At 72.6% G+C, this 57,671-nt stretch carries 45 protein-coding genes and 2 pseudogenes (2 of these 47 cut by a window edge); 14 read left to right on the top strand and 33 right to left on the bottom strand.

What is annotated here, in order from left to right:
• The 3 genes from Q5694_RS28885 to Q5694_RS28895 all read left to right on the top strand — a co-directional run.
• On the top strand, positions 1–352 hold the 3' portion of the coding sequence (locus Q5694_RS28885; protein ID WP_333936366.1) for a hypothetical protein. 161 nt of this gene lie to the left of the window's left edge; only the last 352 of its 513 coding nucleotides appear in the window; its start codon lies beyond the left edge, outside the window; the stop codon is at positions 350–352.
• 151 nt (positions 353–503) lie between these two features.
• Positions 504–1,157 (top strand): zf-HC2 domain-containing protein, encoded by a 654-nt coding sequence (locus Q5694_RS28890; RefSeq protein WP_333936367.1) that lies wholly within the window; start codon positions 504–506, stop codon positions 1,155–1,157.
• A 70-nt stretch (positions 1,158–1,227) separates the two neighbouring features.
• Positions 1,228–2,448 (top strand): PP2C family protein-serine/threonine phosphatase, encoded by a 1,221-nt coding sequence (locus tag Q5694_RS28895; protein ID WP_443040959.1) that lies wholly within the window; start codon positions 1,228–1,230, stop codon positions 2,446–2,448.
• A gap of 10 nt (positions 2,449–2,458) precedes the next feature.
• On the opposite strand, the gene Q5694_RS28900 is transcribed toward Q5694_RS28895, so the two are convergent.
• Both Q5694_RS28900 and Q5694_RS28905 read right to left on the bottom strand, forming a co-directional pair.
• Positions 2,459–3,322 carry an Fpg/Nei family DNA glycosylase gene (locus Q5694_RS28900; protein WP_333936368.1) on the bottom strand — a complete coding sequence of 288 codons (864 nt, stop codon included), beginning with the start codon at positions 3,320–3,322 and terminating at the stop codon, positions 2,459–2,461.
• A 22-nt stretch (positions 3,323–3,344) separates the two neighbouring features.
• The gene (locus Q5694_RS28905; protein ID WP_333936369.1) at positions 3,345–5,435 is read right to left on the bottom strand and encodes a SpoIIE family protein phosphatase; all 2,091 of its coding nucleotides are present in this window, start codon (positions 5,433–5,435) and stop codon (positions 3,345–3,347) included.
• 247 nt (positions 5,436–5,682) lie between these two features.
• Here Q5694_RS28905 and Q5694_RS28910 point away from each other — a divergent pair, with 247 nt between their 5' ends.
• Positions 5,683–7,104, top strand: coding sequence for a lipase maturation factor family protein (locus Q5694_RS28910; RefSeq protein ID WP_333936370.1), 1,422 nt, complete (start codon positions 5,683–5,685; stop codon positions 7,102–7,104).
• A gap of 19 nt (positions 7,105–7,123) precedes the next feature.
• On the opposite strand, the gene Q5694_RS28915 is transcribed toward Q5694_RS28910, so the two are convergent.
• The 8 genes from Q5694_RS28915 to Q5694_RS28950 all read right to left on the bottom strand — a co-directional run bounded on the left by Q5694_RS28915 (position 7,124) and on the right by Q5694_RS28950 (position 18,334).
• Entirely contained in the window at positions 7,124–8,122 is a 999-nt protein-coding gene (locus Q5694_RS28915) for an aldo/keto reductase (RefSeq protein ID WP_333936371.1), read from the bottom strand.
• Positions 8,123–8,350: 228 nt separating this feature from the next.
• On the bottom strand, positions 8,351–8,824 hold the full coding sequence (locus Q5694_RS28920; RefSeq protein ID WP_333936372.1) for a carboxymuconolactone decarboxylase family protein: 474 nt from the start codon (positions 8,822–8,824) through the stop codon (positions 8,351–8,353).
• 98 nt (positions 8,825–8,922) lie between these two features.
• Positions 8,923–11,937, bottom strand: a complete 3,015-nt coding sequence (locus Q5694_RS28925) for an alpha-mannosidase (RefSeq protein WP_333936373.1) — start codon at positions 11,935–11,937, stop codon at positions 8,923–8,925.
• A gap of 24 nt (positions 11,938–11,961) precedes the next feature.
• Positions 11,962–13,968: an endo-beta-N-acetylglucosaminidase gene (locus Q5694_RS28930; RefSeq protein WP_333936375.1), complete on the bottom strand. Its 2,007-nt coding sequence runs from the start codon at positions 13,966–13,968 to the stop codon at positions 11,962–11,964.
• Positions 13,965–15,212 carry a glycoside hydrolase 5 family protein gene (locus Q5694_RS28935; protein WP_333936376.1) on the bottom strand — a complete coding sequence of 416 codons (1,248 nt, stop codon included), beginning with the start codon at positions 15,210–15,212 and terminating at the stop codon, positions 13,965–13,967. The genes Q5694_RS28930 and Q5694_RS28935 overlap by 4 nt, the downstream gene beginning before the upstream one ends.
• Before the next feature lie 27 nt (positions 15,213–15,239).
• Positions 15,240–16,148, bottom strand: coding sequence for a carbohydrate ABC transporter permease (locus tag Q5694_RS28940; RefSeq protein WP_333936377.1), 909 nt, complete (start codon positions 16,146–16,148; stop codon positions 15,240–15,242).
• Entirely contained in the window at positions 16,145–17,038 is an 894-nt protein-coding gene (locus tag Q5694_RS28945) for a carbohydrate ABC transporter permease (protein ID WP_333936379.1), read from the bottom strand. The genes Q5694_RS28940 and Q5694_RS28945 overlap by 4 nt, the downstream gene beginning before the upstream one ends.
• Before the next feature lie 6 nt (positions 17,039–17,044).
• Complete coding sequence (locus tag Q5694_RS28950; RefSeq protein WP_333936380.1) at positions 17,045–18,334, bottom strand: ABC transporter substrate-binding protein; 1,290 nt, start codon at positions 18,332–18,334, stop codon at positions 17,045–17,047.
• 277 nt (positions 18,335–18,611) lie between these two features.
• Between Q5694_RS28950 and Q5694_RS28955 the strand changes: the two genes are divergently transcribed.
• The 4 genes from Q5694_RS28955 (at position 18,612) to Q5694_RS28970 (ending at position 22,910) form a co-directional block, all read left to right on the top strand.
• Entirely contained in the window at positions 18,612–19,625 is a 1,014-nt protein-coding gene (locus Q5694_RS28955; RefSeq protein ID WP_333936418.1) for a LacI family DNA-binding transcriptional regulator, read from the top strand.
• A 167-nt stretch (positions 19,626–19,792) separates the two neighbouring features.
• A complete protein-coding gene (locus Q5694_RS28960) occupies positions 19,793–20,824 on the top strand; it encodes an alpha/beta hydrolase family protein (RefSeq protein ID WP_333936381.1) in 1,032 nt (343 codons plus the stop codon).
• A gap of 129 nt (positions 20,825–20,953) precedes the next feature.
• Positions 20,954–22,288 carry an amidase gene (locus tag Q5694_RS28965; RefSeq protein WP_333936382.1) on the top strand — a complete coding sequence of 445 codons (1,335 nt, stop codon included), beginning with the start codon at positions 20,954–20,956 and terminating at the stop codon, positions 22,286–22,288.
• A gap of 205 nt (positions 22,289–22,493) precedes the next feature.
• A complete protein-coding gene (locus Q5694_RS28970) occupies positions 22,494–22,910 on the top strand; it encodes a VOC family protein (protein ID WP_333936383.1) in 417 nt (138 codons plus the stop codon).
• A gap of 66 nt (positions 22,911–22,976) precedes the next feature.
• On the opposite strand, the gene Q5694_RS28975 is transcribed toward Q5694_RS28970, so the two are convergent.
• The 8 genes from Q5694_RS28975 to Q5694_RS29010 all read right to left on the bottom strand — a co-directional run bounded on the left by Q5694_RS28975 (position 22,977) and on the right by Q5694_RS29010 (position 33,161).
• Positions 22,977–23,459 carry a GNAT family N-acetyltransferase gene (locus tag Q5694_RS28975; protein WP_333936384.1) on the bottom strand — a complete coding sequence of 161 codons (483 nt, stop codon included), beginning with the start codon at positions 23,457–23,459 and terminating at the stop codon, positions 22,977–22,979.
• 56 nt (positions 23,460–23,515) lie between these two features.
• The gene (locus Q5694_RS28980) at positions 23,516–23,689 is read right to left on the bottom strand and encodes a hypothetical protein (protein ID WP_333936385.1); all 174 of its coding nucleotides are present in this window, start codon (positions 23,687–23,689) and stop codon (positions 23,516–23,518) included.
• 450 nt (positions 23,690–24,139) lie between these two features.
• Positions 24,140–25,642 (bottom strand): SDR family NAD(P)-dependent oxidoreductase, encoded by a 1,503-nt coding sequence (locus Q5694_RS28985; RefSeq protein WP_333936386.1) that lies wholly within the window; start codon positions 25,640–25,642, stop codon positions 24,140–24,142.
• 103 nt (positions 25,643–25,745) lie between these two features.
• Entirely contained in the window at positions 25,746–27,089 is a 1,344-nt protein-coding gene (locus tag Q5694_RS28990; RefSeq protein ID WP_333936387.1) for a wax ester/triacylglycerol synthase family O-acyltransferase, read from the bottom strand.
• 148 nt (positions 27,090–27,237) lie between these two features.
• Entirely contained in the window at positions 27,238–29,856 is a 2,619-nt protein-coding gene (locus Q5694_RS28995; RefSeq protein WP_333936388.1) for a PA14 domain-containing protein, read from the bottom strand.
• Between the two features lie 100 nt (positions 29,857–29,956).
• A complete protein-coding gene (gene glgC / locus Q5694_RS29000) occupies positions 29,957–31,180 on the bottom strand; it encodes a glucose-1-phosphate adenylyltransferase (protein ID WP_333936389.1) in 1,224 nt (407 codons plus the stop codon).
• A gap of 52 nt (positions 31,181–31,232) precedes the next feature.
• Positions 31,233–32,384, bottom strand: a complete 1,152-nt coding sequence (glgA, locus tag Q5694_RS29005) for a glycogen synthase (RefSeq protein ID WP_333936390.1) — start codon at positions 32,382–32,384, stop codon at positions 31,233–31,235.
• A gap of 39 nt (positions 32,385–32,423) precedes the next feature.
• Positions 32,424–33,161, bottom strand: coding sequence for a (2Fe-2S)-binding protein (locus Q5694_RS29010; RefSeq protein ID WP_333936419.1), 738 nt, complete (start codon positions 33,159–33,161; stop codon positions 32,424–32,426).
• Positions 33,162–33,389: 228 nt separating this feature from the next.
• On the opposite strand from Q5694_RS29010, the gene Q5694_RS29015 reads away from it, so the two are divergent.
• Positions 33,390–34,670: a DMT family transporter gene (locus tag Q5694_RS29015; RefSeq protein ID WP_333936391.1), complete on the top strand. Its 1,281-nt coding sequence runs from the start codon at positions 33,390–33,392 to the stop codon at positions 34,668–34,670.
• Here the strand turns inward: Q5694_RS29015 and Q5694_RS34925 are convergent.
• A pseudogene (locus Q5694_RS34925) lies at positions 34,660–35,058 on the bottom strand (M23 family metallopeptidase); the annotation flags it as partial. The gene Q5694_RS29015 and the pseudogene Q5694_RS34925 sit on opposite strands and share 11 nt — an antisense overlap.
• 537 nt (positions 35,059–35,595) lie before the next feature.
• Positions 35,596–35,886 (bottom strand): annotated as a pseudogene (locus tag Q5694_RS34930) (transglycosylase family protein); the annotation flags it as partial.
• Positions 35,887–36,291: 405 nt separating this feature from the next.
• Between Q5694_RS34930 and Q5694_RS29025 the strand changes: the two are divergent.
• Both Q5694_RS29025 and gndA read left to right on the top strand, forming a co-directional pair.
• The gene (locus Q5694_RS29025; protein WP_333936393.1) at positions 36,292–37,017 is read left to right on the top strand and encodes a transporter substrate-binding domain-containing protein; all 726 of its coding nucleotides are present in this window, start codon (positions 36,292–36,294) and stop codon (positions 37,015–37,017) included.
• A 174-nt stretch (positions 37,018–37,191) separates the two neighbouring features.
• A complete protein-coding gene (gene gndA / locus Q5694_RS29030) occupies positions 37,192–38,631 on the top strand; it encodes an NADP-dependent phosphogluconate dehydrogenase (RefSeq protein ID WP_333936394.1) in 1,440 nt (479 codons plus the stop codon).
• 567 nt (positions 38,632–39,198) lie between these two features.
• Here gndA and Q5694_RS29035 read toward each other — a convergent pair.
• The 6 genes from Q5694_RS29035 to Q5694_RS29060 form a co-directional block, all read right to left on the bottom strand.
• Positions 39,199–39,543: a GNAT family N-acetyltransferase gene (locus tag Q5694_RS29035; RefSeq protein WP_333936395.1), complete on the bottom strand. Its 345-nt coding sequence runs from the start codon at positions 39,541–39,543 to the stop codon at positions 39,199–39,201.
• A 27-nt stretch (positions 39,544–39,570) separates the two neighbouring features.
• A complete protein-coding gene (panD, locus tag Q5694_RS29040) occupies positions 39,571–39,990 on the bottom strand; it encodes an aspartate 1-decarboxylase (RefSeq protein WP_333936396.1) in 420 nt (139 codons plus the stop codon).
• 427 nt (positions 39,991–40,417) lie between these two features.
• On the bottom strand, positions 40,418–42,688 hold the full coding sequence (locus Q5694_RS29045) for an excinuclease ABC subunit UvrA (RefSeq protein WP_333936397.1): 2,271 nt from the start codon (positions 42,686–42,688) through the stop codon (positions 40,418–40,420).
• 86 nt (positions 42,689–42,774) lie between these two features.
• On the bottom strand, positions 42,775–43,542 hold the full coding sequence (locus tag Q5694_RS29050; protein WP_333936398.1) for an ABC transporter permease: 768 nt from the start codon (positions 43,540–43,542) through the stop codon (positions 42,775–42,777).
• Positions 43,532–44,515 carry an ATP-binding cassette domain-containing protein gene (locus Q5694_RS29055; protein ID WP_333936401.1) on the bottom strand — a complete coding sequence of 328 codons (984 nt, stop codon included), beginning with the start codon at positions 44,513–44,515 and terminating at the stop codon, positions 43,532–43,534. The genes Q5694_RS29050 and Q5694_RS29055 overlap by 11 nt, the downstream gene beginning before the upstream one ends.
• Before the next feature lie 79 nt (positions 44,516–44,594).
• Complete coding sequence (locus Q5694_RS29060; RefSeq protein WP_333936402.1) at positions 44,595–45,479, bottom strand: siderophore-interacting protein; 885 nt, start codon at positions 45,477–45,479, stop codon at positions 44,595–44,597.
• A gap of 115 nt (positions 45,480–45,594) precedes the next feature.
• Between Q5694_RS29060 and Q5694_RS29065 the strand changes: the two genes are divergently transcribed.
• From Q5694_RS29065 to Q5694_RS29075, 3 genes are all read left to right on the top strand, one after another.
• Entirely contained in the window at positions 45,595–46,437 is an 843-nt protein-coding gene (locus Q5694_RS29065; RefSeq protein WP_443040958.1) for a TetR/AcrR family transcriptional regulator C-terminal domain-containing protein, read from the top strand.
• A 225-nt stretch (positions 46,438–46,662) separates the two neighbouring features.
• Positions 46,663–47,310 carry an LmbU family transcriptional regulator gene (locus Q5694_RS29070; RefSeq protein ID WP_333936404.1) on the top strand — a complete coding sequence of 216 codons (648 nt, stop codon included), beginning with the start codon at positions 46,663–46,665 and terminating at the stop codon, positions 47,308–47,310.
• Positions 47,311–47,342: 32 nt separating this feature from the next.
• Entirely contained in the window at positions 47,343–47,549 is a 207-nt protein-coding gene (locus Q5694_RS29075) for a ferredoxin (protein ID WP_333936405.1), read from the top strand.
• 76 nt (positions 47,550–47,625) lie between these two features.
• Here Q5694_RS29075 and Q5694_RS29080 read toward each other — a convergent pair whose 3' ends face one another.
• The 7 genes from Q5694_RS29080 to Q5694_RS29110 form a co-directional block, all read right to left on the bottom strand.
• Complete coding sequence (locus tag Q5694_RS29080; protein ID WP_333936406.1) at positions 47,626–48,909, bottom strand: cytochrome P450 family protein; 1,284 nt, start codon at positions 48,907–48,909, stop codon at positions 47,626–47,628.
• 35 nt (positions 48,910–48,944) lie between these two features.
• On the bottom strand, positions 48,945–49,985 hold the full coding sequence (gene acmL, locus Q5694_RS29085; protein WP_333936407.1) for a 3-hydroxy-D-kynurenine methyltransferase AcmL: 1,041 nt from the start codon (positions 49,983–49,985) through the stop codon (positions 48,945–48,947).
• Positions 49,986–50,036: 51 nt separating this feature from the next.
• Complete coding sequence (locus tag Q5694_RS29090) at positions 50,037–51,299, bottom strand: kynureninase (RefSeq protein ID WP_333936408.1); 1,263 nt, start codon at positions 51,297–51,299, stop codon at positions 50,037–50,039.
• Positions 51,300–51,370: 71 nt separating this feature from the next.
• Entirely contained in the window at positions 51,371–52,213 is an 843-nt protein-coding gene (locus tag Q5694_RS29095) for a tryptophan 2,3-dioxygenase (protein ID WP_333936410.1), read from the bottom strand.
• Positions 52,210–53,103 carry an alpha/beta hydrolase gene (locus tag Q5694_RS29100; protein ID WP_333936411.1) on the bottom strand — a complete coding sequence of 298 codons (894 nt, stop codon included), beginning with the start codon at positions 53,101–53,103 and terminating at the stop codon, positions 52,210–52,212. Before Q5694_RS29100 ends, Q5694_RS29095 begins: the two co-directional genes overlap by 4 nt.
• Before the next feature lie 4 nt (positions 53,104–53,107).
• Positions 53,108–53,740, bottom strand: a complete 633-nt coding sequence (locus tag Q5694_RS29105) for a DUF6875 domain-containing protein (protein WP_333936412.1) — start codon at positions 53,738–53,740, stop codon at positions 53,108–53,110.
• A gap of 71 nt (positions 53,741–53,811) precedes the next feature.
• On the bottom strand, positions 53,812–57,671 hold part of the coding region annotated (locus Q5694_RS29110; protein WP_333936413.1) for an amino acid adenylation domain-containing protein (this coding region is incomplete at its 5' end). 304 nt of the annotated region lie beyond the right edge of the window; 3,860 of 4,164 annotated nt are visible.

Consider the following 57,671-nt stretch of genomic DNA (forward strand, 5'->3'; position numbering starts at 1 on the left):
GCTGACCGTCTTCCTCTCCGACACCGACGGCGAGCTGTCCGGCATCCGGGTCGTCACCCAGCTGGAGACGTGGCTGTCCCTGACCGCCTACGACCAGCCGTGGCAGGAGTGGGTGCGCGAGCGGCTGGCCGAGCTGGCCGCCGGCGCCGCACGCACCGGCCGGCCCGCGCCGGACCTGGAACTGGCACAGGAGGCGTGGCGCTGGCTGCAGGAGACGGAGCTGCTCGCTCCCGATCTGAACGCCGTGCCGGGCGGTGCTCCGGTGGCCGGGGAGGACGAGGGACCGAAGGTCTGGACGCCCGCCTGGCAGCTCGGGCTGCCCCTGGGACACCTGGCCATCCACCTGTTCTGAGATTTCCTGGACCTCGGCCAATCCGCGGGCCGGAGGGCTCCGAATGCTTTGGTTGCGATTGTGTCACCGGCTTGAGTGATTCCGCTGCCTGGTCCGTACCGGTGGGAGCAAGGAGTAACCCCACCCGCACCCAACGGCACGAGGATTCGGCATGAGGTCCCTGGAAAGGCATCGCGACGTCGGCGCCTACGCGCTCGGCGTGCTGGACGAGGCGGAGGCCTTCCGCTTCGAGGACCACCTCATGGAGTGCCCTCGGTGCGCTGCAGAGGTGACGGAGTTCGGCCCGGTCACACGGCAGATGATGCTATACCGGCGGGCGACGCCGCGGTTCGTGCACCCGACGGTGCAGCCCGGGCCGCATCTGCTGGACCGGCTGCTGGCCGAGGTGGCGACCCGCCGCCGGGCCGGCCGCCGGCGCGTGCTGTTCGCGCTGGCCGCGTCGGTGGCGTTCGCGGTGTCCGTGCCGGGTGTGGCGATGATGGCCCAGGGCAGCGACGCGGGGCCCCGGACGGTCGCGGCGACCGACGCGCGCACGGGGGTGTGGGCGCAGGTCACGACGGAGGACGGGGCCTCGGGGAGCCAGGTCGAGCTGAAGGTGAGGGACGGCGCGGGCTCGCGCGCCTGCCACCTGGTCATCGTCGGTCACGACGGCGCCGAGGAGACCGCGGCCAGCTGGCACACCCCCGGGCGCGACGACCGGCCCAGCACGATGATGGCCAGCTCGTCGATGCACGCCTCCCAGATCGCCCGCTACGAGATCCGCTCGGCGGCCGGCGAGGTGCTGGTCCGGCTCCAGCCGGGCTGACGGGTCCCGCCGGGCCCGTCGTCCGTCCGCCGCCGTCACCGGGCGGGGCACGCCGGCCGGTGTGAGACTGCTGGACGACACACCCGGCAGGACGGCGAGGGGAGACGACGTGGCGACGGCGGAGACCGGCGGCGGCCGTTTGGAGGAGTTCCTCGCCGACCCCGAGACGGCCACGCTGGACCTGGTCACCGCCGCGAGCCGCTGCACCTCGGCCCTCGGGATCCCGCACTCGGTGGTCTACCTCACCGACATCCAGCAGCGCCGGCTCGTGCCGCTCACCGACGTCACCCCGGCGCTGCCCGTCGACGACTCCCTGGCCGGCTGGACCTACCGCACCCAGTCGCTGCGCGTCGCGGAGACCGACACCGGCGGCATGACGGCCTGGCTGCCCCTGGTGGACGGAGCCGAGCGCCTCGGTGTGCTGGCCGTGCACGCGCCCGCGCTCACGCCGGCCGTGCTGCGCAGCGCCCGGGCCCTGGCCAGCCTCGTCGCGATGATGATCACGACGAGCCGGGCGTACGAGGACTCCTACGTCCGGCGCACCCGCACCGACCGCATGCGCCTGCCCGCCGAGATGCTGCGCGCCTTCCTGCCGCCCCGCACGATCGGCACCGCGCGCGTGGTCTCCACGGCCGTGCTGGAACCGGCCTACGAGATCGGCGGGGACGCCTTCGACCACTCGCTGACCGAGACCACCCTCCACGTCACGGTGCTCGACGCCATGGGCCACGACCTGGCCTCCGGACTCACCACGGCCGTGTCGCTGGCCGCGTGCCGCAACTCCCGGCGCACCGGGGCCGATCTGCCCGACCTCGTCGGTTGCGTGGACGACGCGCTGGGGCAGTGGCTGCCCGACCAGTTCTGCACGGGCGTCCTGGCCCAGCTGGACCTGGCCTCGGGGGTGCTGCGGTGGATCAACTGCGGCCATCCCACCCCGTTGCTGATCCGCGACCAGCGGCTGCTCGTGGACGCCATGCGCCGCGAGGCCGATCCGCCGATGGGGCTGCCGTCCCTGCTCGCCGGAAGGGAGCGGTCGGTGCACGAGATCGCCCTGAAGCCCGGGGACCGGGTGCTGTTGTACACCGACGGCGTCACCGAGGCGCGGTCAGCGGACGGCGGCGAGTTCGGCCTGGAGCAGTTCGCCGACTACATCATCCGGGCGACGGCCGCGGGCGAACTGGCGTCCGAGACGCTGCGCCGCCTCATCCACTCCATCCTCGACTCCTCCGCGAGCCGGCTGCGGGACGACGCGACCATCCTCATGTTCGAGTGGTGGCCGCCGTCCGGGTGAGGCCGCCGGGTCACTTCAGCAGCCGCGACATCCTGCGGTCCGCCAGCGGCTTCCCGCCGGTCTGGCAGGTCGGGCAGTACTGCAGCGAGGAGTCGCTGAAGGACACCTCACGGACGGTGTCGCCGCACACCGGGCACGCCTGGCCGGTACGGCCGTGGACGCGCAGGCCGCTCTTCTTCTCGGCCTTCAGCCGGCCCGCCGCCACGCCCCGGGAGCGCTCGACCGCCTCGGTGAGCGTCTCGCGCAGGGCCGCGTACAGCCGGTCGGTCTCCTCCCCGGTCAGGGACGCCGCGAGCTTGAACGGGGACATCCTCGCCGCGTGCAGGATCTCGTCGCTGTAGGCGTTGCCCACCCCGGCGATCAGGCCCTGGTCGCGCAGCGCGCCCTTGAGCTGCCGTCGCTCACCGGCCAGGAGCCGCGCCAGCCGGTCCCGGTCGAAGTCGTCCGCCAGGGGGTCGGGACCCAGCCGGGCCACGCCGGGCACCTCCTGCGGGTCGGCCACGACGTACACGGCCAGCCGCTTCTGCGTGCCGGCCTCGGTCAGGTCGAACCCGGCGCCCGTCTCCAGTGCCACGCGCAGCGCGAGGGGGCCCTTGCCGGGGCGGGGCGGGCCGTCGGGGAGGCGGTCCTTCCAGTGCAGCCAGCCCGCGCGGGCCAGGTGCGTCACCAGGTGCGGTCCGTCCGCGGTCGCCAGGTCGAGGAACTTGCCGTACCGGCGCACGGCGGCGACTGCGCGGCCCTCCAGAGCGGACAGGGGCGGTTCGTACGTCTTCAGGACGCTGATCGCGACGGGCAGCACGCGCACGATCTCGCGGCCGACGAGGTGCTCGGTCAGGAAGTCCTTGAGCGCCTCGACCTCGGGAAGTTCCGGCATGGCTCCAGGGTGCCACGCGCGCTCAGTCGCGGCCGGGCACCACGAACTCGCACCACACGGCCTTGCCTCCGCCCCGGGCCTCCACGCCCCACACGTCGGTGAGCAGCTCGACCAGCAGCAGGCCGCGCCCGGAGACGCCCGAGTCACCCGCCTCGCGGCGGCGCGGCAGGGCGCTGGAGGAGTCCTCGACCTCCACGCGCAGGCGGCGCTCGGTTCCGGTGAGGACCCGCAGGGTGACGGTCGCGGAGCCCTCGGTGTGCATCAGGGCGTTGGTGATGAGCTCGTCGGCGGCCAGCTCGATCTCGTCGGCCCGGTCACGGGCTCCCCACGCGGCGACCGCGGTGCGGATCATGTGCCGGGCCTCGGTCAGGGCCGCCGGGTCGCCGGGGGCCACGTGGCGCTGGATCCGCCGGCCGGACCGGTGTCCCTCGGGGCCGCGCCGGCGCAGCAGGAGCAGCGCCACGTCGTCGTCGCCGCCGCGTTCGTCGGCGACCTCGATGAGCCGATCGGCCAGGTCCCGTACGTCGTCGGGCCCCGTCTCGACGAGGGCGGTGAGGGTGCGCATGCCGTCGTCGAGGTCGGCGCCGGGCTGCTCCACGAGGCCGTCGGTGCACAGCAGCAGCGTGTCGCCGGCGTCCAGCTCGACGGTGCCCACCGGGTACTCGAGGCGGCCGAACTCGGCGGACAGGCCGAGCGGGAGCCCGCCGGGGACGGTGATCCGGCGGCAGGCTCCGCCGGTGTGGCGCACCAGCGGGTCGATGTGGCCGGCCCGCACGATCTGCAGCACGCCCGTGGTCAGGTCGGCCTCGGCGTACAGGCAGGTGGCCGAGCGGTCGGTGTCCAGTTCGTGCAGGAAGACCGAGGCGCGGGCCATGACCGTGGCCGGGGGGTGCCCCTCGGCCGCGTAGGCGCGCAGCACGATGCGCAGCTGGCCCATGACGGCGGCGGCGTGCGTGTCGTGGCCCTGGACGTCGCCGATGACGGCGCCGACCCTTCCGCCGGGCAGCGGGATCAGGTCGTACCAGTCCCCGCCGATGTCCCGGCCGACGGAACCGCCGAGGGTGGCGGCCCGGTAGCGGACGGCGACGTCGGCACCGGGCACGCTGGGGATGGTCCGGGGCAGCATCGCCTGCTGCAGACCCTGGGCGAGGTCCATCTCCTGCTCGTAGAACATGGCCCGCTGCAGGCTCTGGGCGATGCTGCTGCCGAGGGCGACGAGGACGTTGCGCTCCTCGGGGCCGAAGCCGCGCCGGTCGCTGTAGAGCAGGCCCATGGCGCCGATGGGCCGGGCCTGGACGATGAGGGGGAGGTAGGCGGCCGAGGTGATGTTCAGGCCGGTGATGTGCGGCCAGAGAATCGGATAGCGCTCGGCGAACTCCTCCGGCGACTCGATGAACCGCGGTCGGAGGGTCCGTACGGCCTCGCTCATCGGGTAGGGGTCGTCGATGCGGGTGATGCGGGTGCCGGGTACGGAGCTCTCCGCGGGGCCCTCGGCGATCAGCCGGATCCGGCCGGCCTCGACCAGGCCCATGACGAGGCTGGTGGCACCCAGGTGGATGAGGCCGTGGGTGTCCGTGAGCACGTCGATGACGTCCTGGACGGTGCGGGCGTGGGCGAGCGCGGCCGTGGCGATCTCGACGACGCTGGTCTGCTGGCGGCGGGCCTCGTCCCGGGCGGCCTGTTCGCGGCGGGCGTCGATCTCGCCGAGCTCCTGGGTGGCGTCGCGGATGATGCCGATGATGCGGCGGGGCCGTCCGGTCCCGTCGCGGCGGATGTAGCCCTGGGTGTGGGTCCAGCGCAGGGTGCCGTCGCGGCGGCGCAGGCGGAAGTAGGCGCCGTAGTTCTCGCTGCCGTCCTTGAGTGCGTGGGACACGACCGTGTCCAGGCGCAGGGCCTCGCCGGGCGGGACGCGTGAGGACAGGGTCGCGGGGTCGCCGTCGTACTCGTCGGGGCGCACGTCGAAGACTTCGTGGGCCTGGGCGTCCATCTGCATCGATCCGGTGTCCAGATCCCAGTCGAAGCTGCCCATCCGGTTGAGCGCGAGGATCGGATCCGGGTGGGCCGGCCAGTCGTCCGGGAGGGACAGGGCGGCGCTCGCTCCCCGATCAGCCATGCGCCCACCTTGCCAGGATTCGACCGATTCTTCGACCGGATGGGGCGAACGCGTCCACCGGACGGGGCGCATACGGATGCCGCCGGCCCGGGCACGCCCCCGGCCGCGGGAGGCGTGCCCGGGGCGCCCCGGTCGCGGGCCGGGCCGGTAGGCGGCGTTCGCCGGGCGGGCGGCGGGGTAGCCGCCTAGTGTTCTTCACTGAGCGTGACGGCGGGGCCGGGCGCGGCACCGGGAGGAGCGCACGGGCGTGGACTGGTTCACCGCATCCGACTACTGGCTGACCCGTCTGGTCTTCCAGCGGGCACTGGCCGCCGTGTACCTGGTGGCGTTCCTGACGGCGGCGCTGCAGTTCCGGGCGCTGATCGGGCGGCGGGGCATGCTGCCGGTGCCGCGGTTCGTGTCGCGGGTGCCGTTCAGGCGGGCGCCCAGCCTGTTCCAGCTGCACTACTCGGACCGCTTCTTCGCCCTGTGCGCCTGGGCGGGCTGCGCGGTGTCGGTGGGCCTGCTGGCCGGGCTGGACTCCCTGCTGCCGTTGTGGGGCGGCATGCTGCTGTGGCTGGTGCCGTGGGTGCTGTACCTGTCGATCGTGAACGTGGGTCAGACCTGGTACGGGTTCGGCTGGGAGTCGCTGCTGCTGGAAGTGGGCTTCCTCGCCGTGTTCCTGGGCAACGACGAGGTGGCGCCGCCGCTCGTGGTGCTGTTCCTGCTGCGCTGGATCCTGTTCCGGGTGGAGTTCGGCGCCGGGCTGATCAAGATGCGCGGCGACGAGTGCTGGCGCAGGCTCACCTGCCTGGAGCACCACCACGAGACCCAGCCGATGCCCGGCCCGCTGAGCTGGTTCTTCCACCGTCTGCCCCGGCCGCTGCACAAGGCGGAGGCCGCCGCGAACCACGTCACCCAACTGGTGGTTCCGTTCCTGCTGTTCACCCCGCAGCCGGTCGCCACGGCCGCCGCGGCCCTGATGATCGTCACCCAGCTGTGGCTGGTGCTGTCGGGGAACTTCTCCTGGCTGAACTGGATCACGATCGTGCTGGCGCTGTCGGCGGTGCGCTTCCCGGCCGACCCGCCCGCCGTGCCGGACCCCCCGTTGTGGTTCGCCGTCGTGGTGCTGACCGTGTGCGCCGTACTGCTGGCCCTGAGCGTGCGGCCGGTGCGCAACATGCTGTCCCGGCGGCAGGTGATGAACCGCTCCTTCGACCCGCTCCACCTCGTCAACACCTACGGGGCGTTCGGCAGCGTGAGCCGGGTGCGCCACGAGGTGGTGCTGGAGGGCACCGCGGACGACGTGCCGCGGCCGGACTCCGGCTGGCGGGAGTACGAGTTCCGCGGCAAGCCGGGTGATCCTCGGCGCTGGCCGCGGCAGTTCGCGCCCTACCATCTGCGCCTGGACTGGCTGATGTGGTTCGCGGCCCTGTCCCCCGCCTACGCCGAGCCGTGGTTCGGGACGTTCGTGGAGCGGCTGCTGGAGGGCGACCGGGACACCCTGCGGCTGCTGCGCCGCTCCCCGTTCCCGCCCGGCGAACCCCCGCGGTACGTGCGGGCCCGGCTGTTCCGCTACCGCTTCACGACGTGGCGCGAGCTGCGGGAGACGGGCGCGTGCTGGGAGCGCACGTACGTGCGGGAGTTCCTGCCTCCGACGCGGCTGGCGAAGCCGGTGCGACGGCCGTAGACCCGCCGCGGGGAGCCGGTCAGGACGGTTGCCGCGGTGTGTCCTCGCCCGGTACGGGGGCCTCGGCGGGCAGGAGGCCCTCGGTGCGCAGGTCCTGCCAGAACGCCTGCGGCACCCGGGCGGCGAACTGGTGGGCGCAGTCGCGCACTTCGTGCGCCGAGCGGGCTCCGACGAGGACGGTGGCGACCGCCGGGTGCGCGGCGCAGAAGGCCAGGGCGGCGGCGCGCAGCGTGGTGCCGTGCCGGTCGGCGAGCAGCTTCAGCCGCAGCGCCCGCCGCACCAGCTCCGAGGGCGCGACGGTGTAGTCGTACCTCGCGCCCGGCTCGGGTTTGGCCAGCAGGCCGGAGTTGAAGGCGCCGCCGATGACGACGGACCTGCCGCGCGCGTGGGCCGTGGGCAGCAGGTCGCCGAGCGCGCTCTGGTCGAGGAGGGTGTAGCGGCCGGCGCACAGGACCACGTCGACGTCGGTGTCGCGGACGAAGCGGGTGAGCATCTCCGCCTGGTTCATCCCGGCGCCGATCGCCCGGACCACCCCCTGCGAGCGGAGTTCCTCCAGCGCCGGGTACCCCTCGCGGAACGCCCACTCGGCGTGCTCGTCCGGGTCGTGGAGGTAGACGACGTCGACGCGGTCGAGGCCGAGGCGTTCGAGGCTGGACTCCAGGGTGCGGCGTATCCCGTCGGCGCTGAAGTCCCACACCCGGCGGTGGGTGGCGGGCACGGCGAACCCGCCCGCGAGGTCGTCCCCGGAGCCGTCCGCGGGTTCCAGGCGGCGGCCCACCTTGGTGGAGATCGTGTACTGGTCGCGGGGCCGTGTGCGCAGGGCGGCGCCGAGGCGCCGCTCGGACAGGCCCAGGCCGTAGTGCGGGGCGGTGTCGAAGTAGCGGATGCCCCGCTGCCAGGCGGCTTCCACGGCCTCGTGCGCCTCGGCGTCACCCACCTCGGCGTACAGGTTGCCGATGGCGGCGGCGCCGAAGGACAGGGCGCTGACCTCGACGCCGCTGCCGCCGAGCCGGTTCACCGGGCCACCGGGCGAGTCCGCAGGTCCTGTGTGCTCCACCGCAGGCCCGCACGGCCCTCGTAGTCGCTCATCCGCTGTGCTCCTTCCTCGTACCGCTGCCGGTCGGCCGGGGTCGGCGGCCCGGAGGCCCCGTGCCACGGGTGCCCGGTAGTGACCTTCCCGGATCACCACCGGGCCGGGGAAGTGCCGTGCGGATGATCGGCGTGCCCGACGCCGGTCCGGCCCCCGCTAGGTGAACTGTCCCGGCCGGTAGTCACCCGCCGGCTGCCGGAGGATGACGTTCAGCCGGTTCGCGGTGTTCATGAAGGCGATCAGGGTGACCAGCGCGACGAGCTGCTCCTCGTCGTAGTGCTCGGTGGCCCGCTGCCACACCTCGTCCGGGACGCCGCCCGCGCCGTCCGCGATGCGGGTGCCCTGCTCGGCCAGTTCCAGCGCGGCGCGTTCGGCCTCGGTGAACACCGTGGCCTCCCGCCAGCCGGCGACCAGGTGGAGCCGTACGGCGGACTCGCCCGCCGCGGCGGCCTCCTTGGTGTGCATGTCGATGCAGACCGCGCATCCGTTGATCTGGCTCACCCTCAGCGAGACCAGTTCCCGTGCGGCGGCCGGCAGCGGTGACTCCACGACCAGCCGCCCCACGGAGGTGAACTGCTTGACGAGCCTGCCCCCGCCCGGGGTGGCGAAGACGTCCAGACGTGCGCTCATGCCGAGCTCCTTCGTCGTTGTCCTGTCTACGCCCTCATGAGCCGGCGGCTCACCCCCGATGTGACACGCACGGATGTGACCTGTGTCTCCTGTCGTCGTCAGGCGCGCCGCAGCCGCAGCGTCACCAGCTCGAACGGGCGCAGCCGCAGGGCGATCCGGCCGCCGTCGGCCCGCGGTGCGGGAGCTTCGGCCAGCGGGCGTTCCAGCAGGTCCGTCACCGCGACGTCCGCCACCTCGAAGCCGGCGGTGAGCGTGGCGCGCGCCCGGCCGCCGAACGCCTCGTGGAAGCGGACGACCACGTCGCCGCTGCCGTCGTCGGCCAGCTTGACGGCCGTGACCACCACGGCGTCCTGGTCGCACGTCACCAGCGGCGCCACCTCACGGGCACCCGTCAGCGGCCGTTCCGGCAGGTTGATCCGCCAGCCCTCGCGGACCGCGTCACCGATGCCGGCGCCGGGCACCAGTGCGTGCCGGAAGCGGTGCACGCCCTGGTCGGTCTCGGGGTCGGGGAAGCGCGGGGCGCGCAGCAGGGAGACGCGCACGGTGGTGGTCGTGCCGCCGTCGCCGTCGGTGCGGACCGTGCGCGTCACGTCGTGGCCGTACGTGGAGTCGTTGACGACCGCGACGCCCCAGCCGGGTTCCTCCAGGTGGACGAAGCGGTGGTTGCACGCCTCGAACTTGGCCGCCTCCCAGGAGGTGTTGGTGTGGGTGGGCCGGTGGAAGTGCCCGAACTGGGTCTCGGACGCGTACCGTTCGGCGTGCACGTCGAGCGGGAAGGCGAGCTTGAGGAACTTCTCCGTCTCGTGCCAGTCGACCTCCGTGTCGACGACCAGCCGCCGCTCCCCCGGTGCCAGGGAGAGCAGCTGGGTGACGCGGGAGGCGCCGAAGGACCGGACGACCCGCACGCCGTCGTCGCCGGGGGTGACCTCGTCGGTGTCGGTCAGGTCGGTGACGGTGTTGCGGTAGAACTCGTCGACGTCCCAGGCGTCCCACATGTTCGGGAAGTCGGGGTGCAGCTGGAGCAGGTTCGCGGCCCGGCCGGGGGCGACGGTCTCCCGGTCGGCCTCGATGTCGTACACGGACACGACGAGACCGCGGGCGTCGATCTCCACCCGGAGCAGGCCGTTGTCCAGGACGTGTCCGCCGCCGGGCCGGTCGGTGCGGGCCGTGCGGGCCGGCTCGTCCGGGGTGCGCGCACCGCCGGCCGGGACTCCCGCCCTCGCGTGCGGGGCGGCGTTGAAGACGAGCGGGGTCCGCCCCTCACCGGCGAGGGTCCGCTGGGCGGCGTCGATGATGCGGTTCAGTTCCTCGGCGACCCGCTCGTAGGTCCGGCGGGCCTCGCGGTGCACCCAGGCGATGGACGAGCCGGGCAGGATGTCGTGGAACTGGTGCAGCAGCACCGTCTTCCAGATGCGGTCCAGGTCCTCGTACGGGTAGGGGAACCCGGTGCGCACGGCCGCCGTGGCGGCCCACAGCTCGGCCTCCCTGAGCAGGTGCTCGCTGCGGCGGTTGCCCTGCTTGGTCCTGGCCTGGCTGGTGAGGGTGGCACGGTGCAGCTCCAGGTACAGCTCACCGACCCAGACGGGCGGTTCGGGGTACTCGGCCGCGGCCTTCTCGAAGAAGGCCCGCGGCGTCTCCCACGTCACCGTCGCCGACCCCTCCAGGTCGCGCAGCCGGGCCGCCTTGGCGACCATCTCGCGGGTGGTGCCGCCGCCTCCGTCTCCCCAGCCGGTGGGGGCCAGGGAGTGCCGGGCGACGCCCTTGTCCTTGAAGTTGCGGGCCGCGTGGGCGATCTCGCTGCCCTTCATGGAGCAGTTGTAGGTGTCGACGGGCGGGAAGTGGGTGAAGATGCGGGTGCCGTCGATGCCCTCCCACTGGAAGGTGTGGTGGGGGAACTTGTTCGTCTGTGACCAGGAGATCTTCTGGGTCAGCAGGTACTGGGAACCGGCGGCCTTGATGATCTGCGGCAGGCCGGCGGCGAAGCCGAAGGTGTCGGGCAGCCACGCCTCGTCGTTCTCGATGCCGAACTCGTCGAGGAAGAACCGCTTGCCGTGCACGAACTGCCGGGCCATCGCCTCCGAGCCGGGCATGTTGGTGTCCGACTCCACCCACATGCCGCCGGCCGGCACGAACCGCCCGTCGGCCACGGCCTTCTTCACCCGGGCCCACACCTCGGGCCGGTGGTCGCGCACCCACGCCCACTGCTGGGCCTGCGACATGGCGAAGACGAACTCCGGCTCGTCGTCGAGCAGCGCGGTCATGTTGGAGGTGGTGCGGGCCACCTTGCGCACGGTCTCGCGCAGCGGCCACAGCCACGCCGAGTCGATGTGGGCGTGCCCGACGGCGCTGATGCGGTGGGCGGAGGGGGCGGCGGGCGTGGCGAGGACATCGGCCAGGCGTGAACGGGTCGCTGGGGCGGTCGCGTTGACGTCCTGCAGGTCGAGGGCGTCGAGCGCCTTGTCGACCGCCCGGAGGATCTCCCAGCGGCGAGCCGACTCCACCGGCAGCTCGGCCATCAGCTCGCCCAGCACCTCCAGATCGATCACCAGCTGCCACACCGTCTCGTCGAGGACGGCGAGGTCCATGCGGGCGAGGGTGTACTGCGGCTCGCTGCCCGCGGTCTCCTTGTCGCCGAGCCGGGTGGGCAGGAAGGGGTGGTAGTCGAGGATGACGGGGTTGGACGCGGCCTCGATGTGCAGGCGCACCTGCTCGCCGCCCTCGGCGGGCGCGGCGACGCGCACCCACTGGTTGCGCGGGTTGAGGCCCTTCACCGGGGTGCCGTCGGGCCGGTAGACCAGGCCCTCGCACTGGAAGCCGGGCATGTTCTCGTCGAAGCCGAGGTCGAGGATCGCCTCGACGGTCCGGCCGGCCCAGGCCTCGGGCACGGTGCCGGTCACCCGGAACCAGCTGGTGCCCCAGGGAGCACCCCAGCGGGCGCCCACCTCGATCGGCTCGGGCTCGGCCGCGAGGCCCTCGGCGACCGGGACGGGCTCGCCCGGGGCCTGCCAGACGGCCACCTGGAGCGGCACGGACTCGGGGTACACGGCGGGGCGGACGCGCTCGTCGAGGACGCGCTTGAGGCGGGCTTCGACCAGGCTGCGGTCGTCATGCATGCGGGGTGCTCCCTCGGGGGGTGGTTACCAGGGGTGGGTCAGGGTCGCGGGTGCCGACGAGGTGTAGAGCTCCCCCACGGCCCGCAGTTCGAACCGTGCGGCCCGCTCGCCCTGTTCGGGTTTCTGCCCGGCGACGAAGAACGCCCGCTGGCAGGTGCCGCCGAGGAAGCGGCGGGTGCCGTCGGGGAGCCGGCGGTGCAGGGTGTAGTGGCGCACGGCGCCGCGGGCCGGGTTCCACAGCAGGCGCAGGTTCCCGCCGGAGGCGGCACCGGCCCGCAGGCCCGTGGGGGCGGCGGGGGTCGCCCGGGAGGCGGTGCGCACGGCGAGTGCGCCGAGCCGCCACCGCACCGGTCCGCCGGGGCCCGCGGGGGTGAGCCGGACGCCGAGCACCCGGGCGGTCCCGGTGAGACCGGTGAGCCGCACGGCCGAGGTGTGCCAGTCGCCCGAGGCCGGCACGGGGACGTACCGGTACGGCGGTGTCGCCCCGGGGGTGTGCGGCTCGCCGGTGGCGACGGCGAGTTCGACGCCGACCCGGCCGGAGTCCGTGCGGTGGGTCAGTTCGACGATCGTGCCGGGGGTGAGGCGCAGCCGGGTGGCGTACAGGTCGAGGACGGCCGGTTCGGTCAGTTCGCCGTCGACGAGGAGGCTGCTGCCGCCGCGCCAGGCGTCCTCGAAGTCGAAGGACACGGCCGGGCGGTTGCCGCCGGTGTGCACGACCCAGCGCCGGGAGGGCAGCCGGTCCTGCAGTCCCAGGTGGTTCCAGGGGGTGTCGGACGTGATGCGGCCGTCCTCGTACCAGCGCAGTCCGTGACCGGTGTTGAAGGAGGTGGCGAACGGCACCGAGGTGACGGTCGAGCGGTCGGCGACGGTCACGGCGGGGGCCCGCCAGGTGTCCGTGCCGTCGGGGCGCGAGGGGTCGAGGGAGCGGCCGGTCCAGAAGCGGTCGTCGGCGGCGTGGAAGGAGGCCGGGTCCCGCCGGTCGGCGGGCAGGTGGTTGCGGGTCCACTCGGGCCGGTAGAGGCCGACCGAGGCGACGTGCGCCCGGTCCTGCGGGACGATCGCGTCCCACCGCACGGAGGTGTTCCAGCCGCCCGCCTCGACGTCGACGCCCGCCCGCAACGCGTAGCGGCTGCGGCCCAGTCGCTCGGCGCGGCTCGCCGAGGAGACCAGGCTGCCCGGGGTCCAGCGGAAGTCGACGAACATGTCGTCGCAGCTGCGGAAGAACGGCTCGTTCTGGTCGTTGAGAGCGCCCTGCCAGCTGACCGAGCCGTTCACGGTCATCGCGTCGTACCAGGTGACGCGCTGTCCGCTGGCCGCCGCGAGGGACTTCAGCTCCCGGACGAAGCTCAGCATGTCCGCGCCGAGGGCGGCGTCCCCTCCCCCCGTCTCGGCGTTGACGAACCAGCCGTCGAACCCGTGGGCGTCCGCGACCGCGACCAGTTGCGCGGCGAGCGGGTGCCGGCCGGCGGCGTCCTTCTGCACGAGGTCCCGGGTCCAGCGCAGTTGCCCGCCGTAGGCGACGGGCGGCAGGAAGACGTTGCCGAGGACGGGCACGCCGTGCCGGTGGGCCGCGTCCACGACGGGCGCGTTGGGCGCGAGGATCAGTCCCTCGCCCGAGGAGCCGCCCCAGAAGACCAGCTCGTCGATGTAGGCCCAGTGGGTGAGGGCGTAGTGGTCGGCGGTGGCCGAGCCCTGGGAGGGGTTGCCCGCCGTGGGACCGAAGGAGACCAGGGACTGGATGCGAGCCTGGCCGGCGCGGGCGGTGGGGTTGGCGGGGGCCGGGGTGAAGCGGCGGGCCAGGGGGACGGACGCGGCGTTGAAGGGGAGGTCGGGGTCGGCCTCGGCGCGCCAGGACTTCAGGCTGCGCCAGGTGATGCCGGGGCCGGGCGTGCCCTCGGGGAGGGAGTCCGGGTACCAGTAGGACGCGTACGGCTGTGTCGCCGCCGCCCTCGGGGCCGCCGTGGCGGGCGGGGCGGGGAACAGGGCGGCCGCGGCGCCGGCGAGCAGCACGGTGCGTCTGGTGGGGGTCACGGGCGGGTGTCTCCTTCGAGGACCTGGTCGGTGGTGACGGTCTCGGCGATGCCGCGTGCGGACAGGTGCTTCCGGTCGGTGGTCCGGGTGTCGAGGACGGTGGTGGGGCGGGCCCCGTCGGCGACCAGCCGGAAGAAGGCCTCGAAGACGGGCCCGCCGGGGGCGCACAGCGAACGGGCGGACGGGTCGGCGGGCACCACGAGGGCGGTGGTGCGGGCCGCCGGTGCGGACGGTCGCGAGCGCGCGGCCCGCTCCAGCACCAGGGCCGTGTCCTTGGGCTTGCGGTCGTTGGTCAGCAGGCCCAGTCCGTACTCCAGGTCGGGGAAGTCGGCGAGGCCGCGGGAGACGTCGTGGGAGCACCACCAGGTGACGCCCCACAGGTCCGGGCAGTCCAGGGCGTTCGCGACGGTGGCCTCGGTGAAGGCGGCGGCGTGCTCGGGCGGGACCAGGGGCGCGGGGGCGCCGACCTCCTGCAGCCAGACCGGCCTGCGGGGGTCGTCCGCCCAGGCCTTGCTCAGCTCGACCAGATAGGCGGCGTGGTGCTCGCTCGGCACGGAGGTGCGGCCGTAGCGCTGGGCGGTGCCGTTGAAGACCCAGGAGTGCACGGCGGTGACGGCGCCGTGCCGGGCGGCCTGACCCGGGGTGAAGGGCTGGTCGTCCTGGTACCAGGTCGCGTCGTACTCGGCGTGCAGGTGCAGCCGGCCCGGGGCGCCCTCCTCGCACGCGGCGAGCATCCGGGTGAGCCAGGTGTCGATCTCGCCGGGTGTGGCCCGGTCGGGGTCGGGGTGGGGCCCGGCGGAGAACTGGTTGACCTCGTTGCCGAGGGTCATGCCGATGAAGTTGGGCCGGTCGGCGAGGGCGGCGGCGAGGGTGCGCAGCAGGGTCGCCTGGCCGTCGAGCACGTCGGGGTCGGTGAACAGGTTGCGGCGGTGCCAGGTCCGGGTCCAGGCGGGCAGGAAGTCGAAGCTGCTCAAGTGCCCCTGCAGGCCGTCGACGTTGACGTCGAGGCCGCGTTCGGCGGCAGCGTCGGTGAGAGCGACGAGCTGCTCCACGGCCCGGGGCCGGATCAGGGTGCGGTTGGGCTGGAAGTACGGCCACAGCGGGAAGACGCGGATGTGGTCGAGGCCGAGCGCGGCGATCGAGTCGAGGTCGGCGCGCACGGAGTCGAGGTCGAAGTCGAGCCAGTGGTGGAACCACCCTTCGCTGGGCGTGTAGTTGACGCCGAAGCGCACGGCAGGAGGCATGCGGGTCCTTGTGACGGAGGTACGGGATCAGCCCTTGACGGCGCCCTCGCCGACGCCGCGGAAGAAGTACCGCTGGAGGCAGGCGAAGAGGGCGATCAGCGGCGCGACGGCGATGATCGTGCCCGCGGCGACGAGGCGTTCGTCGTTGGCGAAGGTGCCGTGCAGGTAGTTGAGGCCGATCGTGAGGGTGAACTTGGAGGGGTCGCTCAGCACGATGAGCGGCCACAGGAAGTCGTCCCAAGCGCCCATGAAGGCGAAGATCGCGACGACGGCGAGGGTGCCCTTGACCGACGGCAGGGCGATGCGCAGGAAGCGCTGCCAGACGTTGGCGCCGTCCACGAAGGCCGCTTCCTCGACCTCGTAGGGCAGGTTGAGGAAGGCGTTGCGCATCAGCAGGACGTTCATGGCGCCGATGCAGCCGGGCAGGACCACGCCGACGAGGGTGTTGTTGAGGCCGAGTTCCCGCATGGTGGTGAACTGGGCGATGATGATGCCCTCGACGGGGACGAGCATCGCCAGGACGAAGGCCAGGGTGGCGGCGCGGCGGCCGCGGTAGCGCAGCCGGGCCAGGGCGTAGCCGGCGAGGGCCGAGCCGGCGCAGTTGGTGACGACGTTGGCGGTGGCGACCTTCAGCGAGTTGAGGGCGTAGTCCCACACGGGGATGGTGTCGGCGACGCGCTCGTAGTTGTGCAGGGTCGGATCGCCCGGCAGGAACGCCGGCGGTGAGCTGTAGATGTCCTCGGTGGGGCCCTTGAGGGACGTGGACAGCTGCCACAGGAACGGGCCGATGGTCAGGGCCAGGACGGCCAGCAGCAGCACGTAGCGCAGGGCGAGTTCCCACACCCGCACGCGGCGGCCGTGTTCGTCGGTGATCCGCGGCTCGCGGGCCGCGGCGGGCGCCTCGGGCTCGACGGGTGCCTTCTCCAGGACGCTCACGCGTCCTCCTTCCGGTCGGCGCGCAGCACGAGCAGCATCAGGGCGACGGTCACGGCGAAGACGACGACGGAGATCGCGGAGGCGTAGCCGACCCGGCCGCTCAGTCCGGTGCCGGTGCGCTGCACGAGCATGACCAGGGTGGTGTCCTCCCCGGCCGGGCCGCCGCTCGGACCGGCCAGCAGGTACACCTCGGAGAACACCTTGAACGCGGCGACCGAGGAGAGCGCGCCGACCAGCACCATGGTCGAGCGGACGGCGGGGACGGTGACGGTGAGGAAGCGGCGCACCGCGCCCGCCCCGTCCACCGCGGCGGCCTCGTGCAGTTCGCGCGGCACGTTCCCCAGCGCGGCCAGATAGATGATCATGTAGTAGCCGAGGCCCTTCCACACCGTGACGGCCATGGCGCTCAGCAGGAGCAGCCACTGGTCGCTGAGGAAGGCGACCTGGCCCGCGCCGGCCGCCTCCAGCACCGCGTTGACCAGTCCGCGGTCGTCGAGGAGCCACACCCAGATCAGGCCGACCACGACGATCGAGGCGACGACCGGGGTGTAGAACGCGGACCGGAAGAAGGTGATGCCGGGGATGTTCTTCTGCACGAGCAGTGCGAGCAGCAGCGGCAGCACGACCAGCAGCGGCACGACCCCGACGACGTAGAGGGTGCTGTTGCGCAGGCCGATCCAGAACATGTCGTCGTGCAGCAGCTCGCGGAAGTTGGCGAGCCCCACGAACTTCCCGGGGATCAGGGTGCGGCGGTCGGTGAGGGAGTTGACCAGGGTGGAGAGGAACGGCCAGAGCACGAACGCGCCGGTGACGAGCAGACCGGGTGCGGCGAACAGCCAGGGGCTGGACGGCAGTTGGCGCCGCACCCGGGAGATGCCGGAGGAAGCCATGGTGGGTCAGCCCTGCTGCGCCAGGAGCCGGTCGCACTCCTTGACAGCGTTGTCGAGGGCTTCCCCGGGGCTCTGCTTGCCCTGGAGCGCCTTGGCGACCTGGTTGCGCAGCGCGATCTTCATCTGCTCGCTGAACAGCACCGGTGTGTAGTTGACGGCCGTCTTCAGGGACTTGGCGGCGGCGACGCGGACGCGGGTCTCGTCGGTGCCGTCCTCCTTCGTGAAGTACGGGTCGTCCAGCGAACCGGCGGTGCTGGGGAAGATGGCGACCTTCTTGGCGAACGACATCTGGTGCGCCGCGTCCGTGACGAAGTGCGCGAAGGCGACCGCCGCGGGCTTGCGCTTCGACTGGGCGTTCACCATCACGCCCATCACGTACATGTTGACGTGCCCGGTGCTGGTGATCTGGTCGGTGATGCCGATGTTCTCGTACAGGCTCGGCGCCTGCTTCTTGAAGTTGCCGAGGTCGAGGGCGCTGCCGGGGTTCATGGCGACGGCCCCGGTGAGGAACTTCTTGCCCGACGACTCGGGGGTGGCGGTCAGGGCCTGCCGGTCGAGTGCCTTGGCGTCGTACAACTCCTTGTACTTGGTGAGGAGTTCGACACCCCTGGCGTCGTTGAAGGTGAAGGCGGTGCCTTCCTTGTTCATCAGCGGTACGCCGTAGCGGCCGAAGTCCTCGATGGTGGGCACGTTGGCGAGGGTGGCGACCTTGCCGTCGCTCTTCTCGGCCATCCGCAGGGCGTCCGCGAACAGGTCGTCGTAGGTCTTCGGCGGCTTCTCCGGGTCGAGCCCGGCCTGCTCGAAGAGGGCCTTGTTGTAGAACAGCGGGCCGGTGTTGAGGTACCAGGGGAAGGCGTAGGTGCCGGTCATGCCGGGTATCCGGTGGCCGGCCCAGGCGCCGGGCAGGTACTCCTTCTCGTACTGCGGCGCGGCCTTGTCCAGGTCGAGGGCGAGTCCGGCCTTGGCGAGCGGGGCGACGAGGTCCGGGGAGACGTTGACGACGTCGGGCAGGGTGCCGCCGGCGGCGTCGGCGCTGATCTTGTCCGCGTAGCCCTCGGCGGGCTGGTCGACCCACTTCACGTCGGTGCCCGGGTGCTTCTTCTCGAACTCGGCGATCAGGCCCTCGAAGTAGGGCTTGAAGTTGGCGCGCAGGTTCCAGGTCTGGAAGGTGATGTCGCCCTCGACCTTGCCGGAGGCGTCGCCCGACCCGCCTCCGTCGTCCCCGGACCCGCAGGCACTCAGGGGCAGCAGGACGGCGGCGGCAGCGGCGGCGAGGGCTCTGCGGGGGATGCGCACGGGGACCGGCTCCTTCGGGGGGGCGGGGCGGGGGACGGCGGAATCGACGCCGGGGCAGACCTTGCATCGCCGCCTTCGGAAAAGTCAATGGATTCCGCTCAGCTAAAGACATTAGTTGGGCATATGCGCAGGTCAGTAGCGGTTGACCCAGCCGGTTGCGCGCGATCGCTAATGCGCTTTAGGGTGCTGTCGCTCAAGCGCATTAGTACACACGCCGGATCCTGCCGAATGGAGATCGAGGGTGACGGGAAAGCGCTCGCCGGCCCGCCGGCCGACGATGAAGGACATCGCCCGGCGGGCCGGGGTCTCCGAGAGCGCGGTCTCCTTCGCGCTGAACGGCAGGCCCGGGGTCTCCGAGGTCACCCGGGACCGGGTGCGCAGGGTCGCCGAGCAGCTGGGGTGGCGGCCCAGCACGGCGGCGCGCGCCCTGTCCGGCGAGGGGGCCGCGACGGTCGGTTTCGTCCTGGCCCGTCCGGCGGGGACGCTGGGCGTGGACTCGTTCTTCCTGCAGCTCGTCTCCGGCATCCAGGAGGTCCTCGCCGAGCGGCATCTCGGTCTGCTGTTCCAGATCGCCGGGGACATCGACGACGAGTGCGCCGTGTACCGGCGGTGGTGGGCCGAGCACCGGGTCGACGGGGTGCTCGTGGTCGACCCCCGCACCGACGACCCCCGGCCCGCCCTGCTGGACGAACTCGGGCTGCCCGGCGTGGTGATCGGCGGCGACCCCGGGGAGCGGCATCCGGGGCTGTCGACGGTGTGGGCGGACGACGCCGGGGCGATGGCGGCGGTGGTGGACGGTCTGTACGGGCTCGGCCACCGGCGGATCGCGCACATCGCGGGACTGCCGGGGCTGGCCCACACCGAGCGCCGCATCCGCACGCTGCGGGCCGAGGCGGAGCGGCGGGGCCTGACCGCGGTGCAGTCGGTGCCGACCGACTACTCGGACGAGGCGGGCGCGGCGGTCACCCGCCGGGTGCTGAGCGGCCCCGCCGCCCCGACGGCCCTGATCTACGACAACGACGTGATGGCCGTCGCGGGGGTCGCCGCCGCCGCGGAACTGGGCTTCGCCGTTCCGGCCGACGTGTCCGTGGTGGCCTGGGAGGACTCCGCGCTGTGCCGTCTGGTCAAGCCGTGGCTGTCGGCGCTGTCCCGGGACAGCGTGGAGTTCGGGCGCACGGCGGCACGCGAGCTGACCGCGCTCCTGGACGGCGGCCCGGCCCGCACCGTGCGGGTACCGGTGCCGGAACTGATCGAGCGGCACAGCACGGGCCCGTCCCGGGAGAGGTCGTAGGGCCTGCCCGGCGGTAGTGCGGGCGATCGGCCCGGGCCGGGTCACCGGGCCCACCCGGGGGCACGGCGCGGGCCGCCCCGGCGTGCGACAGGGCTCGATCGCCGCGCCCCGCGTCCCCGGGCCCCGGGCCCTGCGCCGCACGGCCCCGTCGGGTCACAATGGGCGGTATGCGTCCACGCGGCACCGCCTGTGCCGCCGCCGGGGTGCTGCTGGCCGTCGCGGCGGGCTGCACCGGCGGTGACGGCTCCGCCGCGCCCGCCACCGGCACGGCGGCCACGAGCCCGGCAGGTGAACCGGGTCCCCGCAGCGTCTCCCCCACCCCCGGCCCGGTCGACCCCGTCTCCCTCCCGGCGCTGATGCGGCGCGAGCACACCGGCTCGGCCCTCCGTCTCGGCGACGTGCTCGACCGGACCTCCGCCTACACCCGCTACGCCGTCACGTACGAGGCGAACGGGCTGACCGTCTCGGGAATCATGAACGTCCCCGAGGGCAGGGGCCCCTTCCCGGCGCTGGTACTGGCCCACGGCTACATCGACCCGGACGTCTACGTCAGCGGTCAGGGCATGCCGCGCGAACAGGACCGCCTGGCCCGCAGCGGCTACGTCGTGCTGCACACCGACTACCGCAACCACGCCCGCTCCGACGACGACCCGGACAACGACGTGAACCTGCGCCTCGGCTACACCGAGGACGTCATCGGCGCCGCCCTGGCCCTGCGCGACTCCGGGCGCCCGGAGATCGACGGCGACCGCATCGGGCTGTTCGGCCGGTCCATGGGCGGCGGGGTCGTCTACCAGACCCTGGTCGTGGCGCCCGGCCTGTTCGACGCCGCCGTGGCGTACGCGCCGGTGAGCGCACGCCCCGAGGAGAACCTGGACCACTTCCAGCGGCCCGACGGCGACCCGGTCGTCGCCGAGATCGAGGAGGAGCACGGGACGCCCGAGGAGAACCCGGCGTTCTGGCGCGGTGTCTCGGCCCTCACCTACGCCGATCGCATGACCGAGCCGCTGCTGATCCAGCACGGCACCGCGGACGAGACCTGCCCGCCGGCCTGGTCGCGGGAGGCCGCCGCCGTGTTCGACGAGGCCGGCGGGGACGTCGAGCTGCGCACGGTCCCCGGCGAAGGGCATACCTTCGGGCCCCGGTGGGCCGCCGAGATGGACGTGACCGAGGCCTTCTTCGCGCGCCACCTGCGCTGAGACCCGGCCCCACCGGGGCCCGGCCGCGCTCCACCCGCCCGCCGGCCTCGACGCGCACGGACCGCCGGGTGCACAGTTGCCCTTGCGTACTCGTCAGTAAGTCCGTGTCGATCCTCCCGAGGAGCCGCTGTGACCACCTGGGCCGGCCGCACCGCCGCCGAGATATCCGCCGCCGTCCGCGAGAAGCGGGTCACGCCCCGTGAGGTGGTGGCCGAGCACCTCGCCCGGATCGAGCGGCTCGACGGCCGGGTGGGGGCGTTCCGGGCCGTGCGCGCCCGGGCGGCGCTGGCCGAGGCGGACGAGCTGGCCGCCCGCGGCGACTTCGCGGAACTGCCTCTGGCCGGGGTGCCCGTCGCCGTCAAGGACAACCTGCCGGTGCGCGGCGAGTCCACCCGCATCGGATCGGCCGCGACACCGGACACGCCGGCCGGCCGCGACCATGTGATGGTCGCCCGGCTGCGGGCGGCCGGGGCGGTGGTCGTGGGACTGACCAACGTGCCGGAGCTGTGCGTCTTCGGCACCACGGACGGTGTGCTGGGTGTGTCCCGCAATCCCTGGGACCCCGCGCGCTCCGCGGGCGGTTCCTCGGGCGGCAGCGCGGCCGCCGTGGCCGCCGGGATGGTGCCCGTCGCCCTCGGCAACGACGGCATGGGCTCACTGCGCATACCGGCCGCCAACTGCGGCCTCGTCACCATCAAACCGGGCCGGGGCGTGGTGCCGACGGGTGACGGCAGCACCTGGTTCGGCATGGCCGAGCACGGCCCGCTCGCCACCACCGTCGAGGACGCCCGGCTGGTGCTGTCGGTCCTCGCCGGCACGGAGTTCGCGCCCGGCCCCGGAACGCTCCGGGTGGCCGTGTCGCTGCGCAGCCCGCTGGCGGGAACCATCGTCGGCAGCCCCTGGGCGGCAGCCGCCCGGGACGCGGCGCAGGTGCTGATGCGGGCGGGTCACCGGGTCCGCCGCGCCGACCCGCCCTACCCCGCGACCCTCGCGACGACCTCGCTGACCCACTGGGCCGCGGGCACGGCGGCCGACGCCCGCCCGCTGGACCCCGGGCGGCTGACCCGGCGCACCCGCGTGCACGCGCGCATCGGCCGCCCCTTCGTGGCGACCGTCGCCTCCGGCACGGGTCGCGACAAGCTCCGGCGGCGGCTGGAGCCGTTCTTCGCGGAACACGACGTGCTCCTCACCCCGGCGCTCGCCCGCCGCTCCCCCAAGGCCGGGCCGTGGCACGAGCGCGGCTGGCTGCGCAATCTGCTGGCCAACACCGCGTACTCGCCCCTGACGCCACCGTGGAACCTGACGGGCTGGCCCGCGATGGCGGTTCCCTTCGGCACGCTGCCCTCCGGCGCCCCCTGCTCGGTGCAGCTCGTGGGACGGCCCGGCTCGGAGGGCCGACTCCTCGATCTGGCGGGGCAACTGGAGGCGCGAAAGCCGTGGCGGCGCACCGCGCACGTCGACTAGAGTCGGCCGGGTGACTGCCGGGTCGGCCGTAGGCCATGCACGAGTCAGGCGCCCGGCCTCGGAGTGAGCCCGGCGGGGACGGTCCCGCCCCGGCCCGTCCGAGCGCCGGAGAGGGCACGCGCCCCGCCCCACGCCTCCACGTCCTCGTTCCCGCGCCCTCAGCGGCGCCTCGTCACGGACCCCGAGACCCGGAGAGCATCCACCCATGTCTTCCCCTTCGCACACCGAGCAGTCGGCCACGATCGCCCGCCTCGACCACACCGTCGTCTACGCCTCCGACAGGAGGCTGTCGGCGGAGTTCCTCGCGACCGTCCTGGGCCTGGAGGTCGGCGCCCCGTTCGGCCCGTTCCTGCCCGTCGACCTGGGCAACGGCGTGACCCTCGACTACTACGAGAAGCGCGACGAGCCCGTCCAGCCGCAGCACTACGCGTTCCTGGTGCCCGAGGAGCAGTTCGACACGATGATCGCCCGGCTGGAGACGCTCGGCGTCACCTACTACGCCGACCCCAGCCACACCGAACCCGGGCGTGTCAACGACCTGTTCGGCGGCCGCGGCGCCTACTTCGCCGACCCGGACGGCCACAACATGGAGATCATGACCCGGCCGTACGCCCGTCCCTGACCCACCGCGGGCGGCGGCTCGTCCACGGGCCCGGCGGACACGCCCGCGGGGCCCGGGGCACGACGCCTACAGGGCCCGGTGCATGACGTGCAGCCCGACGAGGCCGTGCCGGGGGTGCTCGAAGGCGTCCGGAACCGTGCCGAGGATCGTGAAGCCCAGCGAGGTCCACAGGCGCACGGCCGGGTTGGTCTCGACGACGGCGTTGAACACCATGCCCCGGTACCCGGCGGCCCGGGCCTCGGTCAGCAGGTGCTCGGCCAGCGCCCGCCCGTAGCCGCGGCCGCCCCGGTCGGGGTCGACCATGAAGCCGGCATTGGCGATACGGGCCGCCGGGCCGCCGTAGTTGGGGGTGAGGTAGGCGGAGGCGACGACGGCGCCGCCGTCGTCCTCGACGACCCAGACGCGCTTCGCCGGGTTCATCCACAGGACCCGGGCCTCCTCCTCGGAGGTTCCCGGGTCCCAGGCGTAGGTCTCGCCCGCGGCGACGATGCGGTGCCAGAACGGCCAGATAAGAGGCCAGTCGTCAGCCGTTGCTTCCCTGATCAGCATGGGTGCGAGTGTGGCACGCCCATGCGCGCGGAGATCGCGGTGGGGGTCCGCCCGCGTCAGTCGACGCTGGGCAGGATGTGGGGCTCGGCGAGGTCGTCCTCGTAGCCCGCGAGACGGATCGGGGCCGAACGGGCCCACACGTCGAGGCTGCCGAGCTCGTCGGCCCGTCGGCCGGCGCGCTCGCCGAGTTCCTTGGGGCGCTGATCGCGCTTCGTCTTCTCCGGTGTCACCGCGCACTCCTTATGTGTCGGTCACCCTGGGGACGTACGCGCCGGTCCAGCTGCGCCTGACGTCCCCTCGGGGTTGCGTGTCATGTGCAGTTCGGACGCGGTGGCGCCGGTCGACTCACGGGAGAGCAGCCGTGGTGAACCGGCGTGTCCCAGACGGACCGTGGGTGTGGGTAGGACCCGTGCTGCTGTCCGTCCGCCTCAGGTTAACCACATGAGCGGACACCCGCTCGATGGGGCTGAAAACAAGCGGTAACGATCGCGCGTCATCTGCCGTTCACCGGGGGTTTTCGTCCCGTTTTGTCGCCCAATGGGCGTTTCACAAATCACTCGTTCGGCGTAGGTGAGCGACGACCGTTTCGAGACACGCCGGGGTGTTCCCGCCGGATCGGGTTCCCCCGCGGGGGCCGGCGGGAACCGGCGGACCGTCACCGGCCCGCCGCCCGGGGCGCCCTACCACTTCCCGGGCGCGTAGTCCTTGAGGAAGACCCCGTACAGGTCCTCGCCGGCCTCGCCCCGCACGATCGGGTCGTACACCCGCGCCGCGCCGTCGACGAGGTCGAGCGGGGCGTGGAATCCGGCCTCGGCGAGCCGCAGCTTGTCGTAGTGCGGCCGCTCGTCGGTGATCCAGCCCGTGTCGACCGAGGTCATCAGGATGCCGTCGGTCTGGAACATCTCCTGGGCGCTGGTGCGCGTGACCATGTTCATCGCGGCCTTGGCGGCGTTGGTGTTGGGGTGCCCCGCGCCCTTGTAGCCGCGGCCGAAGACGCCCTCCATCGCCGACACGTTGACGACGTAGGCCCGCTTGCTCGCCGCCTTCCTCGCCGCCTCGGCCATCGCCGGGCGCAGCTTGCTGATGAGGATGAAGGGCGCCGTGTAGTTGCACAGCTGGGTCTCCAGCAGCTCCACCGGGGAGATCTGCTCGATGGTCTGCACCCAGGTGTTGGTGTCGACCACGTCGGGCACCAGGCCGCCCGCGTCGATCGCCGTGCCGGCCAGATGCCGTTCGACGCTGGCGTTGCCCGCGACCAGGGCGAGGTCGGCGACCTTCTGCGCGTCCAGGCCGCTGGTGCCGATCGGCAGCGCGGCGAGGCCGTCGACCGCGCCGGAGTTGAACGCGCCGATGACGTGGTGGGCGGGCAGCTCACCGGCGGGCAGCGGTGCGCTCTCGCCCTCGACCAGCGCGGCGTAGGCCGACGGCAGCCGACGGACCGTCTGGGTCGCGTTGTTGACGAGGATGTCGAGCGGGCCCGCCTCGGCGACCTGCTCGGCGAGGGCCACGGCCTGGGCCGGGTCGCGCAGGTCGATGCCGACGACCTCCAGCCGGTGCATCCAGTCCGCGGAGTCGTCCATGGCCTTGAAACGGCGGATGGCGTCCTTGGGGAAGCGCGTGGTGATCGTGGTGTGGGCGCCGTCGCGCAGCAGCCTGAGCGCGATGTACATGCCGATCTTGGCGCGGCCGCCGGTGAGCAGGGCGCGCTTGCCGGCGAGGTCGGCCCGGACGTCGCGCTTCTCGCGGTTCACGCGGGCGCAGTCCGGACAGAGCTGGTGGTAGAAGTAGTCGACTTCCACGTAGCGCGTCTTGCAGGTGTAGCAGGAGCGGGGGCGCTGGAGTATCCCCGCGATCCTGCCCTCCTCGGTGCGCGAGGAGGGCAGGAGGCCCTCGGTCTCGTCGTCGATGCGCTGGGCGGAGCCGGTCGCCGTGGCCTCCGTGACCGCCTTGTCGTGGGCGGTCTTGGCGGCCCTGCGCTCCTGGCGGCGGCGCTGCTTGACCGTGCGGTAGACGCCCGCGGTCGCCCGGCGCACGGCGATCGCGTCCGGGTGGTCGATCTCCAGCTCGTCGAGTTCCTCGAGCACGCTGAGGCAGACGGCCAGGCGCTCGGGGTCGATACCGGGTCCGTACGGGTGTCCGCTCGCCTCGTTGATGGCCTGCGGGCCGTCCTCTGTCACCGTCATCGCCGCTGCGTTCCCTGCTCTGCCGTCGTGGCGCGCCGGTCGCGCCCGCATTCGAACGGCGGATTTTACTTCAGCGCCGGGCCGCACCGCCAAACGCGTGCGCTCAGGGCCGGCAGACCTCGATCAGCTCCGCCACCTCCCGGGAGACGGCGGCGGCGAACACGTCGAGGTCGGGGACCGCCTCTCCGTCGGCGACGAGCCCGTAGTGGACGCTGCCCCGGTAGGTGGAGACGGCGACCGCCAGGGAGTGGCCGGGGGCCAGTGGAGCCATCGGGAAGACGGCGGTGAGCGGGTGGCCGCCGAGCTTCAGGCCGAGGCTGGGCAGCGGCACGCTGGTCACGAGCAGGTCGAACCACAGCCGCGCCGCCTGCCCGACGACCGGCCCGCCGAGCCGGTGGACCAGGGCCGGGACGTGGTCGGCGAGCAGGGCGACGGCGCCGGCGCCCCGGTGGGGCCCGGCGTCCTTGTTGCGGTCCATGGCCTCCCGGACCGAGGCCAGGCGGGCCAGCGGGTCCGGGTCGTCCACCGGAAGCCGCATCAAGTACCCGGAGAGACGGTTGCCCTGCGGGTGTGCGGTGCGCGGGCGTCGCCGGGAGACGGGGATCAGCGCCCGGGGAGCGACGCCCTCGCTGCCGTCGCCGCGTTCGTCGAGCCAGCGGCGCAGGGCGCCGGCGACCACGGCGATCAGCACGTCGTTGACCGTGCCGCCGACGGTCTTGCGGATCCGGTGCACGTCGTCGAGGTCGAGCACCACCCCGGCGGTGCGGCGGGTGCCGCTCGGCTCGCAGCTCAGCGCGGGGGCGGAGCGCACGTCGAGGGAGGAGCGGGCGACGGCGGAGCCGATGTCCAGGGCGCGGCCCACGTCGGACAGGGCGCCGCGCACCATCCCGGGCAGGTCGCGCACATCCGGGAGCAGGGGGCGCGGGGGCTCGGCGGGCCGGGGGCGGGGCGCGGGCATGTCCATCGGGTCCATGACGCCCGCGGCCAGGGTCAGCGCCCGCAGCCCGTCGGCCAGGGCGTGGTGGAACTTGAACAGCACCGCGAAGCGGTCCCCGTCCGCGCCCGGCAGCACATGGGCCTCCCAGGGCGGCCGGCCCCGCTCCAGCGGGCGTCCCATCAGGCGGCCCGCCACCGCGTGGAAGTCGGCGGCCGGTGCGTGCAGCCGGACGTGGTGCAGGGGGTCGAAGTCCGGGTCCGGCTCGCGGGCGGCGCCGCCGAAGGCGAAGGGGCTGCGCAGGGCGGCGGGCAGCGGCTGCCACACGTCGCGGATCCGCATGCGCAGTCCGGGGACGCCGGCGGCCCGGGCCGCGAGCAGGTCCGCCCCGTGGGCGCCCGCCGTGGGCGAGTGCGCGGTGAAGATCCCGAGCGCCCCGAGGTGCATCGGGTGGTCCGCGGACTCGAGGTTCCAGAACGCCAGGTCGAGAGGAGCGAGCAGATCAGCAGTCAAGGGCTTGCCTCGCGTCGACGACGGGTGGGCCAGCAGTCAATCGCTCCCAGCCGATTACGGTCAAGTACGATCACGTTACGTACAGTTAACAGCAGCGGATCGAGTCCCGCCCCCGGCGAGGGGGGCGGGACTCATGGTGCATGTGCGGCTAGTCCAGCACAGGTTGCGGCGCCGGGCACCCCGTGGGAGTCACCCGGGAGGCGTCACGGATCAGCGCCTCGTGCGCGGCCCTCAGCTGTGCCGTGTCGGGTTTCAGCACCGCGCGGTCGTAGGTGAGCAGGCCGTTCAGCTCGCCCTCGACGTCGGCGATCTGGGTGTACACGGCCCCGTTGCTCCCCCGGCAGACCAGGGCCCGGACCTCGTTCAGCTTCTCGAGGTAGTCCTCGGTGTAGGTGGCGGGGTCGACGTCGACGTACGACTGCTGCACCGACCAGGCGTGCCCGGGCACCGCCAGGCCCAGGCCGCCGTACTCGCCGCTGACCAGGGCGCGTCTGCCGTCGGGGCGGGGCGGCAGGGCGGGGCTCGGGTAGCCGTGCTCGTCCATGATGTCGCCGGCGTCGCCGTCGGCACCCAGGTTCAGCCCGGACTGGTTGTTGACGAGGCGGGTCGGGTCCCATGCCTTGGCCTGCTCGGCGACCCGGCCCACGTCGTACTGGCCCCAGCCCTCGTTGAAGGTCACCCACATGACGACGGACGGGCTGCTCACGTGCTCGTCGATCATCTCCTTCAGCTCACGCTCGTAGCGGGCACGGGCGGAGGCGCTCGGGTTCACCCCGGCCGTCATCGCCGGCATGTCCTGCCAGACCAGCAGTCCGAGCCGGTCGGCCCAGTAGAACCAGCGGTCCGGCTCCACCTTGATGTGCTTGCGCACCGAGTTGTAGCCGAGCTGCTTGTGCACCTTCAGGTCGTAGGCCAGGGCCTCGTCGGTGGGTGCGGTGTGCAGGCCGTCCGGCCAGAAGCCCTGGTCGAGGGTGGCCATGAGGAACACCGGCTCACCGTTGAGGACCGTGCGCGGCACGCCGTTCACCTTCTCCACGGCGACGGAGCGCATCCCGAAGTAGCTGCCGACCCGGTCGGCCCCCACCTTCACCCGGAGCTCGTAGAGGAAGGGGTCGTCCGGCGACCACAGGTGCGGGTCGTGGACGGTCAGGGTCAGCGGGGTGCCGGTGCGGCCGTGGGCCGTGGCGACCTTGCGCCGGCCCTCGTAGGCGGTCGCCGTGACCGGTACGCCGTCGCGGACGCCCCGGGCCTCGACGGTGACCTTCTCCCCGGCCACGTCGGGCGTGACCTTCAGGGAGTCGACGTGGTCGCGGGCCACCGGCTCCAGCCACACCGTCTGCCAGATGCCGGAGGACGGGGTGTACCAGATGCCGCTGGGGTCCAGGCGCTGCTTGCCGAGCGGCGGGTTCTCACCGGAGGCGGCGTCGGTCGGGTCGTAGACGCCGACGATCAGCTCCTGGGTGCGGCCGGGCTTCAGCGCGTCGGTGATGTCGGCGCCGAACTTGTCGTAGCCGCCCTCGTGCGTGGCGACCTTCGTGCCGTTGACGTAGACCTCGGAGCGCCAGTCGACGGCCCCGAAGTTCAGCTTGAGCCGCTTGCCGGAGCCGATGTCCCAGTCGCGCGGGACGGTGAAGGTGCGGCGGTACCACATGCGGTCCTCGTGCCGTTCGATGCCGGAGAGCTGGGACTCCACCGGGTACGGGACGAGGATGCGCTCCTTCAGCGTCCTGCCGACGGGCGGCTGCTCGCCCGGCTCGGCGGCGGCGAACTGCCAGCGGCCGTTGAGGTTGCGCCACTCGTCCCGGGTCAGCTGCGGGCGCGGGTACTCGGGCAGGGCGTTGTCCGGTCCGACCTCGTCGGCCCAGCGGGTGCGCAGCTGGTACGTCGAGTGGTTGGGGCCGCTGGTCCAGAAGGCGCCGACAACGTTGCCCTCGGTGTCGGACAGGCCGCCCTCACCGTCGTAGCGGACGTCGGCGGAGCCCTTGGCCGTGCCGGTCCTGTTGCCCACGACGGGCTCCTCGAGGGCGACCAGGAGCGAGGTGGGGTCGGACGGGTCGGGCCGGGCGGCGCCCAGGGGCCAGACGGCACCGCCGATCACCGCCGTGAGGTGCTCGGCGAAGCCGGCCGGGGGCGCGGCGACGGGCCGGGCGAAGTCGAGCTTCAGGGTGCGGCCGCTGCCCTGGACGGTCGCGGCGAGGGCTCCGTCGTAGTCGTAGCCCTCGGGGAGGCGGAAGGCGGACTGCGGGACGGGTTCCTTGGCGGCGCCGGGGCGCGTCCAGCGCAGGTGGAAGTTGGAGCCGCCGTAGTGCTCGAAGTACTCGACCTTGATGTCGTACGGCGTTCCGGCGGTCAGTTCGACGGGTGCGGAGGTCTGTTCGCGGTCCCAGTCGTCGACCCAGTGGTCGATGGCGAGGGTGCCGTCGATCCAGAGGCGGAAGCCGTTGTCGGCGGTGACGGAGAAGGTGTGGGAGCCGGTCTCCCGCGGGACGATCCTGCCCGTCCAGCGGACGCTGACGTCGTCGGACCGGCCGGTGGTGAAGTTCAGGCGCGGCTCGAGGTTGTCGAAGTCGAGGTTCTTCTCGAAGGTCGTCGCCCTGAGGGTGTGGAAGTCGAAGGCGCCGGGGGCGGAGTGGGTGTAGTACTCGCCCTTGAGGCCGTGGATCTCGGCGGGTTCGTCCGCGAGGGCGGGCGCGGACGCCAGACCGGTGAGGGCCAGGAGTGCGGCGAGCAGTAACGCGAGGCGGTTTCTGAGGCGTCGGGGACGCACGGAACCTCCATGCCAACGTTGTCATGTACAAGACGTTGGCATGACAGCACGGATCCAGGGCTTCGTCCAGAGGCAGGACAAAGTCCTCCTCGCCGTCCCGTCAGGTGACCAGCTGCCCCTTGCCCAGGGCGATGACGCCGCCCTTGGAGACCGTGTACAGCTCCGCGTCCCGCTCGGGGTTGACACCGATGGTGGCGCCCGGCGGAACCTCGACGTTCTTGTCGAGGACGGCGCCGCGCACCACCGCGCCCCGCCCCACGTGCACGTTGTCGTGCAGCACCGAGCCCTGCACCACCGCCCCGGGGTCGACCACGACGCCCGGCGACAGCACCGACCGGGTCACCTGTCCCCGCACCAGGCAGCCCGCGCTGATGATGGACTCGCTGGCGATGCCGCCGGCGTTGAAGCGGGCCGGCGACAGCTGGTACGAGTGCGTGTAGATGGGCCAACTGCGGTTGTACAGGTTGAAGGCGGGCCGCTCGGCGATCAGGTCCATGTGGGCCTCGTAGTAGGCGTCCAGGGTGCCGACGTCCCGCCAGTAGCCCTGGTCACGGCTGGTCTCGCCCGGGACGTGGTTGGCGCTGAAGTCGTACAGCGCGGCCTCGCCCCGGTCGGTGAGCTGCGGCAGGATCGAGCCGCCCATGTCGTGCACGGAGGACTCGTCCTCCGCGTCCCGCTTCAGCGCCTCGATGAGGGCCTTGGTGGTGAAGATGTAGTTGCCCATGGAGGCGAACACGCAGTTCGGGTCGTCCGCCAGGCCGGGCGGCGCCGTCGGCTTCTCCAGGAAGCGCTCCACCGTCTGCCCGTCCGAGCCGGGCGTGATCACGCCGAACGACGAGGACTCGGTGCGCGGCACCCGGATGCCCGCCACCGTCACGCCCGCCCCGCTGTCGATGTGCTGGGTGAGCATCTGGCGCGGGTCCATGCGGTACACGTGGTCGGCGCCGAAGACGGCGACGTACTCGGGGCGCTCGTCGTAGATCAGGTTCAGCGACTGCAGGATCGCGTCGGCGCTGCCCAGGTACCAGCGGGGGCCGAGGCGCTGCTGGGCGGGGACGGGCGTGACGTAGTTGCCCAGCAGGTTGGACATCCGCCAGGTGGTGGTGATGTGCCGGTCCAGCGAGTGCGACTTGTACTGCGTCAGGACGCAGATGCGCAGGATGCCGGCGTTGACGAGGTTGGACAGGACGAAGTCCACCAGGCGGTACGTGCCGCCGAAGGTCACCGCGGGTTTGGCGCGGTCCGTGGTCAGGGGCATCAGCCGCTTGCCCTCACCGCCCGCCAGCACGATCCCCAGGACCGAAGGACCACCACCACCACGCATGGCCGCTCCCCTCACGCCGATTTCCCCGATGCCTGCCCCTGACCAGTACCCACTAAGCCTGTTTGACGATCTCCTCGTACAGCCGCACCGTGCGGCGGGCCACCGCGTCCCAGCCGAACTCGTCGACCGCGCGCTCGCGCCCGGCCTCGCCCATGCGCCGCGCGGCCTCCGGATCGGCCAGGACGGTGTCCATGGCCCGGGCGAGCCCGGCCTCGAAACCCTCGCCGGCGGGGACGAGCAGACCGGTCCTGCCGTCGTCCACGACCTCCGGGATGCCGCCGACGGCCGAGGCCACCACGGGCGTGCCGCAGGCCATCGCCTCCAGGTTCACGATGCCGAGCGGCTCGTACACCGACGGGCAGACGAACAGCGCGGCATGGGTCAGGAGCTGGATCACCTCGGGGCGGGGCAGCATCTTCGGGATCCAGAACACGCCGTCGCGGCCCTCGCTCAGCTCCGCGAACAGTTCCCGGAACTCCTGGTCGATCTCCGGGGTGTCCGGGGCGCCCGCGCACAGCACGACCTGCGCGGCCGGGTCGATGTCGCGCACCGCGCGCAGCAGGTGCGGCACGCCCTTCTGCCGGGTGATGCGCCCGACGAACAGCACGTACGGGCGGGAGCGGTCCAGGCCGATCCGGTCCAGGGCGTCCGTGCCGGGGTCCGGCCGGTACAGGGTGGTGTCGATGCCGTTGTGCACGACGTGGACGCGCTGCGGGTCCAGCCCCGGATAGCAGCCCAGGATGTCCTCGCGCATGGCCCCGGAGACGGCGACGACCGCGTCCGCGGCCTCGATCGCGGTGCGCTCGGCCCAGCTGGACAGCTCGTAGCCGCCGCCGAGCTGCTCGGCCTTCCAGGGGCGCAGGGGCTCCAGGGAGTGCGCGGTCATCACGTGCGGGATGCCGTACAGCATCTTGGCGAGGTGACCGCCGAGGTTGGCGTACCAGGTGTGGGAGTGGACCAGCTCGCGGCCTTCGAGCGCGGCGGCCATCGCCAGGTCCACGGAGAAGGTGCGCAGCGCGTCGTTGGCCCCGTCCAGCGCGGACCAGGACCGGTGGCGCCGTACGCCGTCGGTGCGGCCCTCGCCCCAGCAGTGCACGTCGAGATCGACCAGCGGTCTCAGTTCCCGGGCGAGGAACTCCACGTGGACGCCCGCACCCCCGTACACATCCGGCGGGTACTCCCGGGTCAGCAGTCCCACTCGCACCCGCAACTCCCTGCTCTCAGCGGCCGTTCCCTTTCATGGTCACCCTAAAGCGGCCCGGGCGGAAGAGCGGGGCGGCCGCGGGAAACAGCAGTCGCCGCAGACACCCCCGCCGGGCACCCGGTAGTACAGGCAGCAGCTGCGGCGCCGGAAGGCCGTGCCGGTGAGCGTCCCGGCCCCCGCCAGCCCGGGCCGGGCGAGCAGTTCGGCGGTCAGGGAGCCCGCCCGCGCGGCGGCGTCGGCACGGCCGTGCCGCCGGGCCCAGCGGTCCAGCTCACGGGCCGCTCCGGCCAGCCCGGAGGCGGCGTTGCCGCGCAGCAGGCCCGGGGCGAGGCGGCAGTGCGCGCGCAGGGCCTGGGCCAGGGGGTCGAGATGGCCGCGCAGGACGACGTCCGCGATGGTCGCCGCGTCGGCGGGCAGCGCCCGTACGGCCGTCAGCCGCAGGTCGTCGGGCGCGCCGGCGGCGGGGTCCCAGCGCAGGCGCCCGGCGTCGAGGTCGGGCACGGCGCCGCACAGCACGGCGCTGCCGAGGGCGACCGACCAGAGCCGGGCCGCCAGCCCCTGCTGCGTCACCGACGCGGCGACCCGCACCTCGCGGGTGTTCAGGGCGGCGGCGACGTTCCGCAGGCGGAGAACCAGCGGATTTCCGGGCACATCGGGTGCCGTCGGGGCGTACGCCTGTGCCAGAGTGGGAAGGGAGTCCGCTCGTGCTCCGTCCGTGCGCAGCACGAAGAAGCCGCCGAGCGGGCGGAGCGCGGCGAGGTCGGGGTCGAGGTCCACGAAGAGCAGTAGTACCAAGACCCCTCAGGGGTGCTGTCCGGGGACCCCCTACCCGGGGCACCCACCCTGGGGATGACGGTGGTTCGCCCCTACTCCATCGGCAGTAGGACCCAATGAGTGCTCAGGGACGACGACGGGAAGACCCGGACACGGCAGGGTGTTGCACATGAGAGCCGACCGTTCGCCGCGCCGGGCCGAGCGCCCCCGCCCGACGCAGAGGAGCAGCCGATGAGCGCCCTCGCGTTGTCCGTCCTGCTGTCGCTGGTGTCCGCGTTCGCCTACGCGGGCGGGGCGATCGTGCAGGAGCGGGTGGCGGAGTCCTCGCCGGGCGAGCAGTACGCTCCGCTGCGCCGGCCGGGCTGGTGGGCGGCGGTCGCGCTGAACGGCCTCGGAGGTCTGCTGCACGTGGTGGCGCTGGCCTACGGTCCGCTGAGCCTGGTGCAGCCGCTCGGCGCGCTGACCATCGTCGTGGCGCTGCCGATGGCGGCGCTGTTCGTCGGCCGCAGGGCCGGGGCCACGGCCTGGCGGGGCGCGATCATGGCGACGGTCGGGCTCGCCGGTCTGCTGTCCCTGGTCGCCACGTCCGACGCGCAGTCGCTGAGCGGGGCGGAACGGGTGGCCGTCGCCCTCGTGACCACGGGCGTGGTCACGGCCCTGATGCTCGCGGCCCGGGCCGCGCACCGGCACCCCGCGGTGCGCAGCACGCTGCTGGCGACCGCGTCGGGCATCGCGTTCGGCATGTCCTCGGTCTTCACCAAGACCGTCGCGGTCGACTGGACCGGCGGCGTCTCGGCGGCCGACGTGCCGTCCCTCGCGGTGATCGGCGTCCTGGCCACGGCCGGCATGCTGCTGTCCCAGGCCGCCTACCGGGGCGCCGGACTCGCCGCCCCGCTGGCCACGCTGACGGTCGTCAACCCGGTGGTGGCGGCCGCGGTCGGCATCACGATGTTCGGCGAGACCTTCCGCTACGGCACGACCGGCACGGCGCTCGCACTGAGCTGCGGCGTGGTGGCGGCCGGCGGCCTGATCCTGCTGACGACGGAGCGGCTGGCGCGGGAGCAGCGGGAGCCGGTCGCCGTGGAGGGTGTCCCGGTCGGCCCCGCGGGCCTGTCCGAGCCGGTGATCCCGGCAGAGGTGCCCGACAGCCGGGCCGGGCTGTCCGGGTCCGTGACCGTGGGCGGCGTGCCCGACAGCCCCGCGGACCTGCCCGAGCCTGTCGCCCCGGGCGGCGTGCCGGTCGGGGTGTGCGAGGCGCGCGCGGCCGGGGCGGAAGGCAGGGGCGTGCGCGGGCCGTTGCTCGTGCAGGACGTGCTGGGGCCCGGGCCCGCCGTGCCGCGGGCCTCCCCAGGCGCCGCCGTGCCGCGGGCCTCCCCGGACGCGGCGCACGCCGGCGGGGAGCCGCCGGTCGTGCCAGGCGAGGGACGCCCGCTGCCCTACGCCCCCTTCTACGGCATCCCCTACGTCCCGTTGCCGGTGCTCGACCGGCACCGCGCGCGCGTCAGATCGTGACGCCGCCCGCCCTGAGGTACGCCACCGGGTCGACGTCCGAACCGAAACCGGGCCCCGTCCGCACCTCGAAGTGCAGATGCGGGCCCGAGCTGTTGCCCGTGGAGCCCGAGCGCCCGATGCGCTGCCCGGCACTCACCGACTGCCCGTCGCGCACGGAGATCGCCGACAGGTGCGCGTACTGGCTGTAGCGGCCGTCGGAGTGCCGGATGACGACCTGGTAGCCGTACGAGCCGCCCCAGCCGGCGCTGACCACGCTGCCCGCCGCGACGGACTTGACGGTCGTGCCCGTGGGCACGGGGAAGTCGACGCCGGTGTGGTAGCCCTTCGACCAGGCGGAGCCCGCCTTGCGGTAGGGCGTGCCCGGGGAGGCGCCGACCGGGGCGACGAGTCCCTGACGGCTGGCGGTGGACCGCGCGGCGCGCTCCTTGCCCGCTTCCTTGTGCCGGTCCTGGGCCTTGTCCTTCCTCGCCCCGTCCCGTGCCCGCTCCTTCGCCGGCTTCTCGGGCGCCGGGCGGACCTTCTCGGCCGGCCGGGGCGCGGGGCGCGTCTTCGTTGCGCCCTCGCCGCGCAGCGCGAGCCGCTGGCCCGGCACGATCAGGTCGGGGTCGCCGCCTATGGTGGCGCGGTTGGCGGTGTACAGTCCGCGCCAGCCGCCCCTGACCTCGTGCTCCCCGGCGATGCCGGAGAGCGTGTCGCCGCGGACGACCGTGTACATCTCGGCGTTGCCCGCGCGGGACTGCGGCGTGGACTGGGGCCGGACGTCCTCGATGGACGTCTTCTTGCGCGTGTCCTTCTGCTGCGTGCGTCCGGCGGCCGGGCGGATGTCCGGCTCGCCGCCGCCCCGGGTCAGTCCGGCCCGTACCGAGCAGGCCGGCCAGGCGCCCGGCCCCTGCCCGTCCAGGACCTTCTCCGCGACGGCGATCTGCTGGTCCTTCGAGGCCAGATCCGCCCGCGCCGCGTAGGCCCGGCCGCCGTAGGCCTCCCACGTCGACTGGGTGAACTGCAGTCCGCCGTAGAAGCCGTTGCCGGTGTTGATGCTCCAGTTGCCGCTGGACTCGCAGGCGGCGACCTTGTTCCAGGTGTCCACGTCCGCGGCCTGGGCGGGCGACGCGCCCATGAACGGCAGCGCCATACCGGCGCCGCCCGCCGTGACGGTGAGTGAGGCGCGGTTGATCCTGTTCGGCTGATACCGGCGGTGCCGGCCGCGTACGGCCATCGGGAGCCCCCCTAGACATGCGTCAGGAGGGGCAAAAGTAAGCGCTGCGAACCGGCCGGAACAAGACGCCTATCGGCCGCGCGGAGGCCCGGATGGCCGGTATGAGGCCCCAGTTGCGCGACGCGCGCCCCGGCGGTGCATCCCCTGCGGCACACGGTGCGCGGGGGCGGCGTACGCGGGGCGGCATGCGCGGGCGCGGTGCGGCGTGCTCGCGTGCGGCGTGCTCGCGTGCAGCGTGCTCGCGTGCAGCGTGCTCGCGTGCAGCGTGCTCGGGTGCGGCGCGCGCGTGCGGCGCGCGGGTGAGCGGGACGCTCGACCGGCTGCGCTCGACCGGCTGCGCCGTCACGCATCCCGGCCACGGGGCGCGGCAGAGGATGCGGCGAACCGGCCTCCTAGGGTGGGGGCATGACGACCATGGACGTAGAACTCGCGCACGACCTGGCCCCCACCGGAGTGCTGCGCGCCTCCATCAACCTCGGCAACCCGGTCCTTGCCCAAGGGACCCCCGACGAGCCGTCCGGGGTCACTGTCGAGCTCGCCCGCGAGGTCGCCACGCGTCTGGCTCTGCCGGTTCGGTTCATCTGCTTCGATGCCGCCCGCAAGTCGTACGCCGCGATGGCCGGAGGCCACGCCGACCTGTGTTTCCTGGCCGTGGATCCGGACCGCGAGAAGGACGTGGCTTTCAGCACGCCGTACGTGCACATCGAGGGGGTGTACGCGGCACCCGTGAACTCGGCGTTCGTCTCTGCCGAGGACGTGGACCGGGACGGAGTGCGGGTCGGAGTCAAGAAGGGGTCCGCCTACGACCTCCACCTGAGCCGCACCCTGCGTCGCGCCACCATGGTGCGCGGCGACGAGGGGGTCGATGTCTTCCACGCCGAGAACCTGGATGTGGCGGCCGGCATCCGCCAGCCGCTGACCGCGCATATCTCCCAGCGGTCCGACCTGCGCCTGCTCGAACCCGCGTTCATGACGATCCGGCAGGCCGTGGGGACCCCGAAGGAGCGGCTCCCCCGGACCACGCGGTTCCTCAGCGGACTCGTGACCGAGCTGCTGACCTCCGGATTCGTCGCCGAGGCGCTGCGCCGATCCGGCCAGGACCCGACGCTGGCTGCGCCCACCCCCGCTTGATGCGGACCTGGTACGTCCGCTGAGTACCGCGGGGCCCTTCGTACGTATCCGGCTGCGCGGCGTCGTGCGACCCGGGCGTGCGGACGGAACAGCGGCACGTCAGGATGGTCGGACGGACCAGGCCGGCGGGCACCACCGGCGGCACCGACACCTAGGTCTTCAGGAGCGAACCGAATGAGCAGTACAGCGCAGATCGGCGTCACGGGACTGGCGGTCATGGGCCGCAACCTCGCCCGCAACTTCGCCCGCAACGGCTACACGGTCGCGGTGCACAACCGGACGCCCTCGCGCACCCACGCCCTGGTCGAGGAGTTCGGCGGCGAGGGCGAGTTCGTCGCGTGCGAGAGCGCGAAGGACTTCGTGGCGGCGCTGGAGCGGCCCCGGCGGCTGGTCGTCATGGTGAAGGCCGGCGACCCCACGGACGCGGTGATCCAGGAGTTCGCACCGCTGCTGGAACCCGGCGACATGATCATCGACGGGGGCAACGCGCACTTCGCCGACACCCGGCGCCGCGAGCGGGACCTGCGCGAGCAGGGCATCCACTTCGTCGGCATGGGCGTCTCCGGCGGCGAGGAGGGCGCGCTGAACGGCCCGAGCATCATGCCGGGCGGCCCGAAGGAGTCCTACGACTCGCTCGGCCCGATGCTGGAGAAGATCTCGGCCAAGGCGGCCGACGGCACGCCGTGCGTCTCGCACGTCGGCCCGGACGGTGCCGGGCACTTCGTGAAGATGGTGCACAACGGCATCGAGTACGCGGACATGCAGCTCATCGGCGAGGCGTACCAGCTGCTGCGCGACGTCGCCGGCTACTCCCCCGCCGAGATCGCGGACATCTTCCGCACCTGGAACACCGGCCGCCTCGACTCCTACCTGATCGAGATCACGGCCGAGGTCCTGTCGCACGTGGACGCGGAGACGGGCAAGCCGTTCGTGGACGTGGTGGTGGACCAGGCCGAGCAGAAGGGCACCGGCCGCTGGACCGTGCAGATCGCGCTGGACCTGGGCGTGCCGGTGTCGGGCATCGCCGAGGCGGTCTTCGCGCGGTCGCTGTCGGGCCACGCGGCGCTGCGCGAGGCCTCGCGCGGCCTGGCCGGGCCGAAGGCGCAGCCGATGGGCGAGGCGGAGGCCCGGGCGTTCGCGGACCGGGTGGAGCAGGCGCTGTACGCGTCGAAGATCGTGTCGTACACGCAGGGCTTCCACGAGATCGCCGCCGGCAGCCAGGAGTACGACTGGGGCATCGACCTCGGTGCGGTGTCCGCGCAGTGGCGGGGCGGCTGCATCATCCGCGCCGCGTTCCTGGACCGGATCCGCGCCGCGTACGACGCCCGGCCGGACCTGCCCAGCCTGCTGTCGGACGAGACGTTCGCCCGGGAGATCGCCGACGCCCAGGACGACTGGCGCGAGGTGCTGATCGCCGCGACCCGCCAGGGCGTGCCGACGCCCGGCTTCGCGGCGGCGCTCGCCTACTACGACGCCCTGCGCGCGGAGCGGCTGCCGGCGGCGCTGACGCAGGGGCAGCGGGACTTCTTCGGCGCGCACACCTACCGCCGGGTGGACCGGGACGGGTCGTTCCACACGCTGTGGGGCGGGGACCGGTCGGAGGTCACGGCGTAGCGGGGGCCGCCCCGCAACCGGCGAGGGGCCGGTGGACCGCCCTGCTGCGGGTGTCCACCGGCCCCTTCGCGTGCCGTGCCTCCGTGCGTGTCCGCGCGGGCGGTGCCGTGGCGGCGCGGGGTACTGCCTGCCGACTCCGCACGGGGCGTGTCGGGGGTCAGGACAGGGGCGGGCCCGGCTCGGGGTTCGGCACGGGTTCCGGCCCCGGGGGGATCGGGGACGGGTCGGGCCCCGGCACCGGGTCGGGACCCGGAGGCCCCGGCGGCGTCGGCCCCGGCGGCGGGGTGGGCGACGGCGGGGGCGGCGTCGGCTCCGGGCCGGGCGGCGGCTGCGGATTGGGCACGGGGTCGGGGCCCGGGGGGTCCGGCTGCTGCGGATCCGGGCCGGGCGTCGGTGCGGGGGGCACCGGATCGGGATACGGGTTCGTCATCTGGTCCTCCAGCCAGTGGCTCGACTCCGGCTCTGGACTACTCCCCCGCCTACCCGGCACCCGCGTGCGCAGTCACTCCCCCGCAGGACGGGGAGGCGACCAGGCGGGGGTAACGGCGGGGGCGGCGACCGCGCTCGTCAGAAGCGGTCCGGGTGGGCGCGCAGCCACTCCTTCGCGGCGGCCGGCAGCTCCGGACCGGCCGCAGGGGCCTCGTCGGGATGGCGCTCGGCCCACTGGACGACGTAGGAGCACAGCGGTGCGACCGCGCTGTGCTCGCGTCCGGCGATGGCGTACAGCTCGCGGGCCAGTGCGCCCGCGATGCCCTTGCCCTCGTGCGCCGGCTCCACCACGGTGTGGACGGGCACGAGGGCGCGCTCGGGGCGGTCGAGCACGAAGTACTCGATCCGGCCGACGACTTCACCGCCGGCGACGGCCTCCAGCCGGCCCGCCGGCCGGTCGTCGCGGATCCGCGGCTCGCTCATGGACACGCCTTTCCGTCGATACGCCGCTCAGGCGCCGACCGCGTGCGGGCCGCGCCGCTGGTCCGAGTCCGGCACGGGCGCGGACGGGTCGGCCCCGAGGGCCACGATCCTGTTCCGGTCGTCCACGTGGACGACCTTGGGGGTGAGTGCCCGCGCCTCGGCGTCCGTCACCTGGGCGTAACTGATGAGGATGACCAGATCGCCGGGGTGCACGAGGTGGGCGGCGGCCCCGTTGATCCCGATCACGCCGGATCCCCGCTCGCCCTCGATGACGTAGGTCTCCAGCCGGGCGCCGTTGGTGATGTCGACGATGTGCACGAGTTCGCCGGGCAGCAGGTCGGCGGCGTCGAGCAGATCGGCGTCGATGGTCACGGACCCGACGTAGTGCAGGTCGGCCTGGGTGACGGTGGCACGGTGGATCTTGGACTTGAACATGGTGCGCAGCATCGGGGTACTCCCACAAGTAGGCTCCCTGCCTGCGTTTTTGCAGGTCAAGGGCTGTTTCCACACTCTACAACGAGTCGCGCGTCCGGGCAGGCGTCCCCAGGTTCTTCAGGACTCACGCCGACCATGCGCCGACTTGTCTGACGCACCGTCAGGCGGCTGGAGGAGGGTTTCACCCACTGTCGCGGACCACCGTGACGACGGCCCGAGCCTACGCAGCACCCCCCGAAGGACGTCCGTGACCACCGTCACGCGGACGTCCGGACGGCAGCCGGCCTCAAGGAGCCGTCCTGCCCGTGGAACGGCAGTCGCACTCCGCCGTCGCTGCCCACTCGCCGGCCGCCGTCCTCGGCGGGTGGGTGGACGGCGACGGAATCGTCCGGCGCGGCGAACACGCCGGATCACGACGTCGCCGTCACGGCCCCGATGATCAGACGCCTCCCGCAGGCGAGAGGTCCTGCCGGAGGTGTGCGGCGGTGTGGGAGTCGGTGGTCTTCAGGAGATCGGCCGGAGTTCCCTCGAACAGGATTCGTCCGCCGCCGCTGCCCCCCTCGGGGCCGAGGTCGATGATCCAGTCGGCGCTCTTGACGACGTCGAGGTTGTGCTCGATGACGATGACGGTGTTGCCCTGGTCGACGAGGCGCTCGATGATGCCGAGGAGGCGGTGGACATCCGACATGTGCAGACCCGTGGTGGGTTCGTCCATCACGTAGACGCTTCCGACGCGGTGCAGGTCGGCCGCGAGCTTGAGGCGCTGGCACTCGCCGCCGGACAGGGTGCTGAGCGGCTGGCCGAGGCGAAGGTAGTCCAGCCCCACCTCGTTCAGGGCGTGCAGGACGGGGCGGAGCTTGGGTTCCGTGAAGAAGTCCGCCGCCTCGGCCGTCGTCATCTCCAGGACGTCGCTGATGGACCTGCCCCGCAGGCGGTGGCCGAGGACGTCCTCGGAGAAGCGGCGGCCTCGACAGACCTCGCACACTGATTTCAGCGTGTCCATGAACGCCAGGTCGGTGTAGAGGACGCCGAGCCCCTGGCAGTTGGGGCAGGCGCCCTTGGAATTGGCGCTGAACAGGGAGGCGCTGACCTTGTTGGCGTTGGCGAACAGTTTGCGGATCGGGTCCATCAGGCCGGTGTAGGTGGCGGTGTTGGAGCGCCGGCTGGTGGTCACCGCCGACTGGTCGATGACGATCGCGTCGGGGCAGCGGCTGAGGAACTCGTCGTTGACCAGCGTGCTCTTGCCCGATCCGGCCACGCCGGTGACGACCGTCAGGACGCCGGTGGGGAAGCCGACCGTCACGTTCTTGAGGTTGTGACTCGTCGCGTCGGTGACGGTGAGCGTCCCGGTGGCGCGCCGGGGTTCGGTCTTGAGAGGCAATCGGTGCCGGAGGTGGCGCCCGGTGAGGGTCTCGGCACGGGTGAGCGCGTCGAAGCCGCCCTCGAAGACCACTTCGCCGCCGAGCGTCCCGGCTTTCGGGCCCATATCCACCACATGGTCCGCGATGGCCATGACGTCGGGGTCGTGCTCGACCACGAGCACCGTGTTGCCCTTGTCCCGCAGCGCGATGAGGAGGTCCTTGAGTCGGTGGACGTCCCGGGGGTGCAGGCCGATGCTCGGTTCGTCGAACACGTACAGCATCTCGGTGAGACTGCTGGACAGATGCCGGACCATCTTGATCCGCTGGGACTCGCCGCCCGAGAGCGTGCGGGTCTCCCGGTCGAGGCTCAGATAGCCGAGGCCGATGTCCACCAGGTGGTGCAGACGGGTGGTCAGGTCGTCCAGGACCGGTTTCACCCGCGGCAGGTCCAGCTCCGCCAGGACGTGTACGAGGTGCTGGGCCTCCATCGCCGTGAGGTCCGCGATGTGGTGGCCGCCGATCCGGGTGGCCAGCGCGGCGGGCGCGAGGCGCGTGCCGTCGCAGTCGGGGCAGGAGGCGGTGCGGGCGAACCGCTGGAACACCCGGCGGCCGCGCTCGGACATGTCCTCCTTCTTGACGTAGAGCCGGGTGAACTTGTCGACGAGGCCCTCGTAGCGGACGTTGAGGGTGTTGCCCTGCCAGACGAGGCGGAGCTTGTCCGGCAGTTCGCCGTGCAGCAGCAGCCGCCATTCCCGCTCGGTGAAGTCGGCCAGCGGCTTGTCGTTGTCGAACAGGCCGGACTCCACGTAGCTCAGCCAGTACCAGCTGTCGGTGGAGAAGTCCGGGTGCAGCAGCGCGCCCTGGTTCAGGGACCTGGTGCGGTCGAGGAACGCGTCGAGGTCGAGGCGGACGGTCGTGCCGAGGCCCTCGCAGGTCCGGCACATGCCCTGGGGGTCGTTGAAGGAGAACGCGCTCGGTCGCAGGCCCGCGGGATCACCGGCCCGGGAGAACAGCAGACGCAGCAGCGGGTTGATGTCGGTGACGGTGCCGACGGTGGAGCGCGGGTTGCCGCCCAGGCGTTTCTGGTCGATGACGACGGCCGCGGAGATGTTCTCGACGGCGTCCATGTCCGGCCGCCCGTGGTCGGGCAGGAAGGTCCGGACGAACGCGCTGAAGGTCTCGTTGAGCTGCCGCTGGGCCTCGGCCGCAAGGGTGTCGAACACCAGGGACGACTTGCCCGAGCCGGAGACACCGGTGAAGACGGTCAGTTGCTGTCTCGGGATCCGAAGCGAGACGTTCTTGAGGTTGTTCTCCCTGGCACCGGTCACCTTGATGGCTTCGGTCCTCACGTGTGCTCCTTGCTGGTGCGGGTGGGCTCCCCCTCCGGGGGAGGTAAGGGGGAGCCCGGTCTCGGGTGGGCCTGCGGGCGGTGCCGTCAGGCGTTCTCCTTGCGGAAGGTCCGCGTGCCCCACAGCAGGGCGAGGACGGCCATGACCAGCAGCACGAGGGAGCCGGTCAGCAGCCCCGTGGCGCCCATGTCCCCCCGGAACGCCGCGCGTTCGGCGTCGACCACATGGGTCAGGGGGTTGATCCGGGCCAGGTTGTACAGCCAGCCGGGGGCCAGTTGCTCGGAGACCGGCAGCAGCACCCCGGACAGCAGCAGCAGCGGCAGGAGCACGGCGTTCATCAGCGCCGGGAACGCGGCCTCGCTCTTGAGGACCATCGCCAGTGCGTACGATCCCGAGGACAGAGTGATGGCCAGGACCGCGGCGATCGCCAGGCTGAGCAGCAGCCCGGTCAGTGAGGCGTCGAGGTCGAAGACGAGCAGCGTCACCAGCACGATCAGTACGGACTGCGCGGTGGCCTGCACGGCCTGGGCCAGGACCTTGCCGAACAGCAGGGCGGCCCTGCTCGCGGGTGTGCCGCGGAAGCGGTCGACGACGCCGACCCGGTACTCGGTGAGCAGTCCCACCCCGGCGAAGGCGCCGCTGAACAGTGCCGTCTGGACGATGAGTGCCGGGGTGAGGACCTCCCAGGCGCCGCCGGGCGGGAAACCGGGGGTGTGGTCGACCACGGACACCATGAGGGGTCCGAAGAGGAACAGGTACAGGAGCGGCTGCATGATCCCGATGAGCAGCCAGGTCGGACTGCGCAGCGCCAGCTTCATGTCCCGCACGAAGATCAGTCGGGTGTCACGCAGCATGGGCGGCCTCCCTGGCCTGGGGCGCGGGGTCGCCGTCCCGCAGGGACCGTCCGGTCAGGCTGAGGAACACGTCGTCCAGGGTGGGCCGGTTGACCTTGACCGAGGCCATGGTGATCCCCCGGTTGTCGAGGGTGCGCAGCAGTTCCGGCAGGGCGGCGTCGCCGCGGGGCACCCGGAAGCGCACCGTGTCGCCGTCCACGCTCACCTCGGTGGCGCCGGCCAGCCGCCCGGCGACGTCGGCCGCCTCCGCGACCTGGTCGGTCACCTCGATGGTGATCGCGTCGCCGGCGACCCGGGCCTTGAGTGCGTCGGGGGTTCCCTCGGCGACGATCGTGCCGTGGTCGGTGACGAGGATCCGGTCGCACAGCGCGTCCGCCTCGTCGAGGTAGTGCGTGGTGAGGAAGACGGTCGTGCCCTGCTCGGAGCGCAGGCGGCGGACGTGGTCCCAGAGGTTGGCCCGGCTCTGCGGATCGAGCCCGGTGGTGGGCTCGTCGAGGAAGACGAGCGTCGGTTCGTGGACCAGTCCGAGAGCGATGTCGAGCCGGCGGCGCTGACCGCCGGAGAGCGTCTTGACGGGGCGCTGGTCCAGGCCGGCGAGGTCGAGCCGCTCGGCGAGCAGGGCCCCGCGCCGTCTGGCCTCGGACCGGGACAGGCCGTAGAGGCGGGCCTGGAGTTCGATCTCCTCGGCGACCCTGGACTCGGGCCAGGTGGCGCCGCCCTGGTGGACGCAGCCGATCCTGCGCCGGACGCCCTTGGGGTCCGTCAGCAGGTCGCAGCCGGCCACGGTCCCGGTTCCGCCGGTGGGGCGCAGCAGGGTCGTGAGCATCCGTAAGGTCGTGGTCTTGCCCGCTCCGTTGGGGCCGAGGAACCCGACCACCTCCCCGGGCGCCACGTCGAAGTCGATTCCTTTGACCGCTTCGACACTTTGGCCGCGCACGGTGAACCGGCGGGCGAGCCCTCGTACCGTGATCATGGAGTCCTCCTTTCGGCCCGGCAGCCGTCCGGCCGGCTCGCGGCGCCCGGCCGGGATGCCGGCTCCGGCGCGCGGCTCGTCAGGACTGGCCATCGGCCACCGCCTGGTACTCGGCGAGGCGCTCCTGCGCCTCGGCCATGTCCTCCGCGGTCGGGGCGTCGTCCTGGGTGAGCTTGACGCGCCAGTAGCCGCTGAAGTCGATCGCGCGCTTGTCGAGCCCCCGGTCGTCGACCAGGTGGCGTCGCAGGGTCCGGACGACGCCCGCCTCGCCGGCCAGCCAGGCGAAGGGGCGCCCGGGCGGGAACTCGGCGCCCCGGACGGCGTCGATCAGGGCTTCGCTGCGGCCGGCCCGGGTTCCGTCGCGGTGCAGCCAGTGCAGGGTGACGTCGCCCGCCGTCCGGAAGGTCTGCTCCTCGGCGCGGTCGGCGACCTCGATGTAGACCTGGGCGCGGGTCCGCTCCGGCAGGGCCTCCAGCAGGGTGCCGATGGCGGGCAGTGCCGTCTCGTCGCCGGCGAGCAGCAGCCAGTCGGCGGAGGCGATCGAATCCGTCAGGGGGACCGGTCCGGCGTAGAGCGCGGAGGGGCCGACCATGCCGAGCCGGTCGCCGGGGCGTGCGGAGTCGGCCCAGGCGCCGGCCGGGCCGCTGTCGCCGTGCAGGACGAAGTCGACCTCGACGGTGTTCGTCCCGGGCACGCGCCGGCGGAGGGTGAAGCTGCGCATCCAGGGCCGCTCGTCCTCCGGAATGGCCAGAAATGCCTGGTACCAGCCCGTCGCGTCGTCGCTCTGCTCCGGCAGGACGGGCCGCTCCTGGCCGGGCCGGGGGAAGCAGAGCTTGAGCTGCTGGTCCGGGGTCAGGCCGACGGAATCGTCGATGTGGTCGGCCTCGAACGTCACGCGGGCCATCCGCGGTGTGATGCGTGTGATGTCGGTGACCTGGATGAACGTGACGGGGAGCTCTGCCATCGAAAACCTTCCACGAACGTACGGGCATACCGGGGCGGGCGGACGCCCAGCTGGTATCCTTACACCGTAAAGAGATGTGCCGGTGAGGTTACTTTATGCAGTAAGGAGTTGCAAGGTGATTGTTTTCGCCGGACAGGGCGATGCCCGCCGATCCATGTCCCTGCTCTGGCGATCGGCTGAATCGCGTGGGCCTGCTCCCAAACCCGGCCCCAAGCCCGGACTCGACGTGGACACGATCGTGGCCGCGGGTGTCGCGGTGGCGGACGAACAGGGAATGGGAGCCCTGTCCATGCGGGCGGTCGGGACCCGGCTCGGGCGGACCGCCATGGCGCTGTACACGTACGTGCCGAGCAAGAGCGAACTGATCGACCTCATGCACGACCGGGTGCTGGCCGAACTGCCCACGGAGTACGACACGAGCGCGGGATGGCGCCCGGCGATCACCGCCTGGGCCGACGACGCCTGGGCGTTCTATCTGCGTCACCCCTGGGTGCTCCAGGTCTCGCAGGCCCGTCCCGTACTCGGGCCGAACGAGTACGCGCGGCTGGAGACGGTGGTGCGGATCCTCGGCGGAATCGGCCTGGAACCGCTGCGCGTCAGGCGGGTCATCGCGGTGTTGTTCCAGTTCGTGCGGGGCATGGCCCTGGTCGCGACGGAACACCGGCAGGCGGCACCGGAGACCGGGGTGCCCGATGAGGAGTGGTGGGCGCAGCGGTCCGCGCTGATGGCGGAGTTCGCGCCGGACTTCACCGAACGCTTCCCCGCCCTCGCCGCCCTGGAGTCGACCGCGAGTCTCGCCGCCATGACCGAGGCGGAGGCGGGTGGCGCCGCGTCACACATGGAGCAGGAGGCGAGGGAGGCGTTCCGGGTGGGCCTGGACCTGATCCTCGACGGCGTCGAGGCGGCGGTGCGGACGGACTCCGACGGCACGCTCCACGCCTCGGCCGGCACCCCCTGACGGCGTCGCGCGGGCCCGGCCGGGCCCGCGCGATTCGGCACGTGCCGCACTCCGTGGCGATCGGAATCGAAGCCAATTGCAACCCAACCGGCCATCCCCGGCTGGAAATGTTCATTGACGGCATCTCGGACGGTGACTACCGTCTTTCGAGCTTGCGCCCATGATGGCTCCAGGGCGCGATGAATGGTGCGAGATGCATCATGCCCCGATTTCAGGAGAAAGCCGGTGCAGCACATCGCCAAGTACGACCGGAGTGACCGTCAATTACCAGTCCGCCGCCGAGCGACCGAGGCGGCCCGCCCCCGCAGTCCGGGCGAGCAGGAACGAATCTTCACCACCCGGGTCGGCCTCAAGATACCGTCCAGCCTCACGTACGACCGATGGGAGAAGGCCGGGCAGCACATCTTCCAGATCGCCGACTCCTCCGCCTGGTGCCTGGGCGACTGGCTCGTCTACGGCCAGGACCGCTACGCCGACCGCTACCAGGCCGGAGTGCAGGCCGCGGGACTCGACTACCAGACGCTGCGCAACTACGCGTGGGTGGCGCGCCACTTCGAGCTCTGGCGCCGGCGCCAGACGCTGAGCTTCGGTCATCACGCCGAGGTCGCCTCCCTACCGCCGGCGGAGGCCGACACCTGGCTCGACCAGGCGGAGCAGCACGGCTGGTCACGGAACAAGCTCCGGCTGCGGCTGCGGGAGAGCCGCGGAGGAGACCGACCGGCCAGGCCCGCACGGGCCAGCCAGCTCCGGATCAGCGCCCCCTGTGACCGTGTCCAGCGCTGGCGGGAGGCCGCATCGAGGGGGGACCGGGACTTCGAGGAGTGGGTCCTGCTGACGCTCGACCGTGCCACCGCGCACGAGCTCGGTCATTGACGCCCCCGCCCGACCACCGGAGACGGCCCCCCATGGAGATCCGCATCGACCACCGCACCTGTATCGGGTCCGGGCAGTGCACCCTGACGGCACCCACCGTGTTCACCCAGGACGACGACGGGTACGCCGCGCTCGTACCCGACGGGGCGCGGACGGCGCCCCCGCGGCAGGTCACCCAGGCCGCGCTGTCCTGCCCCGTGCAGGCCATAACCGTGGAGAAGGACCCACCTGACGCCTGACGGCGCGACTCACGCCCCCCCCAGGGCCGAGGGCTCCACGGTGCGCACCGTGGAGCCCTCGGTGCTGCGGCTGGGATCATGCTCCGAGCCGCAGGCGCAACGCGTTCAACCGCCAACTGCCGGGCAGCCGGGCACGGTCGTGCTCCGGGTCGTCGTCAGCGAGCGCGAGATCCGGGTAGCGGGCCAGCAGCCGGGCGAGCGCCACCTCGCCCTCCTGCCGGGCCAGCGTCGCACCCAGGCAGTAGTGGATGCCGTGGCCGAAGCCCACGTGGTTCTCGGCCTGCCCGTCCGGCTGACGGGTCAGGTGCAGCCGGTCCGGGTCGGTGTAGTGCCGCGGGTCGAAGTTGGCGGAGACCAGTACCGGTTGGACCGCGTCACCGCGGGCGATGCGCGTGCCGGCTATCTCCAGGTCCTCGACGGCGTAGCGCAGTCGGGCCACCTGCACCGAGCCGCACCAGCGCATCAGCTCGTGCACCGCTCGCGGGAACAGGGCCGGGTTCTCCCTGAGCCGTGCCAGCTGGTCGGGATGGGTGAGCAGGGCCGCGGTGCCGTTGCCGATCAGATGCGTGCTCGTCTCATGGCCGGCCAGCACCAGGGTGAGCACCATGGTGACCATTTCCGTATCGCTGAGCCGTCCGCCGTCGTCGTCCTGCGCCCGGATCAGCTCGCTCAGCAGATCGTCCCTGAGCGCTTCACGACGTTGCTCGATCAGTTGATGACAGTAGTCGATCATCACGGGAAAGGAGTGCTGGAGGCGTTCGGGCCGCATCGACACGAGGTCCCCGCCCCACTCCCGCCACCGCTCGAGGTCGACCGCGGGAATACCGACGAGCCGGCAGATCACCGTGATCGACAGGGGGTAGGCGTAGTGCTCCAGCAGGTCCACCGTCCCGTCCTGCGCCCGGTGGGGCAGTTCGGCGAGCAGCCGGTCGGCGATCTGCTCGACGGCGGGACGCAGATCGAGGATGCGGCGGGCCGTGAACGCCCGGGTCACCAGGCGGCGCAGCCGCGGATGGTCCGGCGGGTCGCTGTCCAGGATGGATCCGAGCAGGTAGATCCGTAGGTGCTCGGGGACCTTGAGCAGTTCCATCATCCCCTCACGCGGATCCGCGCCCTGTGCGCCGGGCACGTGGGAAGGGGTGTTGACGAACCGCGGGTCGCGCAGCACGGCGCGGACGTCGTCGTAGCGGGTCACGAACCACACCGGAGTGCCGTCCACGAACCGGCCGCGCACGACCGGCCCCTGCTCGCGCAGCCGGCCGTAACCGCCGAAGGGGTCCGCCAGCAGGTCGGGGTCCATCATGTGCGGGCCGGCGGGGCAGGCCGCTCCCCTGTCGGTCGGCGGGGCGTCCTGGAACATGGATGACATGGTCGGCTCCGGTACTCGCTGGGGCGTCACTTGACCGCGCTGATCACGCCGTGCGGCGTCCACCGGCCGCCGGGCAGCCGCTCGGGCTTCACGAACCCGGCCGCGGCGAACCACTCCTCGTACTGGCCCCACCGGTAGATCGTGCTGCTGGCGGCCGGCAGCGTCGCGAAGTACACGTTGTCCAGGGCCGCGTACAGCGGGCCGTCCCCGCTGTCGTCGGACATGGCGTTGAACACCAGCACCCGCCCGCCGTCCGGCAGCGCCGCGTGCGCCTTGCGCAACAGGCGTATGTTCTCCTGCGGTGACCAGATCACGAGCTGGTTGGCGAAGAGCACGCAGTCGTGGCCTGTCGGGTAGGTGTCGGCGAAGATGTCCGCGGCTCGCACGGAGATCCGGTCGGACAGGCCGTGCTCGGCGATCTTCTTGCGGGCGATCTCCACCGTGCCGGGCAGGTCCAGGACGGTGAACTCCACGCCGGGGTTGGCCTGTGCGAGGGCGATGGCGTTGACGCCGTCGCCGCCGCCCACGTCGAGCACGCGCCGCACTCCGGTGAGGTCGGCCTTCTCGACCAGCACGGGGTTGGACAGCCGGGACCAGGACCGCATGCAGCGGTAGAACAACTGCTCCAGCTCGGGGTCCGCGGACAGCCGGTGGTAGAGGTCCTCCCCCGTGCCCTTGATCCGTCGCAGGCCGACGTTGGTGTTCTCGCGCAGCGACGCGACGAAGTCCACCTCGGCGGGCCGGACGATCCGCTCCTCGTACTCGACGAGATCCTCGATGATCTCCCAGGTGCCCTCCGCGAAGAGACCGTTCAGCACGCCGGCGTTCTCGTAGCCGTCCCCCTGACGCACCGTCAGGCCGAGGGCGGTGGTGCCGAGCAGCAGGATCTGCACCGGCCGCTCCTCCAGGTCGAGTTCGCGGCCGATCTCCGGCGGGGTCAGGCCCGGTCGCCGGTGCAACAGGGTGAACAGGCCCAGGTCGCTGCCCGCGCGGAGCATCTGGAAGGCCGAGGAGCCGAACAGGATCTGTACCAGTCCGTCGGTGGTGAGCGGGGATGCGTGAGCCATGGGCACTCCGAATCGGCTGAGGTGGGCAGGGAGGTGTGCGGGGAGGCGGGGTCAGGTCACCCGGGCGAGGCCGGCGGGCCGGGAGGCGTAGGCGCCCTCGGCCACGACGTCGCGCATGCGGGCCAACGCGTCCCAGACGTCGGTGAACCGGGTGACCAGGGGGGACAGACCGATGCGCAGCCGGTCCGGGACCCGGTAGTCGCAGACGACCTTCGCGTCCGCGGCCAGCGCCTGGCAGATCCGCCAGGCGTCGGGGTGGTACAGGGACAGATGCGAGCCGCGCCGCTCCGGCGGGCGGGGTGAGGCGGGCCGGAAGTCCAGCGGAGTGAGCCAGGCGTCCGTCAGGTCGTCGGCCAGCCGGCCCAGCCGCAGCCCCTTGGCCCGGATCCGAGCCGGGCCTGCCTCCTCGACCAGGGCGAGGGCGGGATCGATCGCCGCCAACGACACCAGCGGCGGGGTGCTCACCAGGAACCGTTCGATGCCCGGCACCGGGTCGTAGTCGGGCCCCATCTCGAACTGCCCGCGCTGCCCGTACCAGCCCCACACCGGCTGCCGCAGCCGGGACTGCAGGTCGCGCCGCACATAGAGGAAGGCGGGTGAACCCGGGCCGCCGTTGAGGTACTTGTACGTGCAGCCGACGGCGAGTTCCGCGCCGGTGCCGCCCAGGTCGACGGGAACGGCTCCGGCGGCGTGCGACAGGTCCCACACCACCCGCGCGCCGACCTCGTGGGCCAGGTCGTTCACCTGCGCCATGTCCAGCAGCGCGCCGCTCCGGTAGGACACCAGGGACAGCACCACCAGCGCGACGTCACCGTTCAGTGCCGAACGCAGCGCGTCGAGGCCGAGGCCGCCGTCGAGGTCGGACGGCAGCCGCACCAGCCGCAGCCCGCGCTGTTCCGCCAGGCCCTGCACGACGTACCGGTTGGTCGGGAAGTCCTCGGCGTCCATCAGGACGGTGCCGCGCCCCGGTGCCGCGTCCAGGGCGGCGGCGGCCAGCTTGTAGAGGTTGACCGACGTGGAGTCGGAGATCACCACCTCGCCGGGCGCGGCGCCGAGTACGTGCTCGGCGAGGCGGTCGCCGAGCCGGGCGCCCCAGTCGATCCAGCCCTGCCACGACCGCACCAGTCCCCCGCCCCAGCCCTCCTCGACCACCTCCCGCAGCACCTCCGGCGTGGCCGCGGGCAGTGGGCCCAGCGAATTGCCGTCCAGGTAGATCAGCTCCGGATCGGCGATGACGAACCGCTCGCGGAACGCGGCGAGCGGATCGGCCGCGTCCAGTTCCTCGGCCACCGTGCGCGGGATCCCGCTCACCATCGGCCCTCCTTCTGTCTCGTGTCGTCCACGTCCGCCTGTCCCCGCGTCTGCGGGGAGACCAGGACTCCCGGTCAGAGGGTGGAGCGCACCGACCACAGTTCCGGGAAGAAGCGGTGCTCACTGATCCGGGCGAGCCAGGCCACCCCCTCGGTGCCGCCGGTCCCGGGCTTGGCGCCCAGCATCCGCTGCACGGTCACCAGGTGGGTGTAGCGCCAGCGCGCGAACTGGTCGGCGGTGTCCATCAGCGCCTCGCCGAGCAGATGCAGGTCGCGATGGCGGACGGGGTCCCGGTAGACCGACCGCCAGGCCTCCTCGACCTCCGCGCCGCCGCGGTACGGCCGGGTGAGATCCCGGGCGGTGGAGTCGTCCGGCGTGAGCAGCCCGCGGCGAGCCAGCAGCTCGAGCGCGGCGTCGTACAGGCTCGGCTCGTGCAGCTGGCCGACCACCGCGTCGTAGCCCGCCGTGTTCCGGTGGGGCGCGGCCATCGCGGGGTTCTTGTTGCCGAGCAGGAACTCCAGACGCCGGTAGCCGGCCGACTGGAAGCCCGAGGCCGACCCCAGGACGTCCCGGAACTCGGCGAACTCCACCGGGGACAGCACGGAGAACGTCTCCCACGAGACCAGCAGCACCTGCTGCACCCGCGCGGCGCGGCGCAGCGTCCACAGCGCGTCGTCGAGCAGGTCACCCGCCAACTGGTCGCGCGCGGTGCTGAATTCGGTGTGCAGCAGCTTGAACAGCAGCTCCTTGACCTGGCTCATGATGATGAACCCCGGCTCGGTACGGGCCGAGCTGAGCGGATGCTGCAACGCCAGCAACTCGTCCATCCGCGCGTAGTGGGCGTACGGGGTGGTGTCCGGCGGGGATCCGACGGACAGCGGGCACGCGGGGCTCCGGGTGGTCTGTTCGGTGCTCATGCGGTCGTTCCTTCCAGTCCCATCTGCGCCAGGACCGCGTCGCCCAGCCCGGTGCCCGGCACGCCCAGGTCGTAGGGGAGGTCGAAGTGGTCGCGCCGATCGGCGACGACCTCCGTCACCGCTGCCCGGGGGCGCAGCGCCGTCACCATCCGGTCGTGCTGGCGGACGTACTCCTCGGTCTCGTTCCCGCCGCGGGCGACCACCGTCTCGGGCAGCCGCGCCGGCAGTCGGAGGATCGGGCTGTTGCGGCGGGTCGCGGCCTCGTCCAGCCGCAGCGCGTCGTTGACGTAGGACAGGCGGACCGGCTCCAGGTCGTACATGCCGCTGAGGAGCACCGCCCCGGCGATCCGGCCGGACACGTCCGGGCCGGCCGACGCGTCGGGCAGCAGGGCCATGGCGGCCAGGTGCGCGCCGGCCGAGGTGCCGCACAGATGGAGGCGGTCCGGGGCGAACCCGAGCCCGTCCGCGTGCCGCAGCAGCCAGTCCACGGCCCGGCGCACCATGCCCGCCATGGCGTCCAGGTCGACGTCCGGGGCCAGCCCGTACTCGATCACCGCGACGGCCGCGCCGGCGGCCAGCAACGGCGGGACCGGGAAGGCCGATTCGGCGCGGCCGAGTGCCTGCCAGTTCCCGCCGTGCACGAACACCAGCAGCGGCGCCCGCCCGGCTTCCGGTCCGGGGAAGTAGTCGAGTCTCTCCGCCGGGTGCGGGCCGTAGGCGAGAGAGGTCCGCACCGGGTGGGCCCGGCGGGCGGCCTCGCTCAGCCGCTCGTACTCGCGCAGGTAGGCGTCCAGGCTCGCCACGCGGGAACTCGGCGAGTACTGCCGGTCCAGCGTGGCCTGGTCCATGCCCCGGTACACGGCGGTTGCGGCCGGCGGTGCGTCGCGCATGCGCTCAGCTCCCCGGAGCGTATGCGGCACGGGCCCGCTCGTACACCTCGGTCAGCAGCGGGTCGATGCCGTGCGACCCGCTGCGGTAGCGGGCTCCGAAACGGCTCGCGTACTCCTCGAACCACTCCCGCCGGTCGGCCAGGAACAGCACGTCGTGGATCGCCATCGACCGCACCGCCATCATCGGCACCGGGGCGTGGCTCACCTCGAACGCCGGGTTGCGTGCGGCCTTCTCCTCGCACTTCTCGTGGAACTGCGCGATCATCAACCCCCGCCGCACACTTTCCGGCTTCAGCGCGGTGTGCGCCGCGTCCAACAGGTGCAGGTGCTCGGCCGGCAGGTCCGGCAGGACGAGCAGCAGCGAGCGCAGGTTCGGGTTGCCGGACTTCCAGTCGACCTCGCTGAACTCGTCGAGGCCGCAGCGGACGATCTCGTCGAGCAGGGTCTGGCTCGGGGTGGGGCCGACCAGTCTGACGCGGATCTCCAGCGCGTCGGCGCGCTGGGCGGGTTCGACGAACGGGCACACCGGGCCGGTGCGTCCGAGTTCGCCGTGCGGTCGGCGGATGTACTCGCTCAGCCATTCGTCCACGGCGGCCAGGGCCTTGGCCACGTCGACGGAGAGCACGTCGGTCAGCATCAGTGTCAGTCCTCGGGTGTCGGTCCTCGCGGACAGCGGACGGCGGGTTCCTGGTGGGCGGCCCGCGAAGGTCACTCGTCGCCGGTGAGGTCGTGGAGCTTGGCCGAGAGGATGCGGCCGATCTCGGCCAGCGTGTCCGGGCGGGTCAGCATCGACCCGTGGTCGCCGGGCACCACATGGGCCTCGACGGAGCCGCGCACGTACGGCTGCCAGGCCTCGGCGGTCACCGGCGGGTCCTGCTCCTCCGAGCAGGCGATGAGCAGCAGGTCTCCGTCGATCGGGCCGGGCCGGTAGTCGACGGTCAGGTGGGTGTTGTTCGCCGAGATCTCGGTGATCGTCGTGAGCCGGTCCTCCTCCAGGTTGGCCAGCACACTTCCCTGGCGGCGCAGGATCTCCCGCGCCTTGGCGAAGGTCATCTCCTCGTCGTCGTGGTGACTGCCGTCGTCGACGAGACCCACGTGGTAGAGCAGCATCACCCGGTCGTCCGGGGCGGGCACGTCGGCGTGGGTGAGCCCCTGCCAGTCGGGGATCACGTCGAGCACCGCGACCAGTGCCACCGGTTCGCCGCGCCGCTGGAACTCCGCGGCCAGCGCGTGCGCGCACAGCCCGCCGAACGACCAGCCGGCCAGGTGGTACGGCCCGTGCGGCTGCACCCTCTGGATCTGGTCGGCGTAGTCCACCGCCATCTCCTCGATGGTGGCGGGCCGGGGTTCCGGCCGGGCCAGACTGCGCGCCTGGATGCCGTACAGCGGGTACTGCGGCCCCAGGTGCTTGATGAGCGCGCTGTACGACCAGCTGATGCCCCCGCCCGGATGGACACAGAACAGCGGCGGCCTGCTGCCCCCGGTGCGCAGCGGCAGCATCACCTCGTACGAGCCGTCCGCGTCGTCGACGTCGAGCCGGGCCGCGATGCCCGCCGGTGTCGGCGCCTCGAACAGGCTCCGCACGCCCAGCTCGACGCCGAAGGCCGCGCGCAGCCGGGCCATCAGCCGGGTGGCCAGCAGCGAGTGCCCGCCCAGGTCGAAGAAGTCCTCGCTCACACCGACCACCGGCCGGCCGAGGACCTCCGCGAACAGTTCGCACACCACCTGCTCCTGCGGGGTGGCCGGCGCCCGCCCGATGTCGGCGCGCTCCGGTTCGAACGCCGGCAGCGCGGCACGGTCGAGCTTGCCGTTGGAGGTGAGCGGAAGCCGGTCGAGCGGAACGACGGCGGCGGGGCGCATGTACTCCGGCAGCCGGCGACGCAGGTGCTCCCGCACGGCCATGAGCAGGGCACCGGTGCTCCGGCCGGTGGCCGGACTGGTGGTCCAGGAGGAGAGCGGCCTGCCGGGGCCGGCCGCGCCCGTGGGTGCGTAGGCACCGACGGGCACCGCCTCGCCGAGCAGTTCGCGCTTGACGTACGTGAGATCGAGGGCGGCCGGGTCGTGCCCGTTCCAGCTGATCGCCGTCCAGTAGCCGTACTTCTCACCCAGGCGGTGCAAGTCCTCCGGATCGGCGCCGGCCGTGTCCCGGGCGTCCGGTGCCGTCCCGGACTCGAGCGCGCGCTGTGCGGCGAGGTCGGCCGCGATGCGCGCGTGGGGTACGCCGGTGACGCGCAGCCGGTCGGGCCGCGCGCTGCCCAGATGCTCGGCGAGGGCATCCAGGTCACGGGTCCAGGGTCGGGTGGGGGTGTCGTCGAGGGGGTGGGGGGTGATGCCGGTCTTGTAGAGGGTGGCGTCGTAGCGGTAGCGGGTGAGTTCGTTGTGGGCGGTGCCGCGCTTGAGCTGGATGTCGGTGCCCGCCAGGTCGGGGACGTGGTGGGCGAGGGCGCTGAAGTACTCGGGGTCGACGAGGAGTTCCTTCTCCAGGACCAGGCTCTGCTCGACGGCACGGCGGATCGCGGCGGTGTCGCCCGGGTCCTCGGCACGTGCCGTCTGCACACCGCAGGCGAAGGTCCGCAGCAGCCGCGGGTTGCGCAGGTCGCCCAGGAACAGGGCGCCACCGGGCGCGAGCAGGCGGAAGGCCTGCTCGACGACCTGCGTCAGGTATCCGCCGTTCGGGAAGTACTGGGCCACGGAGTTGAGCACGATCGTGTCGAAGTGGCCCTGGGGAAGGTCACCGTGCTCGTGGGCGGCCTGCACCCGGAGCCTGACCCGCCGGGCCAGCTCCGGGTCGGCGTCGACGTGACGCCGCAGCTCCTCCACGACGACCGGGGAGAAGTCCGTGCCCCAGTACTCCTCACACTCGGGCGCCAGTCCGGACAGCAGCAGACCGGTGCCGACACCGATCTCCAGGACACGGCCGGGCTGGAGCGCCCTGATCCGCTCGAGCGTGGCCGCACGCCACTCCCGCATCTCGGGCAGCGGAATCGGCTCGCCGTCGTAACTGCTGTTCCAGCCGGAGAAGTCCTCGCCCAGCGTCGAACCGGGCGCTGAGTACAGCGAGTCGTAGAGATCCCGCCACTCGCCGATCTGGTCCCGCTCCTCCTCGTCCCCCGGTGTTTCGTCGGTGTCGGGGACGATGTAGGCGATCAGGCGGGTGCTGCCGGGCTGGTCGTGGTGGGCGACCACGGCGGCCCGGCCGATCGCCGGATGGTCCGTCAGGACGTTCTCGATCTCACCGGGCTCGATACGGAAACCACGGACCTTCACCTGCTGGTCGGCGCGGCCCATGTACTCCAGATCCCCTGCGGCGTCAGCACGCACGAGGTCACCGGTGCGGTACATACGGCCACCGGGCTTGGGACCGTAAGGGTCGGCCACGAACCGCTCGGCCGTCATCGCGGGCTTGTTCAGATAACCGCGGGCCAGACCGGCCCCCGCGATGTACAGCTCGCCCGTCACCTGCGGCGGGACCGGACGCAGATGTGCGTCCAGGACGTAGACGCGGGTGTTGGCCATCGGACGGCCGATCGGCACCGTCGCACCACCGGTGTAGGGCCGCGGCACGCGATGACGGGTGGCGAACGTCGTCGTCTCCGTCGGCCCGTACCCGTCCACGACCGTCAACCCGGGGCACGCCTGGTGCAGGCGCTGCACCGTCGCCCCGGAAACGGCCTCGCCACCGCTCCACACCTCTCGCACCCCCGACAGCGCCTGCGCGGCGTGGTCGGCGACCACGTTCAGCAGCGAACTGGTCAGCCACAACGCGGTCACACGCCGGGCGGTGAGGGTGTGCTGCAGGGCGGGGACGTCCAGATCCCCGGCCGGAGCCACGACGACCGTCCCACCACTCAGCAACGGCACCCACAACTCGTAGGTGGAAGCATCGAAGGCGGCCGGCGAGTGCAGCAGCACCCGCTGGTGCGCCGAGCGGTCGAAACGCGGGTCCAGAGCCAGAGCGGCGACGTTGCGATGCGTCACCACGATCCCCTTGGGCGCACCCGTCGAACCCGAGGTGTACATCACATACGCCGCATCCCCCGACCGCACCCTTACCCCAGGCGCTGCGAGCAGCTCCTTCCCCTCGGGCGGGGAGCCGATGACGAACACGCCCGCCGCATCCGCCGGGAGGTGCGGCTGGGACGCCTCGTCCGTCACCACCAGCACCGCGCCGGTGTCGGCCAGGACATGACGCATGCGGTCGGCCGGATAGCGCGCGTCCAGAGGCACGTACACGGCACCGGCCTTCATCAGGCCCAGGATTGTGGTGACCGTCTCGATCGAACGCTCCAGAAGAACACCGACCGCGTCACCGCACCGCACGCCCCTGCCGATCACCTCGTGCGCGCATCGGTTCGCACGCGCGTCGAGCTGTGCGTACGTGAGCGTGGCCACGCCGTCGGTGACCGCCGGCGCATCGGGTGTCTCAGCCACCTGCCGCGCGAACAGCTCACCCAGCGAGGCATCCGGCACGGCATGCACCGTGTCGTTGAAGTCCACCACGGCACGCCGGTGTTCCTCGGGGGTGAGGATGTCGATGTGGTTGAGGGGCTGGTCGGGGTGGGTGGTGG

It is taken from the genome of Streptomyces sp. AHA2 (genome assembly GCF_036857595.1).
GTDB lineage: Bacteria > Actinomycetota > Actinomycetes > Streptomycetales > Streptomycetaceae > Streptomyces.

Bases quoted from the DNA above. Each gene is read 5' to 3' on its own strand.
- Q5694_RS28985 (WP_333936386.1), bottom strand. From the start codon at position 25,642: ATGACGGTGACAGAGGACGGCCCGCAGGCCATCAACGAGGCGAGCGGA.
- Q5694_RS29095 (WP_333936410.1), bottom strand. From the start codon at position 52,213: ATGAGCACCGAACAGACCACCCGGAGCCCCGCGTGCCCGCTGTCCGTC.
- Q5694_RS29100 (WP_333936411.1), bottom strand. From the start codon at position 53,103: ATGCGCGACGCACCGCCGGCCGCAACCGCCGTGTACCGGGGCATGGAC.
- glgC (WP_333936389.1), bottom strand. From the start codon at position 31,180: ATGCGTGGTGGTGGTGGTCCTTCGGTCCTGGGGATCGTGCTGGCGGGC.
- gndA (WP_333936394.1), top strand. From the start codon at position 37,192: ATGAGCAGTACAGCGCAGATCGGCGTCACGGGACTGGCGGTCATGGGC.
- Q5694_RS28955 (WP_333936418.1), top strand. From the start codon at position 18,612: ATGAAGGACATCGCCCGGCGGGCCGGGGTCTCCGAGAGCGCGGTCTCC.
- Q5694_RS28975 (WP_333936384.1), bottom strand. From the start codon at position 23,459: ATGCTGATCAGGGAAGCAACGGCTGACGACTGGCCTCTTATCTGGCCG.
- Q5694_RS28905 (WP_333936369.1), bottom strand. From the start codon at position 5,435: ATGGCTGATCGGGGAGCGAGCGCCGCCCTGTCCCTCCCGGACGACTGG.
- Q5694_RS29015 (WP_333936391.1), top strand. From the start codon at position 33,390: ATGAGCGCCCTCGCGTTGTCCGTCCTGCTGTCGCTGGTGTCCGCGTTC.
- Q5694_RS28925 (WP_333936373.1), bottom strand. From the start codon at position 11,937: ATGCATGACGACCGCAGCCTGGTCGAAGCCCGCCTCAAGCGCGTCCTC.
- Q5694_RS29035 (WP_333936395.1), bottom strand. From the start codon at position 39,543: ATGAGCGAGCCGCGGATCCGCGACGACCGGCCGGCGGGCCGGCTGGAG.
- Q5694_RS29025 (WP_333936393.1), top strand. From the start codon at position 36,292: ATGACGACCATGGACGTAGAACTCGCGCACGACCTGGCCCCCACCGGA.
- Q5694_RS28935 (WP_333936376.1), bottom strand. From the start codon at position 15,212: ATGCCTCCTGCCGTGCGCTTCGGCGTCAACTACACGCCCAGCGAAGGG.
- Q5694_RS29055 (WP_333936401.1), bottom strand. From the start codon at position 44,515: ATGATCACGGTACGAGGGCTCGCCCGCCGGTTCACCGTGCGCGGCCAA.
- Q5694_RS28890 (WP_333936367.1), top strand. From the start codon at position 504: ATGAGGTCCCTGGAAAGGCATCGCGACGTCGGCGCCTACGCGCTCGGC.
- Q5694_RS28920 (WP_333936372.1), bottom strand. From the start codon at position 8,824: ATGAGCGCACGTCTGGACGTCTTCGCCACCCCGGGCGGGGGCAGGCTC.
- Q5694_RS29105 (WP_333936412.1), bottom strand. From the start codon at position 53,740: ATGCTGACCGACGTGCTCTCCGTCGACGTGGCCAAGGCCCTGGCCGCC.
- Q5694_RS29090 (WP_333936408.1), bottom strand. From the start codon at position 51,299: ATGGTGAGCGGGATCCCGCGCACGGTGGCCGAGGAACTGGACGCGGCC.
- Q5694_RS28960 (WP_333936381.1), top strand. From the start codon at position 19,793: ATGCGTCCACGCGGCACCGCCTGTGCCGCCGCCGGGGTGCTGCTGGCC.
- acmL (WP_333936407.1), bottom strand. From the start codon at position 49,985: ATGGCTCACGCATCCCCGCTCACCACCGACGGACTGGTACAGATCCTG.
- panD (WP_333936396.1), bottom strand. From the start codon at position 39,990: ATGCTGCGCACCATGTTCAAGTCCAAGATCCACCGTGCCACCGTCACC.
- Q5694_RS28970 (WP_333936383.1), top strand. From the start codon at position 22,494: ATGTCTTCCCCTTCGCACACCGAGCAGTCGGCCACGATCGCCCGCCTC.
- Q5694_RS29075 (WP_333936405.1), top strand. From the start codon at position 47,343: ATGGAGATCCGCATCGACCACCGCACCTGTATCGGGTCCGGGCAGTGC.
- Q5694_RS28900 (WP_333936368.1), bottom strand. From the start codon at position 3,322: ATGCCGGAACTTCCCGAGGTCGAGGCGCTCAAGGACTTCCTGACCGAG.
- Q5694_RS29060 (WP_333936402.1), bottom strand. From the start codon at position 45,479: ATGGCAGAGCTCCCCGTCACGTTCATCCAGGTCACCGACATCACACGC.
- Q5694_RS29080 (WP_333936406.1), bottom strand. From the start codon at position 48,909: ATGTTCCAGGACGCCCCGCCGACCGACAGGGGAGCGGCCTGCCCCGCC.
- Q5694_RS29050 (WP_333936398.1), bottom strand. From the start codon at position 43,542: ATGCTGCGTGACACCCGACTGATCTTCGTGCGGGACATGAAGCTGGCG.
- Q5694_RS28945 (WP_333936379.1), bottom strand. From the start codon at position 17,038: ATGGCTTCCTCCGGCATCTCCCGGGTGCGGCGCCAACTGCCGTCCAGC.